General features: G+C 43.0%; 37 protein-coding genes and 4 tRNA genes. 22 read left to right on the top strand and 19 right to left on the bottom strand.

Annotation, left to right across the window (positions count from 1 at the left end; translation table 11 throughout):
- Nucleotides 1-179: 179 nt before the first annotated feature.
- The 9 genes from ADH67_RS11485 to ADH67_RS11440 all read left to right on the top strand — a co-directional run bounded on the left by ADH67_RS11485 (nt 180) and on the right by ADH67_RS11440 (nt 8,996).
- A complete protein-coding gene (locus ADH67_RS11485; RefSeq protein ID WP_066592103.1) occupies nt 180-656 on the top strand; it encodes a TfoX/Sxy family protein in 477 nt (158 codons plus the stop codon).
- Between the two features lie 45 nt (nt 657-701).
- Nucleotides 702-2,306, top strand: a complete 1,605-nt coding sequence (locus ADH67_RS11480) for a phosphoethanolamine transferase (RefSeq protein WP_066592105.1) — start codon at nt 702-704, stop codon at nt 2,304-2,306.
- A gap of 172 nt (nt 2,307-2,478) precedes the next feature.
- The gene (rpsO, locus tag ADH67_RS11475) at nt 2,479-2,748 is read left to right on the top strand and encodes a 30S ribosomal protein S15 (protein WP_066592107.1); all 270 of its coding nucleotides are present in this window, start codon (nt 2,479-2,481) and stop codon (nt 2,746-2,748) included.
- Nucleotides 2,749-2,923: 175 nt separating this feature from the next.
- Nucleotides 2,924-5,098: a polyribonucleotide nucleotidyltransferase gene (pnp, locus tag ADH67_RS11470; RefSeq protein ID WP_201415716.1), complete on the top strand. Its 2,175-nt coding sequence runs from the start codon at nt 2,924-2,926 to the stop codon at nt 5,096-5,098.
- 364 nt (nt 5,099-5,462) lie between these two features.
- Nucleotides 5,463-6,575, top strand: coding sequence for a [FeFe] hydrogenase H-cluster radical SAM maturase HydE (gene hydE / locus ADH67_RS11465; protein ID WP_236578479.1), 1,113 nt, complete (start codon nt 5,463-5,465; stop codon nt 6,573-6,575).
- Nucleotides 6,576-6,694: 119 nt separating this feature from the next.
- On the top strand, nt 6,695-7,465 hold the full coding sequence (gene tpiA, locus ADH67_RS11460; protein WP_066592111.1) for a triose-phosphate isomerase: 771 nt from the start codon (nt 6,695-6,697) through the stop codon (nt 7,463-7,465).
- Between the two features lie 15 nt (nt 7,466-7,480).
- A complete protein-coding gene (gene secG, locus ADH67_RS11455) occupies nt 7,481-7,846 on the top strand; it encodes a preprotein translocase subunit SecG (protein WP_066592116.1) in 366 nt (121 codons plus the stop codon).
- A gap of 20 nt (nt 7,847-7,866) precedes the next feature.
- Nucleotides 7,867-7,951: transfer RNA gene (locus tag ADH67_RS11450), tRNA-Leu, on the top strand.
- Between the two features lie 526 nt (nt 7,952-8,477).
- Nucleotides 8,478-8,996, top strand: coding sequence for a GNAT family N-acetyltransferase (locus ADH67_RS11440; RefSeq protein ID WP_066592119.1), 519 nt, complete (start codon nt 8,478-8,480; stop codon nt 8,994-8,996).
- Nucleotides 8,997-9,222: 226 nt separating this feature from the next.
- Here ADH67_RS11440 and ADH67_RS11435 read toward each other — a convergent pair.
- A tRNA-Leu gene (locus ADH67_RS11435) sits at nt 9,223-9,307 on the bottom strand.
- Between the two features lie 467 nt (nt 9,308-9,774).
- Between ADH67_RS11435 and cysK the strand changes: the two genes are divergently transcribed.
- Together cysK and ADH67_RS11425 are read left to right on the top strand one after the other, a co-directional pair.
- A complete protein-coding gene (gene cysK / locus ADH67_RS11430) occupies nt 9,775-10,701 on the top strand; it encodes a cysteine synthase A (protein WP_066592122.1) in 927 nt (308 codons plus the stop codon).
- Nucleotides 10,702-11,118: 417 nt separating this feature from the next.
- Nucleotides 11,119-12,021: a formate dehydrogenase accessory protein FdhE gene (locus tag ADH67_RS11425; protein ID WP_066592124.1), complete on the top strand. Its 903-nt coding sequence runs from the start codon at nt 11,119-11,121 to the stop codon at nt 12,019-12,021.
- A gap of 292 nt (nt 12,022-12,313) precedes the next feature.
- Here ADH67_RS11425 and ADH67_RS11420 read toward each other — a convergent pair.
- Nucleotides 12,314-12,389: transfer RNA gene (locus ADH67_RS11420), tRNA-Glu, on the bottom strand.
- A gap of 67 nt (nt 12,390-12,456) precedes the next feature.
- Nucleotides 12,457-13,761, bottom strand: coding sequence for a lysophospholipid transporter LplT (gene lplT, locus ADH67_RS11415; RefSeq protein WP_066592126.1), 1,305 nt, complete (start codon nt 13,759-13,761; stop codon nt 12,457-12,459).
- A 120-nt stretch (nt 13,762-13,881) separates the two neighbouring features.
- On the opposite strand from lplT, the gene ADH67_RS11410 reads away from it, so the two are divergent.
- The 5 genes from ADH67_RS11410 (at nt 13,882) to rfbD (ending at nt 18,658) form a co-directional block, all read left to right on the top strand.
- Complete coding sequence (locus ADH67_RS11410; RefSeq protein ID WP_084081599.1) at nt 13,882-14,415, top strand: methylated-DNA--[protein]-cysteine S-methyltransferase; 534 nt, start codon at nt 13,882-13,884, stop codon at nt 14,413-14,415.
- A 620-nt stretch (nt 14,416-15,035) separates the two neighbouring features.
- Nucleotides 15,036-15,488 carry an exodeoxyribonuclease VII large subunit gene (locus ADH67_RS13270; RefSeq protein WP_158212643.1) on the top strand — a complete coding sequence of 151 codons (453 nt, stop codon included), beginning with the start codon at nt 15,036-15,038 and terminating at the stop codon, nt 15,486-15,488.
- Nucleotides 15,489-15,660: 172 nt separating this feature from the next.
- Nucleotides 15,661-16,833 carry a Na+/H+ antiporter NhaC family protein gene (locus ADH67_RS11400; RefSeq protein ID WP_201415717.1) on the top strand — a complete coding sequence of 391 codons (1,173 nt, stop codon included), beginning with the start codon at nt 15,661-15,663 and terminating at the stop codon, nt 16,831-16,833.
- A gap of 98 nt (nt 16,834-16,931) precedes the next feature.
- The gene (locus ADH67_RS11395) at nt 16,932-17,711 is read left to right on the top strand and encodes a hypothetical protein (protein ID WP_066592136.1); all 780 of its coding nucleotides are present in this window, start codon (nt 16,932-16,934) and stop codon (nt 17,709-17,711) included.
- A gap of 83 nt (nt 17,712-17,794) precedes the next feature.
- Nucleotides 17,795-18,658, top strand: a complete 864-nt coding sequence (gene rfbD / locus ADH67_RS11390; RefSeq protein ID WP_066592138.1) for a dTDP-4-dehydrorhamnose reductase — start codon at nt 17,795-17,797, stop codon at nt 18,656-18,658.
- 32 nt (nt 18,659-18,690) lie between these two features.
- On the opposite strand, the gene ribB is transcribed toward rfbD, so the two are convergent.
- Nucleotides 18,691-19,344: a 3,4-dihydroxy-2-butanone-4-phosphate synthase gene (ribB, locus tag ADH67_RS11385; RefSeq protein ID WP_066592141.1), complete on the bottom strand. Its 654-nt coding sequence runs from the start codon at nt 19,342-19,344 to the stop codon at nt 18,691-18,693.
- A 144-nt stretch (nt 19,345-19,488) separates the two neighbouring features.
- Between ribB and ADH67_RS11380 the strand changes: the two genes are divergently transcribed.
- Nucleotides 19,489-19,935: a NifB/NifX family molybdenum-iron cluster-binding protein gene (locus ADH67_RS11380; RefSeq protein WP_066592142.1), complete on the top strand. Its 447-nt coding sequence runs from the start codon at nt 19,489-19,491 to the stop codon at nt 19,933-19,935.
- A gap of 406 nt (nt 19,936-20,341) precedes the next feature.
- Entirely contained in the window at nt 20,342-21,361 is a 1,020-nt protein-coding gene (locus tag ADH67_RS11375; protein WP_143597747.1) for a hypothetical protein, read from the top strand.
- Nucleotides 21,362-21,467: 106 nt separating this feature from the next.
- Here ADH67_RS11375 and ADH67_RS11370 read toward each other — a convergent pair whose 3' ends face one another.
- Together ADH67_RS11370 and ADH67_RS11365 are read right to left on the bottom strand one after the other, a co-directional pair.
- Nucleotides 21,468-23,261 (bottom strand): flavocytochrome c, encoded by a 1,794-nt coding sequence (locus ADH67_RS11370; protein WP_066592147.1) that lies wholly within the window; start codon nt 23,259-23,261, stop codon nt 21,468-21,470.
- Between the two features lie 131 nt (nt 23,262-23,392).
- Nucleotides 23,393-23,851: a phosphate-starvation-inducible PsiE family protein gene (locus ADH67_RS11365; RefSeq protein WP_066592149.1), complete on the bottom strand. Its 459-nt coding sequence runs from the start codon at nt 23,849-23,851 to the stop codon at nt 23,393-23,395.
- A 72-nt stretch (nt 23,852-23,923) separates the two neighbouring features.
- Between ADH67_RS11365 and ADH67_RS11360 the strand changes: the two genes are divergently transcribed.
- On the top strand, nt 23,924-25,774 hold the full coding sequence (locus tag ADH67_RS11360; protein WP_066592151.1) for a cation:proton antiporter: 1,851 nt from the start codon (nt 23,924-23,926) through the stop codon (nt 25,772-25,774).
- A 4-nt stretch (nt 25,775-25,778) separates the two neighbouring features.
- Nucleotides 25,779-27,524 carry a cation:proton antiporter domain-containing protein gene (locus tag ADH67_RS11355; RefSeq protein WP_066592154.1) on the top strand — a complete coding sequence of 582 codons (1,746 nt, stop codon included), beginning with the start codon at nt 25,779-25,781 and terminating at the stop codon, nt 27,522-27,524.
- Between the two features lie 62 nt (nt 27,525-27,586).
- Here ADH67_RS11355 and ADH67_RS11350 read toward each other — a convergent pair whose 3' ends face one another.
- On the bottom strand, nt 27,587-28,201 hold the full coding sequence (locus ADH67_RS11350; protein WP_066592156.1) for a DMSO/selenate family reductase complex B subunit: 615 nt from the start codon (nt 28,199-28,201) through the stop codon (nt 27,587-27,589).
- 15 nt (nt 28,202-28,216) lie between these two features.
- A complete protein-coding gene (locus ADH67_RS11345; protein ID WP_066592158.1) occupies nt 28,217-30,583 on the bottom strand; it encodes a DMSO/selenate family reductase complex A subunit in 2,367 nt (788 codons plus the stop codon).
- A gap of 371 nt (nt 30,584-30,954) precedes the next feature.
- Here ADH67_RS11345 and ADH67_RS11340 point away from each other — a divergent pair, with 371 nt between their 5' ends.
- On the top strand, nt 30,955-31,059 hold the full coding sequence (locus ADH67_RS11340; RefSeq protein ID WP_084081600.1) for a type II toxin-antitoxin system YoeB family toxin: 105 nt from the start codon (nt 30,955-30,957) through the stop codon (nt 31,057-31,059).
- A gap of 160 nt (nt 31,060-31,219) precedes the next feature.
- Here the strand turns inward: ADH67_RS11340 and ADH67_RS11335 are convergent, their stop codons facing one another.
- The 11 genes from ADH67_RS11335 to recD2 form a co-directional block, all read right to left on the bottom strand.
- Nucleotides 31,220-32,008: a type 1 glutamine amidotransferase domain-containing protein gene (locus ADH67_RS11335; RefSeq protein ID WP_084081450.1), complete on the bottom strand. Its 789-nt coding sequence runs from the start codon at nt 32,006-32,008 to the stop codon at nt 31,220-31,222.
- A 121-nt stretch (nt 32,009-32,129) separates the two neighbouring features.
- Nucleotides 32,130-32,939 carry an IclR family transcriptional regulator gene (locus ADH67_RS11330; protein WP_369910919.1) on the bottom strand — a complete coding sequence of 270 codons (810 nt, stop codon included), beginning with the start codon at nt 32,937-32,939 and terminating at the stop codon, nt 32,130-32,132.
- Between the two features lie 44 nt (nt 32,940-32,983).
- A complete protein-coding gene (locus ADH67_RS11325; protein ID WP_066592162.1) occupies nt 32,984-34,978 on the bottom strand; it encodes a heterodisulfide reductase-related iron-sulfur binding cluster in 1,995 nt (664 codons plus the stop codon).
- Nucleotides 34,979-34,991: 13 nt separating this feature from the next.
- Nucleotides 34,992-35,495: an RNA 2',3'-cyclic phosphodiesterase gene (gene thpR / locus ADH67_RS11320; protein WP_066592165.1), complete on the bottom strand. Its 504-nt coding sequence runs from the start codon at nt 35,493-35,495 to the stop codon at nt 34,992-34,994.
- Complete coding sequence (locus tag ADH67_RS11315; protein WP_066592168.1) at nt 35,453-36,553, bottom strand: quinone-dependent dihydroorotate dehydrogenase; 1,101 nt, start codon at nt 36,551-36,553, stop codon at nt 35,453-35,455. Before ADH67_RS11315 ends, thpR begins: the two co-directional genes overlap by 43 nt.
- The gene (locus ADH67_RS11310; protein ID WP_084081452.1) at nt 36,537-37,343 is read right to left on the bottom strand and encodes an arginyltransferase; all 807 of its coding nucleotides are present in this window, start codon (nt 37,341-37,343) and stop codon (nt 36,537-36,539) included. The genes ADH67_RS11315 and ADH67_RS11310 overlap by 17 nt, the downstream gene beginning before the upstream one ends.
- Nucleotides 37,340-38,098 (bottom strand): leucyl/phenylalanyl-tRNA--protein transferase, encoded by a 759-nt coding sequence (aat, locus tag ADH67_RS11305; protein WP_066592171.1) that lies wholly within the window; start codon nt 38,096-38,098, stop codon nt 37,340-37,342. The genes ADH67_RS11310 and aat overlap by 4 nt, the downstream gene beginning before the upstream one ends.
- Complete coding sequence (locus ADH67_RS11300; protein ID WP_066592174.1) at nt 38,099-38,659, bottom strand: NUDIX hydrolase; 561 nt, start codon at nt 38,657-38,659, stop codon at nt 38,099-38,101. It abuts the gene before it with no gap.
- A 12-nt stretch (nt 38,660-38,671) separates the two neighbouring features.
- Nucleotides 38,672-40,471, bottom strand: coding sequence for a Na/Pi cotransporter family protein (locus tag ADH67_RS11295; protein ID WP_084081453.1), 1,800 nt, complete (start codon nt 40,469-40,471; stop codon nt 38,672-38,674).
- A gap of 224 nt (nt 40,472-40,695) precedes the next feature.
- Nucleotides 40,696-40,772, bottom strand: a tRNA-Met gene (locus tag ADH67_RS11290).
- Nucleotides 40,773-40,948: 176 nt separating this feature from the next.
- Nucleotides 40,949-43,102, bottom strand: a complete 2,154-nt coding sequence (gene recD2 / locus ADH67_RS11285) for an SF1B family DNA helicase RecD2 (protein WP_236578480.1) — start codon at nt 43,100-43,102, stop codon at nt 40,949-40,951.
- 492 nt (nt 43,103-43,594) lie between these two features.
- Between recD2 and ADH67_RS11280 the strand changes: the two genes are divergently transcribed.
- A complete protein-coding gene (locus ADH67_RS11280) occupies nt 43,595-44,971 on the top strand; it encodes an ISNCY family transposase (RefSeq protein ID WP_066592095.1) in 1,377 nt (458 codons plus the stop codon).
- Nucleotides 44,972-45,092 lie beyond the last annotated feature (121 nt).

Here is a 45,092-nt window from a genome sequence, read left to right as displayed (position 1 = left end):
CCCCTTTCATTGCAATTAAAAGCCACAGAATTTGCAAGACTTTCACTTAAAAATTGGCTCTCTCAAAATCGTGTTGTTTTCTGACTCTCAAAATCGCCTTGGCTTAACATCGTACAAAACGACATTTACAAACGAGCAAAAAATTGAGAAAATAAAAAAATCTTTTTCCTCATTTTTCCATGAGCAGTTCTCTTGCACAGTACTACGCCGATTTACTCAGACCGCTGGGCGAAGTTCACGTTGGAAAAATGTTTTCTGTTTTCTGCATTTACATCAACGAAAAGCCGGTTGGCTTCTTATGCGGAGAAGAGCTTCTTGTCAAAACAAATGCTCAGATGAGAGAGAAGTGGCCGGAAATTCCTCAACAAAAACTTTTTGACGGTGCAGTCAATCCTATGTGGCTGGTTGAGGATCCGGAAAACCAGGAACTTCTGCTAACGCTTTTTCGCCGAGCATACGACAATCTTCCTCAGCCCAAACCTAAAAAGAGCAGAAAGAAGCAGAAGACTAATGAGGAGGTTTTGTCTCAATCCGGGCTTGGCTCTCCTCTGAGCGACGAGTCAGTTATGGGAAAGGATGTGTTAACTTCGAAAGTTCGTGAAAACTCTTTTCTTGCTTGGTTACATCTGAACAAGAGAGAAATCAAACAAAAATGAAATAAGCGCTTTTGAAGAATGTAGAAGGATAAGAGGTCATCAACGATGAAAAAGAATAAAGCTGCAGTGTTAGTTTTTATTTGGTTTTTGCTCTCTTATTTATTCGGATGGTATGCCGTTGGAGCCATTAAGTCTCTTCAGGTCCTGCTATTTTCGTTTCCTTTTGCGTTAATTCTATTATTTCCTTTTTCATCCAATATTAGGAAGACGCTTTTTTGTCTTTCCTTGGTCATCTTTGGACTTTCCGATTTTTATTTAGGCATTCAAGCATATTTGCGCGATGCCTACGAGGCGAGTTTGAATTCAGGTTTTGTTCTTGAATCAGTCGCTAATACTTCATTCTCGGAATCAAAAGAGTATCTGATGGCAATGGCTCCTCAGATAGTCTTATGGTCTGCCGTTGCTTTTTTCATTTTTCTTGCTCAGGCATATCTGGCAATTTCGCTTGTGAAAGGAAAGCCATCGAGATCAAAATTTTTTTATTGGTTTGCCGGTCTCATAATCTGTTTAAGTCTTTTTGGATGGTATCAAAGAGCCTGGCGAGCTCATTTTCCTCCTGTAAGCCTCCTAACTTTTTATCAATCCTGCGAAGAGAAAAAGAGCTATTGGAAAAATATAAAAGCAGAAAACAATGCCGCTCTGGATCGAGCAGCAAACCATATCCTTTCCGTTGAACAGGGACCAAGAACTATAGTTCTCGTAGTCGGCGAAAGCATGAATCGTGAAAATATGAGCCTCTATGGATATGACAGAGATACAACGCCCAGACTTAAGGAAGCGGACAAGGATTCCGAATTACATGTAAGTAAAGAAGCATTCTCCACTCAGTCAAGTACTGTTGCAGCATTCAATGACATGTTCGAATTCCCCGACTCGTCATCTATCTCGAAAGCTAAACTTTTTGCTTTCTTCAAAGCTGCCGGCTATAAGATCTACTGGATCAGCAACCAAGACGATGTAGCAATCAAAGCCGAGTTTCAAGATTTTTCTAATACTGCGGTTAACTTAAATCGGGTTGCCGGCCGCTCCAGTACTTCCATGGATGAGAAAGTCCTCCCGGAATTAGAAAAAGCTTTACAAACACCGAGTGATAAAAAGTTAATCGTTGTTCATCTAATTGGCATCCATCCTCATTTCTCTTTCCGATATCCGTCTGAAATGAGTTCTCTGTGGAATGACCAAGATGCAACTAGGGCAAGGTTGGAAGAGAAGGGGCGAAGCATAAGAACATTGGAAATGCTTGAGCACTACGATAGGGCCATGTTGTATCAAGATGCAGTGCTCTTTGATACGTTGAAGCTGACGCAGAATTTCGATAAGAACCATCCCGACGTAAAAACCTCTTGGATTTTTTTGTCTGATCACAGCGTTGAGACCGGACAAAGAAAAGATAGAACCGGTCATTCCAACAATTCGTTGGGAGGTTATACCATTCCATTTTTGTTTTGGACGCCTTACAGCGATCTCTCAGAAGGTGAGGAAGTTCAGGAAGGCTCTTCTTTCCGGTCTGATTGGCTCTCTTATATGCTGCTGGATTTGGCGGGAATTCACTGCAATTTCCCAATCTTCGAAAAGTCTTGGCTGAGTAAGCAGTACAAATGGAAAGAACCGAAGGTAGTGACTGATTTGAAACAAAAAATAGAAGATTAATGAGAGAAGTTGCTCAAATACTGTCCATGGTATCCAATAAACTCATTTACAACTTATGCTCACGGACGAATTAAGGTTTTTCCGTTATAATGCACGACGTTTTTCAACACGGTTCGATTAATTCCAATTGAAACCGCAAGTTAACATCGCTTAGGCGAAAAGGAAATTTAAAATGGCACAAACCACAGAAAAGAAAGCTGAAATTATTGCTAAGTTTGCACAGTCTGAAGGCGACACAGGATCTCCACAGGTTCAGGTTGCTTTGTTGACAGGCCGTATCAACGAATTGACAGAACACTTCAAAGTAAATCCAAAAGATCATCACAGCCGTCGTGGTCTTTTGAAGATGGTTTCTCGTCGTCGTAAATTACTTGACTACCTCAAGGGTCGCGATGTAAACGCCTACAAGGCTCTTATCGACGCTCTCGGTCTTCGTAAGTAATCCTTGCAGTCGGCAAGATGATTTCAGCAGCGGTCAGCGATTCGGTTCGCTTGCCGCTGTATTCATTTTTGGTTCAATATTTTTAAACCGGCGCGTTGCGATATGTGCGTGACGAAAAAATTAATTTTTCTGAGCCGCAGATACCGCAGTGTGCCGAGTCAAAGGAATACTACACATGACAATGTTTAATAAAGTCGTAAAGACTTTTCAGTACGGTGAGCATACCGTCACACTTGAAACCGGTGAAATCGCTCGTCAGGCAACCGGTGCAGTTATCTGCAACATGGACGAAACAGTTGTTCTCGCCACTGTTGTAGCAAAGAAAGAAACAAAACCAGGTCAGGATTTCTTCCCGCTGACTGTAGACTACATCGAAAAAACATACGCTGCCGGTAAGATTCCCGGAGGCTACTTTAAACGTGAAGGCCGTCCAAGCGAAAAAGAAACATTAACTTCCAGATTGATCGACAGACCTATCCGTCCGTTGTTCCCGGAAGGTTTCTTCAATGAAGTACAAATCATCATTCACGTTCTTTCCGTCAACCCCGAAGTAGATCCTGATATTCCTTCCATGATTGCAGCTTCTGCAGCTTTGGCAGTTTCCGGTGTTCCTTTCCACGGTCCTATCGGGGCAGCTCGCGTTGGTTATATCAACGATCAGTATGTTCTTTGCCCGACAGAATCTCAGTTGAAAGAATCTAAGCTTGACTTAGTTGTCGCTGGTACTGAACGTGCCGTTCTTATGGTTGAGTCCGAAGCTCAGCAGCTTTCCGAAGAAGTTATGCTTGGAGCTGTTATGTTCGGTCACGAACAGATGCAGGCAGTTATCGAAGCCATTGACGCTCTGGTTGAAGAAGGCGGCAAGCCGTTGTGGGATTGGGAACCGGCTCCTAAGAATGAAGCTCTCTTAGCTAAGATTACAGAAATCGTTGGTGACAGAATCAACGACGCCTTCACCCATAGAAACAAACAAGAAAGAAACGAATGCCTTCGTGTAGTCTATGAAGACGTTCAAGAAAAAATTGCCGCTGCTATTGAAGCCGGCGAATTGGAAGAAGTTGATCCTAACGAAGTCAACAATATTCTTTTCGAAATGGAAGCACGCCACGTCAGAGGCAAGATCCTTGCCGGAGAAAGACGTATCGACGGCCGTGATACACGCACTGTTCGCCCAATCGAAATCCGTACAGGTGTTCTCCCGAGAACTCATGGTTCCGCTCTGTTTACACGCGGCGAAACTCAGGCTTTGGTTGTTACTACTCTCGGTACAAAGCAGGATGAACAGATTGTTGATTCTCTCGGCGGCGAATATCGCGAACGCTTCATGATGCACTACAACATGCCTCCGTTTGCTACCGGTGAAACAGGCCGTGTCGGTTCTCCGAAGCGCCGTGAAATCGGTCACGGACGTTTGGCAAAACGTGCTCTTCGCGCCGTTATTCCAGCCGAAAAAGATTTCGAATACTCTATGCGAGTAGTTTCTGAAATCTGTGAATCCAACGGTTCTTCTTCTATGGCCAGCGTTTGCGGCGGCTGCTTATCCCTGATTGACGCGGGTGTTCCTCTGACCGACTTCGTAGCCGGTGTTGCTATGGGCCTGATCAAGGAAGGCAACAAGTTTGCTGTTTTGACCGACATTCTTGGTGACGAAGATCACTTAGGCGATATGGATTTCAAGGTAGCCGGTACAGATCATGGTGTTACTGCTCTTCAGATGGATATCAAGATTGAAGGCATTAACAAGGAAATCATGGAAGTCGCTCTTGCTCAGGCTAAAGAAGGCCGCATGCATATCCTCGGAATCATGCATGAAGCAGTTGGCGATGAAAAGCGTGAACTCAGCCAGTACGCTCCGCGTATGCTCAGCTTTAAGATTAATCCGGAGAAGATTAGAGACGTTATCGGTAAGGGCGGTGCAGTTATTCGTGCCATTACAGAAGAAACAGGCGTTTCCATCAATATTGAAGATGACGGCAGCGTAACTATTGCTTCTGTTGACCAGGCAGCTGCTGATGAAGCCAAGAGACGTATTGACGAAATCACGGTAGACGTTGAAGTCGGCCAGGTTTATGTTGGCAAAGTCACAAAGATTCTTGACTTCGGTGCTTTCGTTCAGGTTCTGCCGGGAAGAGAAGGTCTTCTTCATATCAGTCAGATCGCTCACGAAAGAGTTGCCAAGGTCGCTGACCATCTGAAAGAAGGTCAGGAAGTTCGCGTAAAGGTTTTGGAAATTGATGAAAAGGGCAAATTCAAACTTTCTATGAAAGCTTTGATTGAGAAACCTGCTCGTCAAGAAAAGCCAGCCGAAAAACAGCAGTCCGCTGAAAATCCGGACATTATCATCGGCTAGTTAAGCCCTGGTAATTAACCGGCATTATTCAAGTATTCTCAAAAAGCAGAGAAGTATTTGGAAGTGCCGGTTTTTCTTTGCTTTTTGAAACGCTTTTATCTTTTCCTTCTCCCGCTAATGATCTATTCTCCATTAAGCTCAAAGGCCCATAGCTTCTCCTAATTTGAAAGGAATTAATCTCATTAAGGAAGTGAAATCAGTTCTCAGTTAGTTTTTCCTAAGTGTTTTCTTTTTGTTAACAAGTGATTCTGAATTAACTTTTTAGCAACTATTCGGAATGATCGATTAAGAATTAAAAGAAGATTGGGATAATCAGCTAATTCTCCATTTTTAGAGGCTTACTTTGTTCAATCTAAAAGAATTATTGAAAAAAACGGATTTTACGAATGAAGAAATTATTTTCCTTTTAGGATTAAAAGATCCGGAACAGTGCAAGCTTCTTCAAGAAGAGGCTTATCGCAGAACAACTGCCTTGATGGGAAACAAGGTTTACTACCGCGGGCTCATTGAATGTTCCAACATCTGCACTTCGAATTGCCGTTACTGCGGAATTAGGAAGGACAATCATCAAGTACGCCGTTATGAGATGACCAAGCAGGAAATTATTGATCAGGCCGTCTGGGCTGCTCGCAATGGCTATGCATCTATCTGTTTGCAGGCAGGCGAAAGAAGAGACGAGAAATTTATCAGTTTCATTGAAGAGTGCCTCAGAGAAATTCACAAACAAACCGTAAGCGATGTTCTTCCTGATGGAGTAGGCGTAACTCTGTCTTTGGGAGAACAAACAAAAGAAGTTTATGAACGTTGGGCTGTTGCCAGCGGTAATAGATCCAATTTGCGCTACTTGGCAAGATTTGAAACTTCTAATGCGGATCTTTTCAGCATGCTTCACTCAGCAAAAGGAAAATACGAAAAAATTCTGGATCATCGCTTAGAGTGTCTGAAGTATTTAAAAGAATGCGGCTACCAGGTCGGAACCGGAGTAATGATTGGCATTCCCGGCCAGACATTAAAAGATCTTTGTATGGATATCCGCATGTTCCAACAGGTAGATGCTGACATGATTGGCATGGGTCCGTATTTAATGTCTGAAGAAGCAGATTTAGAGTCTCTAGGACAAATGGAGAATAAGGCTCTATTCCAGCTTTCTTTGAATATGATTGCGGTTACAAGACTGGTAATGGGCAATATTAATATTGCAGCTGCAACCGCCCTCCAAGTTCTTCATCCGGAGGGAAGAGAGATTGCTATTGAATATGGCTGCAATGTCATCATGCCGAATCTCTCTCCTACTAAATTCAGAGAAGGTTATCAACTTTACGATCATAAGCCTGGTCTCAACGATGACCCATTCCATTTTGGCTTACATTTGGAAGAAAGAATTCAATCGCGGGGAAGGGAGGTAGGTTGGAATGAGTCAGGTTCCTCTCGGAAATGGCTTATGAAACAAGAAAAACAGGAACAACTGCCTTGCTAGGCAAAGACATTTTCCTTCTAATATAGTTTTGTTACAAAAGCAGGCGCCAAGAATTTAATTTTTATTCTTGGCGCCTTTGCTAAACTTATTTTTTTTTATTATTACAAATAGAGGATTCCATGCGCAGAGGCTTAGTCGTAGGCAACTGGAAAATGAACGGTTCATTGGAATTTATTGAAAACTGGATATCTCAATACACAGCTTTTTTAGAAACTCAGACTGAGACCGCTATTTGTCCCCCGTACGTCTATATTTCTTTTTTAAGAAATCGTCTGATGACTTCCGCAATTCACATGGGAGTCGGAGCGCAAGATTGTTCAGTTCATAATGATGGTGCTTACACTGGCGAAGTAGCAGCAAATATGCTGGCTGATGTCGGATGCTCTTTTGTTATTGTTGGTCATTCCGAGCGCCGTCAGTATCATTCTGAATCTAATGAAATGGTTGCTATGAAAGCACAAAAAGTTCTCGAAGCCGGACTCCGTCCTATTGTTTGTGTCGGCGAGACGTTGGAAGAAAGAGAAGCGGGACGAACTAATGAAGTTGTCTTAGCCCAGCTCAATGCGGTTCTTGATGTCATCGGGCCTGAAATGTTAGTCACCGGCGCACTAGCCTATGAACCTGTTTGGGCTATTGGAACAGGTAAAACTGCGATACCGGAGGAGGCGCAAGAAGTTCACAAGATCCTTCGAGATAGTGTAAAATCACGCAATTCTGATGCTGGGGATTCCTTGAGAATAATCTATGGAGGCTCGGTAAAGCCATCAAATGCTCAAAAGCTGTTTGCTTGTCCTGATATTGACGGAGGTTTGATTGGCGGAGCTTCATTAAAGGCTGAAGATTTTTATGCAATTGCCCAAGCGGCCAGCTCGGTAGAGTTTATTGTTTAACGGTTAGAAACAAAAATGAATTACATTCTTACTATTGCCATCGTGCTTCAAGTTTTGAGTGCGCTAGCAATTATTGTTTTGGTTCTTTTACAGCATGGTAAAGGAGCTGATCTTGGCGCAGCTTTCGGAGGCGGCGCTTCTGGTTCACTTTTCGGTGCTTCCGGTTCTGCAAACTTTTTATCTCGTTCCACTGCGGTTGCAGCAACGATTTTCTTCTGCTCCACTTTGGCTTTGACAGTAGGTGCAAAGCACAATCGAGCTCCAGTTTCCGGCGGTGTTCTGGGTACAATTTCCGAAACTACTGCACCAGCACCGGAGCCAATTAAAGCTCCTGTAGAAAAAAATAGCGAATCTCCTGCACAAAATCAAATTCCGCGCTAGAATACGGACTTCTTGATTTAGCCGACGTGGTGAAATTGGTAGACACACCATCTTGAGGGGGTGGCGGCGAGAGCCGTGCGAGTTCAAATCTCGCCGTCGGCACCAAATTTTAAAGCCCAGATTTAATCGTCTGGGCTTTGTCACGTCTGTTGAAAATTCTTTCGCTTCTTCTAAAGAAAATTTTGAAATTAAAGTTCTCCGAGCTTTTTTATGCAATTGTTCTTTGCATCTTGTAGCCTTTCAATGACTGTCTTAAGAAAAGAGAGTCTTTACAAAACAGACGGCCTCCCAATGGGCAAAGAGTTCTGGTGTTTGGCCGTCTTTCATTGTCCGAAATTTCTGCGGAAGTTTTTAAAAATTATGGAGACCAGCAAGATATTAGGAACCTATAGTCAAATAATCAAGACTATATCTATTGACCTGACTATAAAGGAATGCATTGTGCGAATTCAAGCTCTTTCATGTTCAACCTATAAAAATACAATTGGGAAGTAAACTCATTCTGGGATAAAGAAAAATAGATGTTATTGACTTGCCTTTCTAACCTTGAGATGCTTGTTAACAGAGACGATTCAAAGGCAATTTTTTCGGGATTCGTTTGTTTACAATGAATTAATGAAGCTTGCGGATTATGACATTTAAATTAGAAGTTCTTAACCTGGCAGATGCCAAGCAATTCAAAATCGATGCACAAGACGCATTTCAGAAAGGTTTTGAAGAATATTTTGGCAAAAGCTACAGTCAGATTCTTCCTGAAAGCGATATCGATAACTCATTAGGAAGTAATGGAGCAATTGCATACAAGGCTATACTCGATGGAACCATGGTTGGCGGTGCAATAGTTGTGGTTGATATAGAGCGAAAGCACGGCTCGCTTGACTTGCTTTATGTGAGATCCGGAGAACAAGGCAAGAGTATAGGCAAGAGGATATGGCAGGAGTTAGAGAGACGTCATCCAGAAATTAAAGTTTGGGAAACTTGCACTCCTTATTTTGATAAGAGAAACATTCATTTCTATGTAAATGTTTGCAAGTTTCACATAGTTGAGTTTTATCATCCGCGGCATCCTGATCCCGCTACACCTAATGATTTTATCGGTGATGGAGGCGAAGGAATGTTCAAATTCAGAAAGGATTTAGAGATTATTTAGCCGGATTTTTTTGCTGTCTATTTACTGAACGGATCTTTTTTCAGCGTAGAAAAGTTCCGAGTTCACAGGATTCTTTTATTCGGATAGTTTTAAATCTTCTTTGGAGAAGATTTATCTTTTTAAAAGCGAGTTTTTCGGCCACGAAAAAGTTTTCAAGAAAAGGTCACCCAGAATAGAAAATTGATTTCAAAACAAAAACTCATTCCGAAAATGGAATGAGTAATTCTGGTGCCGACGGCGAGATTTGAACTCGCACGGCTCTCGCCGCCACCCCCTCAAGATGGTGTGTCTACCAATTTCACCACGTCGGCTTGAAAGTGAGACCGAACTATAGCATAAATTTTTCATTTGTGTGGTCTTCAACTAAATTTTTTTAGATTTTTTGAGTTATTTATTCTAAAAATATTCGTTTTTGCTATGAAAATAAATAAATTTGAAAAAATAAATCTTTTAATATCAATTAGATAAAAAAAAGAAGTAAGAAAATTATACAAAGGAAAAATTAATTATGGAAAAATTAAAAAATAACCTCTAGTTTCATATAATGGATTCCAAATAGTCGAATCAAAACTTACTTTTCTTCGATTAATCAAATTTTCATATCTATGGAATACATCATGAATTTGAAAGACAGAAAAGTACGCAGAAGCTCTCAAAGAGAGAACTGTAGTAACTGAAATTTTCTCTCCTTAACTGAAGGTACCTAGTTAAGCGTCTTGGATTTACGAGTCCGTTCTCTATTTACTCTATAAATTACTTTACCTATTGGGAACAAATTATGGCTGTTTACCAAAGCATCACCGAGCTTATCGGCAGAACTCCGCTTTTGAAACTAAACAACTTTTCTAAAAATAGGAATTTAAAGGCGACGATTGTTGCGAAACTTGAATATTTGAATCCTTCAGGATCAGTCAAAGATCGAGCGGCTCTCTCTATGTTGAATGAAGCTTCTCAAAAAGGCATCATTAACAAAGAAACCGTGATTATTGAACCGACAAGCGGCAACACAGGAATTGGGCTGGCAGCGATTGCCGCCTCAAGAGGTATGAAGGTCATTCTTACAATGCCGGAAACTATGAGCGTTGAAAGGCAAGATCTTTTGAAAGCTTACGGGGCAGAGATCGTTTTAACTGACGGCAAGAAAGGAATGACAGGATCAATTGAGAAAGCCCAAGAACTAGCGAGAGAGTATCCAAATAGCTTTATTCCGGGTCAATTTGAAAATCCAGCTAATCCTCTTGCTCATGTCAAAACAACAGGTCCTGAAATCTGGGCAGATACGGATGGGAAAGTTGATATTTTCGTAGCAGGAGTCGGAACAGGAGGAACTGTTTCAGGAGTAGGAACATATTTGAAATCCAAAAATCCTGGCGTAAAAATTGTAGGAGTCGAACCCGAAACCTCAGCGGTTATTAGCGGAAAACAGCCTGGTCCCCATCCTTTACAAGGAATTGGTGCAGGCTTTATCCCAAAAACTTTGAAGGTATCTATACTGGATGAAGTCATGTCAATTACTGGCAATGAAGCTTTTAAAGCTTCAAAAGCCTTGGCTCGTGAAGAAGGATTTTTGGTTGGTATTTCTTCGGGTGCGGCTTTAGCGGCAGCTCAGAAGCTCGCAGAGCGGCCTGAGAACCAAGATAAAATTATCGTAGTCCTTCTTCCGGATGCAGGTGATCGCTACCTGTCTACCGATTTATTTAAATAGAAGAGTTCATAAGAGAAGAGACAGCCGGTTTCTTCAGAACTTATCCTACTAATCGGCCATCCGCCGACCGGGTGGCCATAATCTATTGCTGAAGGAATCAAAAGATTCTCCGTTGATTGTCTTTGTGAGTTCGCTTTTCTTAAAAGGGAAAGAGCTACAAGCCAACCTTAATTTTGTCTGTTCGTTCTTGCATCTAAGACATCATCTTCTGGAAATTTTCTTCTTAGAGAGGATCAGGCTACTGTCCTTAAATAACATGAAATCAGTCTGAATTGTGAAAGGATGACTAAAAGAATTTCCAACTAATTTCTATTTTGAGCGATAGACATTGATTGTTACTTCTTTAATATCAATGACCGATTGTTATAGATATCCCGTTTTTCTAGAATATTCTCATTTAATAAAAAAGGGATAACCATGACTAACGAAAAAAGAAAAGAGGCCATTGGAGCTTATAGGGCTCGTAAGGACTCTTTCGACTGGAACGGCCTGATGGACTACGCTAACTCTCTTTTAGAGTGCAGAGACCGTATTCAGGAAACTGTAAAACCGGTGGCTTTGGATGAAGAGGTAGCTGCAAAAGCCATTAAAGAAAAAGTTCCTTACCTCAGCTTAAAGCCGGTTCAAATTATTCCTTCTGAATTTCGCGGCCATCTTAATGAGTTAGTCAAAGAATTCTTACAGCAGGGCATTATTCACGATGAGCACAATAAGTCTCTTCTTCGTTCGGTTGACCTTTCCAAGCTAACGGACAAAACCGTTGAATTGGCTGGTGAGGACCCTAACCAATTCTTCTTAGAAGCGGTCAACGAATTGCAAGGTGAAGAGAAAAACGAACTTCTTCAAATGATCCTTGCCGGCCTCTTGATCAATGCGGTCCGTGTCTACTTAAGCAGTCTTGGTGTTCAAATGACTGAATTTGTCGGTCATCCAGGAGATTTAAAAGTTTCTGATCAACCAATGACTTGCCCAACATGCGGACAGCCTCCAACACTTGCTTCTTTAGGCAATGAAGGTAATATTGCCGGTAATTCCAGAAAGCTGTTCTGTGCTTGCTGCGGAACCGTGTGGCCCTTTGAGCGTGTTCGCTGTGCCTACTGCGGTACAAGAAACACTAACAAGCTTAAATACGTTCATTCGGACGGAGATCCTGTTCATCGTTTGTATGTTTGCGAAAAATGTGGAGGCGTTCTTCCAACAGTTTTTCAAGAGCAATTGGGAGATAAGATTGACTACGATGTTGAGCAGACAGCATGTGGCGTTATTCAGTCTCTTTATCATGAAGAGTTCTCAAAAGATTTAGAAGAAGAATTGAAGTAAGCAGATATATCTTTTTCTGTTAGCTCTCGGTAATTTCTCCGTTGCCGAGAGTTTTTTTTATTCCTGCACACTTTTGTCTGACAGCATTAGAAGCTCAAAACGAAACAAAACCTAACATGTGATGCTGAAAGGCAAAGTAAAAAATGCTCGCTCTTAACAGCAGAAGGTAAAGAGGTATTTAAAGAAGTTTCAAAAGCTGTTAAATCTTGTTTAGAAAACCACCGCTGAATGAGCGGTGCTTTTTGTAGTTTTTTTCTTGATCTTCTTGTAAGTCCTGAGTGTCAATGTTTCATGGTATCTCCAACGGGGGTCGAACCCGTGTTCCAACCTTGAGAGGGTTGTGTCCTAGGCCTCTAGACGATGGAGATAATGACGAGGTGCAGAGATTCTAACACTACAGAACAATAATTTGGAATATTTTTCTAACGTTCTTTCCTAGTGTCTCTTATCTTCTCCGATTAAGTGAAGAGAGTCTTCAATAGATTGGTTATGGTGATGTCTGAAAATAACGCCTAACATCGAACCGGCCACAAAAATACCGAAAATAACCATAATCGTCGGGGTGTTTAAATCCGCTTTGATGAGCAGCGCATAAAGACCGAGCATTACAAGGATAGAACTATTTTCATTGAAGTTTTGGACCGCAATAGAACGTCCTGCGCTCATTAAGACATGGCCTCTATGCTGAAGAAGCGCATTCATCGGAACAACAAAGAATCCGGCCATGGCTCCAACAAGGATCAGCATAATACAGGCAAAAATAACGGCCCAGCTGAAATGGAAGCCTAGAAGGTCAAATCCTCCGGGGAGCCAACTCTTGTTGAAGAATGCCATCCCAGAAACAACTACGCCCATCAAAACACCTAAGGGAAGAACGCTAACGCTCTTCTTTAAAGACACTAAACTTGCAGCCAACACTGCTCCAATAGCGATACCGATAGCAATAACGCCTTGAAGGATAGCTGATTCAGAAAGGTTCAGACCTAAAGCATGGTCTCCCCATTTCAATACTAAGAACTGGAGGGTTGCACCAGCACCCCAGAAAAGAGAAGTAACGGATAAAGAAATTTGACCTAATTTGTCTTTCCATAACAAAGCACAGGACTTTCCGAAATTCTTAAGTGTATGGATAGGGCGGAAGTCTTGTTTAGGATAAACAGCTCCTGTCAAAGGAATGAAAAGATTAGCGATGGCGGCAAGGGCATACACAACAATCATTGCAGCAATTCCGGCTTGGGCCGCGTTATGAACGCCCATAAAGTCGTGACCTTGAATAAAACTGTCAACCATCGGAGAAATTAAAAAGCCTCCTAAGCCGGTCCCTAAAATAATGGAAGCAACCGTTAAACCTTCAATCCAGCCGTTGGCTTTAACTAGTTTTTCGGGAGGGAGCAACTCCGTTAGAATTCCGTATTTTGCAGGTGAATAAGCCGCAGCACCTAAACCCACAATACCGTACGCAAGAAGTGGGTGAGTCCCGAACAGCATGACGCAGCAACCGAAAGTTTTGACTGCATTAGTAATGAACATTACTCGGCCTTTAGGCATAGAGTCAGCAAAAATACCAACCCAAGCTGCAAAGAGCACGTAACTGATTACAAAGAAAAGCTTAAGAAGAGGAGTCATCCAAGCAGGTTCATTCAATGTTGCCAAAAGCCCAATCGCAGCAATCAAAAGTGCATTGTCTGCTAAAGATGATAAAAACTGCGCCACCATAATGGTGTAAAAGCCACGTGTCACAATGCCTCCGAAATAGTTCAAGCGATTCTAGCAAATAGCAGGCTCGGAGATGTTACATAAAAATATTTTGGTTAACTTTTGACGTTGAGCGAGTTCAAAACTCGAATAAAATTCAGTCCTATGATCAAACTAAAAAAATATTTTCTTGCTCAAGGTCACGAGCTTGCACTAGGAGAGCTCGATGGCAAGCTCTGTCTGTCAGATTGGATTTACAGTAAAAACATTAAGAAGAAAGCCCAGACTTTGGCTAAAACTTATAAAACTTCTTATCAATACACGGATACTCCTCTCTTGAACGAAGCCGCTAAACAGCTTGACCAGTACTTCATAGGGCGAAGAAAAGTGTTCGAACTCCCTTTACTTTTGACTGGAACGGAATTCCAGAATCAAGTATGGCAAATGCTCCAAAACATCCCATACGGAGAATTGTGGTCCTATAAGCACCTCGCTGCGCGGATGGGGAATCCGGAGAAGTTTCGGGCTGTGGCAAATGCGAACGGGAAAAATCCGCTTCCGTTCATCATTCCTTGCCATAGAGTTATTGCCAATAACGGTACATTAGGCGGCTATAGCTTAGGCACTGAACTTAAACAATTCTTGATCAATATGGAGTTTGACGCCGAGAATTACGAGTTTAATTTGACCGGTGAATAATCTCTAATGTTTCCTCTTTTCTTTTCTAGAAAGCCGCTCAATCCTTTAGAAGCGTTCCACCGAGTGGAGGCTGTCCTTCAGCCCATCCAGCAAGAGGAATTTTTATTTAAAGGAGTACTTGTTCCAAAGGAAAAGAAAAAAACTATTCCATTTATGCTTTAAAGATTACCGAATCTCTAATTGCAGATGAACCAACAGATACCGGTCATGAAATTGATCTATCAAAGGTAACTCTGCAGGTCTTTGAGAGAAATAAAAAAGACAGCACTCTTGCCGAGGCAGCTAACTGGGAAGTTGTTCTTTCCGGACGCTTAGAAATAAAAATATGGAAAGATTCCAGCACTGCGGCTATCTGTCTGAGAGAACCGACTCTGCTGAAAAAAATTCAGCAGATACAACTTCAATCCTCGGAGGAAATAAAAGAGATTCGGACTTTATTTCAACAAAATCCGGCTTCAAAGCCTAGAGACGAAAGACTTATAGAAGAACTTAGTTCTAAATTGGCGCGAAAAGCGAAACTCTCAGTTCTTGTTTATGGACCCGCAGGCAAAGGAAGGGACGATATTTTGACAGAGTTCTCCAGAGCCGAAGGAATAGAGAATTTTATTCGTCTGTACACAGTGGATAAAACTCTCAGTCCTCCTTCGCTGAATATCAAAAAAACGAAGGAACATTTCAAGAAAATATGCGAAGAACTGGAAGGGTATTCACAAACTGGTGAATACGATCTTATTTGTTTAGCTAGAGGGGGAGGCGATCCTTTTCAGTTGGCGTCTTTAAATAATAAAGAGCTTTGCGAAACCATCATTAAATTGCCGACTCCCGTATGCATTTCGATAGCGCATTCTTCAGATGAATTATGGCTGAAAGAAAGCGGAGACATGTATACCAATGTTCCTGCGCTTTTTATCTCGGAGCTTGTGAGAGTCGTAGAAGCGGTTTATCCGGGAGAAATTAAAGTGTCGGCGATGCAGATAAGGAAACAATTTTTATCTACAGCTATTCCTCAAAAAATTTTCTGGGTATTATTATTGGTCTCACTGGCCGTCCTGGCCTTTTTCGTTTTACGCTAAGACGATGCATTATTCATTATCCGAGCTTCTAAATTAAATGATTGAAATCCTTACGTTAGGCATTTTTGCCCTAGCATTAATAATCTGTTTGAGCTTTGATATAACTGTCATTGCAGCTCTCCTTATAGGCTTTCTATGCTTTTTTAGTTATGGGCTTTACAAGGGTTTTAGTGTGAAGCAGTTGTTGCTGATGGCAGGCAAAGGCCAAAAAACCGGATTCAACATCATGGTTGTCTTGAGTTTGATTGGCCTGCTGACTGCTTCTTGGCGTATTAGCGGTACCATTCCATATTTAGTAAGTTTTGCCGTTAATTTCATCTCCCCGGATTATTGTCTTTTCTTCGCTTTTGTTCTAAATGCAGCATTAAGCCTTCTTATCGGCACTGCTTTCGGTACTTCGGCAACTATGGGCGTCATTACCATGTCGATTTGTATTGCTGCCGGTGCTGATCCGATGCTTGCAGGTGGAGCAGTACTTGCCGGATGTTATGTCGGCGACCGCAATTCTCCCGTATCTTCCAGCGCATCATTGGTGGCTGTGGTAACGAAGACGGATCTCTATCAGAACGTCCGATTGATGCTTTTCAGTGCCGCTATTCCATTCGTCTTAAGCTGTCTGATTTATCTTGGTTTCGGTGTAAGTCAAACATACCAGGAAATCCACATGGCCCTTGGCGAACAGTTTGCTCAAGAATTTGTGATGAGCTGGTGGTCAGCTGTTCCGGCAATTATTTTGTTAGGGTTGATTTTTGCCAAGCTTGATATTAAAAAATCTATTTCAATCAGTGTGTTGAGCGCTTTGGTTTTGGCCTTTGTTCTGCAAGAAAGAGGAATTGAGGAGATTCTTAATACATTGTTTTCCGGTTATGTTTCTAAAAATCTCTCTCTATCTAAGATGCTGAATGGCGGGGGCTTTTTATCGATGGTTCCTGTCGTCATTATTATTTGTATTTCGTGTACTTACTCAGGACTCTTTGAAGGAACCGCCCTCATCGATACTTTGAAGAACGGAGTCGAAAAGATTTCTAAAAAAAGCACTCCTTTTACAGCAATATTATTGACTGCCATTACTACAGCTCTCATCTCCTGTAATCAGGTTCTAACCGTGATTCTTACAAAGCAGCTTTGTGCCAATATTCAGCCCGACAAGCAGAAGATGGCAATTGATTTAGAGAACTCTTCTATTTTGATTCCGGCTCTTATTCCGTGGTCCATTGCAGGCGCTGTTCCAATCGCAACCGTTGGTGCCCCAGTATCAAGCGTGCTAGGTGCATTTTTCATTTATTTGGTTCCGCTTTATTGGTTGGTACGTGAGAAGGCTGCCCTTGCTAAAGAACGAAGCTGAAACTTGCTTGCTTACAATGGGAGGGTCAGATCCTATTCCTCTAAGGATGCTTCTATATTGTCGTTATCGTTCAGATATTAATAAGGAGATATCGAATCATGGAAGTTAGAGTTCCAGAAGTCTTCACAAAGTATATTAGCTCGTTTTCCGGATGCATGGGAGGAAATCCGGGAGCTCCGATTTGGATGTGCATTGATCATTCATGCAGAACTCCTGATGTAATCGCGCCCTCCTTCTTTGATACACCTGTCGAGGATATTAGCGGCTTGCAAAAGGGCCTTCTTGCCTCCTGCCCGGTTTCATCCTCTATTGCGGCTTTGGTAAACGATATCGTTGGTCAACCGGCTGAGGATGTAGGGAAAGTCTTTAATGAGAATGATCCTAAAGCTCAATCCATTCTGACCCTGGCAGTTTCTCCGTTCAGTTTCGGCGACAATCCTGTTCAAAATTGGAAAGCTGAAAAAGTAATTGAAGTAGACGGCAAAAAACTAAGCTTTGCTGAATACACGGGACTTCCAGAATTTAAAGATTATTGGGATTTCTTGATCGCTCAAAGAGGAAAAGTCTTTGCAGAAGCTGCTAAAAAGTATGCTCCGAAAGTAATTATTTGCGAAGGCATCAATAAATACAAAGAATACTTCAAGCTTTGGCAGGCGGATTTGACTAACGTCCGTGCGCATGACGCTTTCTATTACGCCCCTATTATCGGCATGGATGGAAAGCCTGTGGGAATAGTTTTTGCAACAGATTTGTTTGGAACTTCCAACGGAATCGACAATACATACCATATCGAAAGAATAGCTCTTCAAATTCGTCATTTTGCCGTTGCAGAATTAGGAGATAAGGTCTTCGGATCATTCGTCGGTCCGAATTTCTAAAAACTGACCTAGCTCGCATAAAACGCTTGGTTTTGCGTCGAAATGAAGGTAGGATCCTTGGAAATTTACTTTGTAAAGCCGTTATGAAAAGGATCTTGCTTACCGGTGCTACCGGAAGATTAGGCTCTGAGTTGCTTCAGGGCCTTAATTCGTCTTATGAGGTCTGCGCTCCGACTAGGGCAGAACTTCCCCTGAGCCCTCAAACTGATTTCTACTCATTTTTTCAGCAAACGAAGCCTCACACGGTAGTTAATTCGGGAGCATTGTCAGATGTAGATTATTGTGAATCTCATCCGGAGGAAGCAGAAGAAACTAACGTATTAGCTCCTCAAAAACTTGCTGAAGCTTGTCGAAAATTAAACATTCGCCTCATCCATATATCTTCCGACTACGTTTTTAGCGGAGAAAAGGGCTCCCCCTACACAGAAGAAGATGAAATCGGTGGGAATCCGAACTTTTACGGACAGACAAAAGAAGGGGCAGAAAAGGCAATCTTGAAAGCAAATCCTGAGGCAATTCTTCTTCGGGTAGCATGGCTTTACGGGAAGAAAGGCCCTGACTTTGTCAGTTCTATAATGGATAAATTGCGTGCCGGGAGCACTCGAATACAAGCGGTAGAAGATCAATTCGGAAGTCCGACCAGCATCGCTGACTTGTGCACTCATATCCCGTATTTCATAGAACGTGAAAATGTTAAAGGTGTCTTCCATCTGGTCAATGAGGGCTGCGTCAGCCGATTAGAAATGGCAAAAGTTATTGCCGATGAGTTTGGCTCGGTCTGTGAGGTGTGCGGAGTGACCTCAAAGAACTTCCCTCGACCTGCAAAGAGGCCGAAAAATACTTCGCTGCGAAGCTTGAGATTACAAGAAGCAAAATTACCTCCAATGCCCAATTGGGAAGCATCACTAAGGGAATTTGTCCGCAAGAACCAAAAAGCGCCGGAATAATCCACAGCGCCTTTTGGTTTGGTCGAAGCTTGTTATAGATTTTTGGCTTTTCTGTAAGCAACAAGATCTTCAACGGAAAGAACGGTTAAACCATGCTCATCTCCGAATTTGCAGATTTGCGAGAGACGCATCATTGTGCCGTCCGGGTTCATGACTTCGCAGAGAACACCACAAGGATTTAATCCGGCCAAACGCATTAAATCAACCGTGCATTCTGTGTGTCCTCTTCTTTCTAAAACGCCGCCGGCTCTGGCGCGCAGAGGGTAAACGTGACCCGGTCTTAAAAGGTCTGTCGGTTTTGCATCCGGATTTGCGGCGGCTTTAATGGTAGTGACTCTGTCTTTTGCGCTGACACCGGTAGTGCAGCCTTTTGCAGCCTCAATAGAAACGGTAAATGCAGTTCCTTGAGTATTGGTGTTGTTAGGAACCATCTGAGGAATCTCTAAGCGCTTGCAGTCTTCGTCACGAAGACAAATGCATACAATACCCGAACACTCTCTGATCATTAGAGCCATCTGTTGTTCGGTCAAGAAATCTGTGGAGTAAATCAAGTCTCCTTCGTTTTCTCGGTCTTCATCATCGACCACCAGAACACCTTTTCCAGATCGGAGGTCGGAAAGAGCTTTTTCCACTCTTTCAATAGAATCTTTTCCGTATTTATGAAGTAAATTTTCTGCCTGTGACATTTCTAGCTTTCTCTTTATTTTAAGAATTCCCGTGATCTTACCAATGATTGCCGCAGATATCTTACAAAAACAAAATTACCTTTCAAAATTACTCGTTAATTGAGATTCTTGGTAAAATTTCGGAACTATTCAAAGGAGAAATAATTGTTAGTAGCAACACCATATTCAAACGACGAAATTTGTCAGCATTTCGGACATGCACCACAATTCAAACTCTTTACTGTCGAAGACGGTAAAGTAGTTGAATCAGTTGTTATCGATACCGTTGGAAGTGGTCATAACGCATTGGCAGCTTTCTTAGCTGACCATAACGTTGACATCGTCATCTGCGGAGGCATTGGTCAAGGCGCTATTGTTTCTTTAGCTATGGCCGGAATCGATATCGTTCCGGGCGTTGCCGGCTCCCCTGACAAAGCAGTTAAGGAATTGCTCGAAGGTACTTTGGTTGCCGGTGCAGTCAGCGGCTGCGGCTGCGGCGGTCATCACCACGAAGAAGGTGAGGGTACCTGCGGTTGCGGCGGTCATCATGATGACACTTGCGATATCAGCGGAAAAGAAGGCAAAGGCGGCTGCGGTTGCGGATGCCACTAATCTTCAAACAGATATCCGTTAGATTAAAGTAAACAAAACCGTTGCTTGATCGGAATTTGATCAAAGCAGCGGTTTTCTTGTGTTCAGAACTCCTCTCCTATTCTTTTTTTGAAAAGAACTTGTTAAAGGTTTGTGAAAATCTTTCTGTTTCTTTCTTATCTCTAGCAGCCTTGGCTGTATTCACTTAATATTCCCGCCTTTCATCTTTTGTTTGATGAATCGATACTTTTTCTATCCACAAGTTTCCTCTGCCGTCAATTCGGATTTTGAGAAAAATTTGTGAATTCTATAAACCAATGTATCCAAATTAGTTACGTTGAAAACATTCAAGAACTTAGCATTTCTATGATTGTTTTATTTAATGACTTCTAAAGAGATTTCTCTTTTTCAGCTCTGGAGCGGGATTGTGAATTTAAAAAAATTATTGGCGTTATCGCTTGCCTGTTCTGCAATGATCCTTTTTTCGCAGGCCCATGCACAGGAAACCGCTAAGCGTGTGGAGCAAGAAAAGAACTTCAACAGTGAGGGAAGCGAGAGAGAAGGCAGGCTCTTGCCTTTCTTTGGCAAAGAGGCTAGGGATAGAGGATATGAGCTTCCGGAACCCTTCGGAGTTAATGTCAATTACATGCATATGAAACAAGATATCGTTGTAGAGGACATTAAATTTAGCGGGTTGGGAATGAACCTTCCTTCTTTTAAATTTCCTTTTCGCCCTCAGTACACTCCGATCCCATCCGATATTTTTGAAATTGGAGTTAAAAGTACAAAGCAAAAAAGTCATACTGAAACTTTAAGGTTGGATACTTGGGTATTCCCCTTTATGAATGTCTATGGCGTCTTTGGCAGAACGAAAGGGAGTTCGCTTTCCAAGATTTCTGTTTCATCTCCGATGCCTTTTGTAGATAAGGTTATTCAGGGGATGGGTGGAATGGATGATTTAGATTTCGTTCTCAAATTTAAAGGAAAAACCTTCGGAGGCGGTATCACTTTAGCCGGCGGCTACGGGAACTGGTTTGGGTTACTGGATATGAATTACACCAAAACCCAACTGGATATCATTACCGGCAACATCAAAGCCTTTACTTTAGCACCTCGTTTCGGTTATCGATTCAATGTTTCCGGGGTTGAAAGCATTAATTGGCCGGAAGGGAAACTTAGTCTCTGGGTTGGCACGATGTACCAAGATGTCACTCAAAACTTTAACGGCAAGCTTTCCAATCTTGACTTCTCTCCTAAACTTCAAGGATTGATCAATGCGGTCAATTCTAAAGGGGAAGGAGAGTTCCACGTTAAGCAGCATTTGAAGTCTCCGTGGAATATGCTGGTCGGTGCACGCTATGAGGTAGGAAAACACTTCAATATTCTTACTGAAGTCGGATTCAATAAACGTAAAAGCTTTTTCCTAGCAGGCGAATTTAGATTCTAAAGGTCTCTTGTGAAATGACACTGAAGGCAAGTTTCCTTGCAGTGTCTCGCCTATAAAAAACTCCCGGCAAGAACCGGGAGCGATTTCAAGGAGTTAAGTTACAGAATTACTTATTCTGTGCGGCATTTGTACCGGCAGTACGGCCAAAGACCATAATGTCAGCAATAGCGTTGCCGCCTAAACGGTTAGAACCGTGGATACCGCCGGTTGTTTCGCCGGCTGCGTAGAGACCCGGAATAACCTTACCGTTCTTATCAAGAACCTGAGCCTTAGTATTGATCTGCAAGCCGCCCATTGTATGGTGAACGGTTGGGACTTTCTTGCAGGCATACCATGGGCCTTCAGTCATGACCTTATCAGCCTTGTTGTTTGCCTGGAATCCAAGAGCATCTTTAGCTTTGCCTTCTACAACGGCGTTGTAGTCAGCAATAGATTTCTTGAGATTTTCAACAGGCATGTTCAGTTTCTTGGCCAATTCATCAAGAGTTGGAGCAGAAACGACACGGCCTAAATCGATCATGTCTTTCATCTTGGCGCCGTTGGCATCAACCCAGTCAAGAGATGGATAACGGAGATGGTTGACTAAGACATAGTATGTGGAATGTGGCTGAGCGAAGATTGCCTTTGCTAATACGTCGCGAGCTGCACCTTCGTTAACGAAACGGTTGCCTTGTTCGTTGATGAATACACGGTTGCGTCCGGAGGTACGAACCATTTCCATCAAGCCTGTACCCGGTGTTCCGCATGGGTGAACCTGAATGTCTGACATGCCGATAACGTTTGCGCCGACTTTTTCGCCCATTTCAATGCCGGCGCCTTGAGCTGATTTCGAGAAGTTTGTGCAGCCAATGCCTTTACCGAGATCGTAGTCTTTGAATACACCGGTATTAACTTTCTGGCGCAAAGCAACGTTAGCACCGAAACCACCTGTTGCAACTACAACCCCGTTGGAAGCCATGAACTTGGTGACTTTTCCGGTATGACCGTCTTTAGCGGTTACACCGATGATTCTGCCGTTTTTGTCCTTGATCAAGGATTCAACGGTCATGTCAGTATAAACAGTCATGTCTTTGGCGTGATCAGCGATATATTTCTGATATACGCGGATATAGCTGTTGCCGCTTGGTGTGACGGGATAATGAGAACGTTGCCAGAGGGCGCCTGTAGCGGTACCGACTTCCGGTTTAAATTTAACGCCGAGGGACTCCATCCAATGCAATGTTGGAAGAGCATTTTCAGTTAAATAATGAACCAATTCAGGTGTACCGATATCATGGCCGCCCTTCATCGTCTGTTCATAGTGTTTCTGAATGGAATCTTCAATGCCTTGTTTGCCTTGACGTTCCGGGTCAGCAGCGTTCAAAGCACCTTCGGAGACGTTTGTAGAACCGCCTAACAAACCAAGTTTTTCAAGAACGATAACTTTGGCGCCGGCCTGTTGAGCAGCGATAGCGGCTGCTAAACCGGATCCGCCGCCGCCGACAATAACGACTTGAGTTTTGATTTCGTCAGGAAGGGCAGTGTACTTTTCGGAGTTCTTCTGAAGAGCAGCCATATCAGCCTTGGAGACTTTTGCCTGTTCCAATGCTTTCTTCACGGCGCCTTTCAAGGCAAAAGAAGAAATTGTTGCGCCGGTTACGTTGTCTACCCCAAGAGATTGTCTGTCGATGATCTTCTTGCTTAACGTATCAAGAGCCACACGGCCGACACCAATGGTTTCAAGGTTGTCAGGGTATTCGATTTTTTCAATTTTGTTTTTGCTGACAGTAACCTTTACGGTAAATGCTGCATTGTGGCCGTTCACTTTTTCTGTGTATGTTCCCGGCTGATATGTTGCGGCTTGAGCACCGAAGGCAAAACCAGCAACTAACAATGCGGCAGTAAGTTTGGTGATTTTCATCTGTTAGATCTCCTATTTCCAAACGGAAAAGATTTAAGGGCACACCCTATGTTACAGGGCATACCCTTATTCTAGATCTAACAAATTGAAACAGATAGTTAGGGATTATCCCTTATTTGTCCCATAAAACATTATTTGTCAGGTTTGCTTAAGCTGTTTTGAAGCTTTTGTTCGAATATTTTTTCTTCTACCTCATCATCGTGCATTCCGCGAATCTTTCTAGAAATGAGAAGAGCAACAGTGAGAATTAAGATGGAGACCGAGGTAAGAAGGATCCATTTGCTCGTTAAGTGTTCCATATTGATGATGAGATATCTGGCCACTGCAACAACAGTAATCACGAGAGGAGTTTTAAGTTTTAATTCGTGCTGACCTAAAGCGTACTGTCGAACCATGGACAAAATTTCAATAAACAAGAACAGCAAAAGTAAATTAGCCAGGCCGATAGTCTTACTGGAAAACATTTCATAGCCTTCTGCCACAATAGCTACACCCGTTGCCACAGTGATGATAAGAAGAGCAACTGCCTGAATAATCAAAATGAGTTGTTCAAATGTTGTATTTGCGTTTGCAATCCAATTTTTGGCCACTTTTGTTCCTAACAGATTGAAAAAAAAATTAAAATAGGCGGGGTCTTTAATTAGAAGGGTAAACCCGTAAAAATGGATAATAGCATTACTCTAATATCAACTGTAGCAATTGCTTTCGGAGTTGCTCTAATTTTGGGGTTTATTGCAGAAAAACTCAAATTCCCCGCTCTCGTCGGTTACCTGGTTGCCGGCATTATTGTTTCTCCAAATCTTTACGGTTTTAATGTTGACCTTGGTTTAGCCGAGCAGCTTTCAGAGCTCGGCGTGATGCTCCTGATGTTCGGGGTAGGTCTTAACTTCTCACTCTCGGATCTTCTCAAAGTTAAAAAACTAGTCGTCCCCGGGGCTGTATGCCAAATGGCACTCTCGGCCTTTTGTGCAATTATGATGGCGCACCTTTGGGGTTGGCCTATCGGGCAATGCGTTATCCTCGGGATGTGCTTGAGCTGCGCGTCCACCGTTGTTGTGCTCAAAGCTCTGGAAGCTCGAAGCCTTCTTGAAGGTTTTGACGGGAGAGTGGCTGTCGGCTGGCTTGTCGTGCAGGACATGGTGACGGTGCTAATGCTCGTTCTTCTTCCTCCCTTGGCTTCTTTATTGGGAGGACACAGCGCAACTTCCGATCTTCCCCTTTGGCGGTTAATCGTGGAAACCGTAGCCCGCGTTGCCGCTTTTATCATCTTGATGCTTGTCATCGGCAAACGGGTTCTTCCATGGCTCTTATGGCAAGTCGCCAAAACCGGTTCCCGCGAATTATTTACTTTGTGTGTTTTAGCAGTTGCAATCGGAATTGCCTACGGAGCTTCCGAAATATTCAGCGTTTCTTTTGCCCTGGGAGCCTTCTTTGCCGGAATGGTGATGAGAGAATCTCAATACGCCCATAGAGCTGCCGTTGAATCATTACCGCTGCGCGATGCCTTCTCTGTCATCTTCTTTGTCGGTGTCGGCATGTTGTTTGACCCGTCAGCAATTCTTGAGCATCCGTTCTATTTATTGGGAATTCTCTTCTTAATTCTTATTGTTAACCCATTGATTGCATTCGGAACCGTCCTTCTATTCCGCTATCCGCTTCACACGGCAGTCACGCTGGCATGCTGCCTCGGTCAGATTGGTGAATTTTCTTTCATCCTCGGAACATTAGGAGTGTCGTTAGGGCTGCTGACTAAAGAAGGAATGAATTTAGTGTTGGCGGCTGCCATTTTAACTATTGCGCTCAATCCAATTTCTTTTTCCGTGGCCAGACCGGTGGCGGAATTGCTGTGCAAACATTTCCGTTTCGCCAGAACGGCGGCGGCTCGTTTAGATCCTCAATCCACAATGCCCGATGAAGTTGAAAGTAAAAAACTTCTCCGTCACGTTGTCATTGTCGGATATTCCTCTATTGGAAGAAAAGTCTGTGAAATTTTGACAAAACAAAAAATACCGTTTGTCGTAGTAGATAAGCAAGATGATGTTATTAGTACACTAAGAAAACAAGGCCTTGTTGCTATTCAAGGGGACTGCACTGATCCGGCGACGCTTTTACAGGCTCACGTTCAAAACTCTGCTCAATTGGTCTTAACTATATCTGATGAATTAGAAAGCCGTAAGGCTATTGCCGCAGCGAAAATTTTAAATCCTGATATCGAGATCATTATTCGTGCTGTGACAGATACGGAAGCAGATCATTTAAGATCCGAAAACCTTGGAATTGTGGTTCAAGCTTCAACGGCTTTAGCGTTGAGGATTGCCCAATACTCTATTTATTCATTTACGAAATACAGCTCCGGAGGACACTCCAAGAGAAAAGAAGAAGAGGCAGAAGAGAAGGCGAAAGATATGCTTGATGATTTAGTAGCGGACGAAGAAAGAACCGTTGAAAAGTCAACTCAGCATGAAAGATTGATGCACTCTTCGAATAAACCCACTGACAGCATGGAAAAATAAAGTAATGGAACATAGTTTTACTCTAATCTCGACATTAGCCGCCGGTTTTGGAATAGCTCTCGTTTTTGGCTTTATCGCTGAAAAATTCAAGATTCCGGCATTAGTAGGCTATCTTTTAGCCGGGGTAATCGTGTCCCCCGCCACTCCCGGCTTTGTTGCAGACATCAATATTGCCTCCCAACTCTCTGAAATCGGTGTAATGCTGCTGATGTTCGGCGTGGGCCTGCATTTTTCATTATCCGATTTAATGCGAGTCAAATATATTGCCGTCCCAGGGGCAGTCGCACAAATGGGTTTAGCTACAGGCCTTGGTTTGCTGGTTGCTCATTATTGGGGATGGACATACGGTCAGTCTTTGGTTTTCGGCTTATGTCTTTCCTGCGCTTCAACTGTAGTGCTTCTGAAAGCTTTAGAAACGAAAGGAATATTAGAAAGTCATGACGGACAGATAGCGGTAGGTTGGCTTGTCGTCGAAGACATCATGACGGTTTTAATTTTGGTGCTTTTACCTCCGCTTGCCCCAATGCTTGGCGCCGAAGCAGTTCAGTCTGTTGAATCTGCTACTCCATTGTGGGAAATCATTGCATGGACCGTCGGCCGCGTTGCTTTGTTTATTTTCCTGATGCTAGTGGTAGGGAAGAGGGTTCTCCCATGGCTTCTCTGGCAGGTCGCAAAAACCGGTTCGCGCGAACTCTTTACTTTGTGCGTACTAGCCGTGGCCATCGGAATTGCTTACGGTGCCTCCGAAGTCTTTTCCGTCTCCTTTGCTTTGGGTGCTTTCTTCTCCGGTATGGTGATGAGGGAGTCTAAATATGCTCATCGGGCAGCCATGGAGTCCTTACCACTGAGAGATGCTTTCTCCGTCATCTTCTTTGTCGGTGTCGGCATGATGTTTGACCCGATGATTTTGGTCGATAAACCGCTTCATTTATTAGCTGTTCTGGCCATTATTATTCTGGGAAAATCTTTAGTAGCTTTCGGATTGGTAATGCTTTTCCGTTACCCGCTGCATACTGCACTGACCGTAGCGGCCTCGTTGGCTCAGATCGGTGAATTCTCCTTTATTCTCGCCGGACTTGGCGTCAGTCTCGGGCTTTTACCTCAAGAGGGTATGAGCTTAGTCTTGGCAGGGGCTATTATTTCCATTGCATTTAACCCGGTTGCATTTGCCTTGGTTGAACCGCTCAAAAACTTGATGAAAAAACGCTGGAAGTACGCACGTGTTCTGGATGCTAAGTCTGATCCGCTTTCCGTCATGCCTGATGAAGAAGAATCCAAGTATCTAAGAGGACATATGGTTCTTGTCGGATATAACAAGGTATGCGAGCACATTGCGAAGGATTTGTCCGAGAGAAAGGTTCCGTTTGTCATTGTTGAAAAAGACCGCAATATCGTTGAAGATCTTCGTGAAAACGGATTCAAGGCAGTATGCGGAGATGCTATTGATCCCGCAATTCTCATACAGGCCCATGTCCAGGATGCGGCTATGGTCATTCTGAATTTTAGAGATGATATTCTGAGAAGAAAAGTGATTGAGACCGCTAAGATTCTGAATCACAAAATTGAAGCAGTGATTATGACTTCAGATGATGAAATTGCTGTCAGAGCAATGACAGACCATCTTGGAAAAGTGTTTGACAGTAATGCGGTAATGGCCGGAAGCATTGTCAAATACTGCATGCACCGTCTTGGTAAAGCGGAAGAAGAAAAGAAATTTGAGGAAGAAAGCGAAGCAGAAGTTGCTAAATAATTTTTCTTTTTAATTAATTGGAAAGAGCCGGAAAGTCCCGTCTCTTTCCATGTGCGGACTAATTAGAATTTATGAACGGAGCCGCCTTCAAATCCCGTTTCTTGAGCTGTCTTGCCAGCTTTAATAACAAGATTCGGTTTTGTTTTGGCCGGATCAGGAAGAGGGGCCACGGAAGCAAGAGTACCGTGTTTCTTTCTTAATTCTTCAATATCACCGAATTCAATAGCTCTGTCTACGCAGGCTTCAACGCATACCGGCTGCAAACCGATAGAGGTTCTGTCTACGCAAGCATCGCATTTTTGAATCTTATGGGCTTTTTGATTAAGTTTAGGAGCACCGTACGGGCAAGCAGCGGCGCAAGCTCCGCATCCAATGCACTTGTTAAGATCGACGAGAACGATGCCGTCCTCAGCACGTTTATAGTGTGCTTTAGTCGGACAAACTTTCACGCAAGCCGGATCTGAGCATTGATTGCATCCCAATGAAAGATAGTAGGCAAAAACTTTTTCCGGAGACCAGAGACCGTCTTTGTCTTTTTTCCATCCGCCGCCTTCGTATTCATTTACCGTGCGGTTGTAAAGTCCGATAGGTGTGTTCTTAAGGTCCGCGCATGCAATTGTGCAGGTTCTGCAGCCTGTGCAACGGGACAGGTCAATAAAAAATCCTTTTTGTGCCATTTTGTTCTCCCGTTATTAAGCTTTGCGAATTTCAACAAGGATGTTGTGCTGAGCGTTGCCCTTAGCCAAAGAGCTCGGACGGTGGTTGGTCAATGTATTAATACATCCGCCGACGTCAACAACTTGTCCGTTGATAGTCTCCGGTTTGAACCAAGCGCCCTGCGGGATAGTGCAGACACCCGGCATAATGCGCGGAGTGACTCTGGCAGGGAGAAGAACGGTTCCTCTGTCGTTAAAGATATAGACTTTATCTCCGTCTTTAATGCCTCTGGCCTCAGCATCAAGAGTATTCATGATGACGCTGTCAGGATGAACATCTCTAAGTCTCGGGAGATTGTGGAAGGTAGAGTGAATTCTTCCGTGACCGTGATAGCCGAAACACTGGAGCGGATATTTCTTCTCCAGAGGATCTCCCGGCATATCCCAAGTGCTGTAGAAAACAGGAATCGGAGAAATGATATCGCCTTCAGGCAGCGTCCAGTCTTTAACTCTATTGGCAAGGGCTTCGGAATAGATTTCGATCTTGCCGGAAGGAGTCTTGATCTTATTAGCAACCGGATCCTTTCTAAATGCTTCAAGAGCGATAGTGTCTTTTCTTCTGTTCCAGACTTTAGCCATACCGTCTTTCCAGAACACATCGAATTCAGGAAGTTCTGGCACTTTCTTGCGGGTTTCGTTATAGCACCAGCGAACCCAATCTTCTTGAGATTTTCCTTCAGTATAGGCGTCTTCCAAACCGAGTTCTTTTGCAATCAGACGACAGATTTCCCAGGAAGGTTTTTGTTCAAACTGCGGATCAACAGCTTTCTGGATTGCGAGCATGCATGCTACATCGCCGTGGCTGCCGCCTTGGCAAGCCATATCAACGGTTTCAGGTCCCAAAGTATCCGGGAGAAGAATATCCGCATAACGGCAGCTTGGAGTCATCATGTTGTCGCAGACAACTAAGAATTCCAAGTCTTTTTCATTTCTAAGAACTTTATCGGTCCAGTTGCAGTCGCCATGCTGGTTAATCATGGTGTTACCGCCGGAGTTGATGATCATCTTGATATTCTGAGAAAGTTTTTCAACGCCCTTGACACCGTCAGTGGTGCGGGACATTTCCTTGCCTCTCAAAATGGCGTCAGTCCACATATAAACCGGAATAGTGGCTTTGACCGGGTTCTTGCCGACAGGCAGATACACGGCAGGGAACGGAGTATTGCCTTCGTGTTCACCGGCGTTAGTGCCCGGAAGACCGATTTGTCCTAAGAGGATTGGGACCATAGAAATGGCACGGCAGGTATGTTCACCGTTTGCTTGACGCTGCGGACCCCATCCCTGAGAGACGAAGAGCGGCTTAGTTGAAGCCATTTCTTCGGCTAAATCCACAATAGTCTTGACAGGGATACCGGTAATCTTGGATGCCCATTCAGGAGTCTTAGGCTGTTTGTCAGGTCCGTTTCCAAGGATGTAGGACTTGTAATCGGAGTTCTTCGGAGCAGAAGCCGGAAGCGTTTTTTCGTCATATCCGACACAGTATTTATCCAAGAAGTCTTGATCAACCTGATTCTTGTTAATCCATTGATAGGCGAGGGCAGCAACTAAAGCAGCATCAGTTCCCGGACGGATTGGAATCCATTGGTCTGCCTTAGTAGCGGCAGTATCTGTAAAGGCCGGATCTATAACAATAACCTTCGGCATATGTTTAGTAACGGCCATATCGATTTGATAGCCTTTACCGCCGCCGGATGGTCTTGTAGAAGAAGGATTATTGCCGAACAATACGTAGAGATTAGAGTTAGCAATTTCGGACGGTAAAGAAGCCGGGCGTCCGCCTAACATATAGGGGAGTGCTTCTTGAAGCTGAGCATTAGAGTAAGAACCGTAATACTTTAAGAATCCGCCCATTAAATTCATCAGACGCTGCCAAGCTCTGCGGGAGCTGACAATAGATTGTTGGCCGGAGCAATACTGCCAATAAATTGCATCATTACCGTATTGATCGCGGATTCTCTTCCAGTTATCAGCGATTGTTTTAACGGCTTCATCCCACGAGATTCTTTCGAATTTTCCTTCACCTCTTTCACCAACGCGCTTCATCGGATATTTGAGGCGATCATCCGAATAGATTCTTTCTCTCATTGAGCGTCCGCGCTGGCAGGCGCGAAGTTGTCTTGGAGATGGTGTTGCGTCAGGCAATGAGTTATCAGTTTCGATTCTGATAACTTGGCCTTTTTTGGTGAAGCAGCGGACCGGGCAGCGTTGTCCGCAATTAATGACGCAGGCGCACCAAGAACTTGATTCGATTTCGGGAAGTGCTTGAGCGACTGCAGAAGCGAGAGGTGAGCAAGGTAAACCTACAGCTGTACCTGCTTTTAAGAAGTCTCTCCTTGAAAGCATATTTAGTTACTCCTTTATTGAGTAATTGATTGGGGTTGTGATTTGGGATATGAGGAAATTATTATTTCTCTTTCATCTGTTGTCACTAAGGAAAAGTACGGAAACCTGGGTCAATCAGTACTGATAATTAAAACCAACTAAGAAATCAGCAATTTCGAATGTGAATCTATCGCTTGTTAAAAAGGAGGCCACAAAATTTCATAATTTCGTGAGCACTTTCGATGAGTTCTGGAAAAGAATTCTGTTTTAAAAAGCGCCTATCGGCTTAAGGTAGCTAGAAAATGAGTATCAGAGAGCAGCTCTTTTTTAATGTTTCTCTCTTTATCTGAGGTATTCAAGAAGCGATTAGAAAAGAATGTTTAATTTATTGAATATTTTGGAGTCGAAGAATAGACAAAGAACATCGCTTGGTTTATAGAGTTTACGAAGACGGAATCGAAATGGCGCAGTGCAGAGGCCATTATCAAAGCAGCTGACAACGAAATTGACATGTCCTAAAAACAGTTTTTGTCTTCTGCTATCAAGTTTTGTCTATAAAGATACTTTTTAAACAAGCTCCTCATGCAAACCAGACACAATGAGGCGCCATTTTCAAAAACTTGGATGCGGAGTCGTCCAAGCTTCAATAAACTTTGATTACATACAAGACAACATCCCATAGCCTACGCATGCTGCAGAAGCTGGATTCTGGCAAGTTACTAAGCGATCATTTGTGACAACGTGAGACTGGAAGTTATCGGATCTCTGGAAAATACCGCCTCTGTCGCGAATGGCGGTTTCAAGAGCAAATGGGACAACATTGCTCATGCCGACTGCATCTTCTTCAGAATTTGTGAAGCAGTTTACGTTCTTGTCGGAGACTAAATATTGGCCTTTAGGAAGTTTCACGTTGACTAAGCCGGCTGGACCATGGCAAACAGCACCAATTACGCCTCCATTGGTGTAAATGGTTCCGCAAATATTTTGCAGTTCGGAATTATTCGGCAAATCCCACATGGCGCCGTGACCGCCCGCGTAATACATGCCGCAGTAATCGGAAGGAACAACTTCGGCTGGTTTAAGCGTATTGGCTAATTTGGCTTGATACTGTGCATTATTCTTAAATTCCATATTGACGGGATCTTTAGGATCAAAACCTTCCGCTGTTGGTTCGCCGCCTTTTGGAGTGACAAAATCAATTTCATATCCGGCATCCGTTAAAACTTTCCAGGGATGGCTGACTTCGGAATAAAAATAACCTGTAGGATTGTCGGTTTCAGGAATTTTATTGCAGCTAGTCAAAACAAAAAGAATCTTCTTATCTTTCTGTGCTGCTGCAGGAGCTTGGGCCGGCGCAGGATCCGCCCCGGCAGCAGAAGCAACTACAGGTGCTAATAAACCACTGGCCGCAATGCCGGACAGAATAGTTCTACGAGAAATTGACATAACATCCTCCTTAATAATTGGTGAGTGAATTATAAGAAGGTGTTAGTACTTACCCTAATGTTTTGTTCGATATGGGCTCGCCTCTATTAAGAGGAGAAAAATTACTAATATGGGTGCCGTATTACTTGAAATCAGGGCGAACGTACAATTCACCAGGTGTTGCCACAAACCCAAGGTGTTCGGAAATATCGTCTGCACAATGTTTCAGTTCGCTAATCCAAACGTCCTGCATTTGACTTACTGGCGAAGAGATAGAAAGGCAGGCGACAAGCTTTCCGGAGTCATCTCGAATACCGGCGGCAATACAGTGAACGCCGGTTTCTAGCTCTTCAACATCGTGAGCAAAACCCAGAGCTTTTACACGAGATACTTCAGCTAGGAGCGTATCAATGTCTCCAATTGATTTAGGCGTGTTCTTTTCCAAATTAGTTCTAAGAGCGTAGCCTCGGATTTTTTCAAATCCGTCTTCCGCTAAAAAGAGCTTGCCGGAACTCGTTGTATGTAATGGAGCTGTAGCCCCAATGGTTCTGACTACTTGAATTCCCGGTCTTTCACGCATGATTCTGTCAATGTAGACGATAGAGTCGCCTTGACGAATAGAAAGATTAACCGTCTGTTTAGTCAAATTGTGAAGTTTGACCATAGAGTTTCTGGCTTTTTCACGAACGGACATTCTTTCTCTGACCAGATTGCCGAGCTGAAGAAGACGCAGGCCGAGACGGTACGTTCCGGAGGTAAGGCCCTTTTCAACGAAACGCAGCTTCACTAAGTCGGTGATGATACGGTGACAGGTCGAGATATGAAGATTCGTTTCCTCAGCGATAACTTTTAGATTTACCGGCTCTGAGTGTTGAGTTAAAACACGCAGAATGCAGCTTGCTCGGTCTAATACCTGAATATTCGCTTTGCTGGAGTTGTTTTCCATATTGATCACTGTCTTCCGTAAAAAGGCCGTGTCCGAGCACGGCCGTGGAATTATTTTATATGTTTTGCAACTATTTCTGCAATATCTGACAATTGAATTTCAGATAGTGAAGTATCCTGAGATTTTGCGGAATCAAACATGGATAGACAGAAAGGACATGAAGTAGCGATATTTTTCGCTCCCGTATCGTTCACAATGGCTTTGAGTCTAATGACGTTAAGTCTTTCGCCCTTATCGTTTTCGCTCCAGAATTGACCGCCGCCGGCACCGCAGCATGTAGTATTGCAGCCCCATTCCTTCGGATTAACGTAATCAAGATTCTTAATCTTATCGATAATGAATCTAGGGGCGTTAATAATTTGGTTGTAGCGGGCCAAATAGCAGGCGTCATGAATAGCGAATGTTTCCTCCGTTCCGTCGTTAACTAAAGGCAGACGGCCAGCATCAAGCTGTTCTGCAATAAATCTTACATGAGAGATAACATTGAATTTCCCGCCTTCATAATCCGGGAAGTCGTTCTTCAAGGTGTTGAAGCAGTGAGGGCAGTGCGCAACAATTCTGCTGAATGTGTACTTTCTTAGATTTTCTATATTCATCAAAGTCTGACATTCAAACAGATACTCTTCGCCGACCCTTCTGGCTAACTCAGCGTTGCAGGATTCTTCTTGCATAACGGCAAAACTTAAACCTGATGCTTTCAGAATCTTGATCATGGCTTTGGCAATCTTCTGATTGCGTTTGTCATAAGAAGCAGAACAGCCAACCCAGTAGAGCAGGTCATAATGTTCTCCTTCCTTAGCAAACGGAACGTCAAGGCCTTCGGCCCATTTGAATCTTTCATCCGGATCCAGTCCCCATGGATTGCCGACGCTGGAAATATTCTGAAGAGTCTTGGCAACGCCCGGAGCAAAATGACCTTCTTCCATTGCAATGGAACGTCTCATTTGCATAATTGCACCGCCGATTTCAATCCTTGAAGGACATTGTTCAACACATGCCCCGCAAGTTGTACAGGCCAATAAAGCATCCTTAGAAACGGCGTTTCCAATAAGTGGTTCATCGATTGTCTTGTAATCCCCGTGCATTGTCTTTTTAAGCGAAAGTATTATTTCGCGGGGATCCAAAGGTCCGCCGGCACGGTTGACGGGACAAACCGCCGTGCAGCGTCCGCATTCGGTACAAGCATCAAAATTCAAACGGAATTGCCAATTAAATTGATTGAATTTGGAAATTCCGAAGCTTTCTTGTTCTTCAATTTCGGCAATTCTTGGAATATTGCCTCTCGGCTTTGTTTTTTGCCAATAAATACTCGTCGGAGACTTGTACATATGAGCAAAATAGGTGCTTGGAATCAAGGCAACAAAAATCAAAGCGATAATGCCGTGGAAGAGCCAAAGAATGAAATGCTGCGAATGCAGCTGTTCTTGGCTCATGCCGGAATAAAAGACGGTAGCTAGGAAGTTCCCGATAGGAGAATAAACCGCATATTCAGGTTTTTCAGCAGCCAAACGGAGAGCCTCTACAATGTATCCGGTGATGATAATAAGAGCCAAAGATCCTAAGATCATCAGAAAACGGCCGGACTTTTCAAATTGTTTGCCGCCTTTAACAAAACGGCGGTAGAAGGCCATTCCGAGACCAATCAGACAGACCACACCGGCAATATCAAGAACAAACTTGTAGAAATAGTAAGTTCCTCCGGCTAGGAACTGCTGACCGAATATTAATTTTCCGATATCCCAGTCTAAAACTGCAATGACAGTACCGAAGAATAAAAAGACAAAACCCCAGAAAATCCAGAAATGAAGCCAGCTTCCGAGAGGTTTGCGGGTAATTCTCTTTTGTCTCAGAGCTTCGGTTTTGATAAAACCCCAACGTCTCTTAGTTTCTGGATCCACGGCAAACGGCTTGCCTGCTTTCCATAAAAGATAAGATTTATAGATGCCGAGCCCGCAGATGACGCAGGCGGTCAGACCAAGAACATAAATGGCGATAATGGCCCATACGGGAATATTCCAAAATCCAGGGCGGGTTACGATATCCATGACTTTTTCCGGATTAAAGTTTAATGTAAGTCAGTTTATTATTAATTTTGATGCCGGACTGAAAAAGTTCCGGTTTTTCTATTGACATGTAAATAGGTTCAAAGCTGATTTCCGGCGCAACGGATGCTTTTCTAGCCAAAGAAATGTGAGGCCGAAGAGGTTTGTCATCAAAAGAGAAACCATTTTGACGAAGAAGTCTTCTAACTTTTTCACCCAAGGCTTCGATAGCAGGAGAGAAAGGGCCGGCGGCATAAACGATCTTATGGGTTGAGAATGCACCAAGCCGGTTAATTTCCCAGAAACTCTCAGCTTCCCACTTAAAAGAAAGAAGATCTTTAATTTCATTGACCCTTGTGGTGTCTGTTTCACCGATATAAGCCAAAGTAATATGGTAGTTAAACGGTGAAATCAGACGAGCCTTAGGATTTACCTCGGTAATCTCCTCTCCGAACTTAGCCAGCCTTTCCTGAACCTCTATGGGGCAGGGGATGGCGATGAAGGTTCGGATACTGGGCATGATGTTTGATGGTTGGCTCTCCATTGAGCAATTGCCTGAACGCAATCGGCCACTAACTCCGGACCTTCAAAAATAAAGCCGGTGTAGAGCTGAACAATTGAAGCTCCCGCTTCCATTTTTTCAACGGCATCTGAGGCGCTCATTACGCCGCCGCTGGCAATAATCGGAAGAGTTCCCCTCAAATGCTCGGATGCCAGACGCGTTACTTCGGTGGATCTTTCCATTAGAGGACGACCGGACAAGCCTCCCGGTTCTTTTTCCAGCGGATGACCAAGGATGGCTTCTCTGGAAATAGTGGTGTTGGTACAGATAACGCCGTCCATTCCATTTTCAACAATCACATCCAAAGCTTTTTTAATCCCGTCGTCAGAAAGATCCGGTGCGAGTTTTACAGCGATAGGGACGTAGTGATCTTTATTAGCTGCCTTTAGCTCTTTTCTCTTCGCTGCAATAGCAGCTAAAAGCTTATTCAGCTCTTCCTCAGCCTGTAAATCTCGTAAATTAGGAGTATTCGGAGAGGAAATATTGATAGCAATGTAATCACCTGACATATAGAGGCGATCCATACACTTCATGTAATCGTCGATAGCTAAGTCGTTAGGAGTTACTTTGTTTTTGCCGATATTGACGCCTAAAATTCCGCCGCGGTTACGGAAAGCGCGGGCGCTCTGCAGGTTCTTTGCAACCTGAATGGCGCCGACGTTATTAAATCCCATTCTGTTAAGAATGGCATCGTCCTCGACAAGACGGAAGCATCTTGGTTTCGGATTTCCGGGTTGGCCTTTCGGTGTTACGGTACCAATCTCAACGCTTCCGAATCCCAAGGCTCCGAAAGCTGTCACATGTTCCCCGTCTTTATCCATACCGGCGGCAAGTCCAACACAGTTAGGAAATCTTATTCCCATGACATTAATAGGATCTTCCCGAACCGGACGGGTTACGAGCTTGTGAACTCCAAGCTGTGTAATCCAGTCCAGATTGGACATAATAATGTGGTGCGCTTGTTCAGGAGTAAATCTGAAAAGGGCTGTCTTCGCCAGTTTATAGAGGGAGTTCATAATCTTCCTTTTCCTGATTTAAATAACTATCGTTGCAATCTTGAAACTCTTTCCATTGTTCCTGTACAAAAACTTCCAAGGGCTGGAATTTTGTTTTGTAACTCATGTTAGGAACATCATCAATCCAAAACCCTAAGTATAAATAGGGCAAGCCTCTCTTTTTCGTTTCTTCGATTTGACGAAGAATGGCATAGGTGCCGGGTGACCGTTTCATCTCAGCCGGATCATAAAAGGTATAAACCGCCGAGAATCCGTCCGAGAAGATATCCGTAATGGAAACCATCACTAGTTTTCCTGATTTGTCTCGGTATTCAAAAAACTCAGTTTCTCCGACGGTATTTACATAATATTTCTGAAAATCGTCTTTCGTCGTTTCTTCCTCTTCTTCGTCACTCTTGTGGCGTACGGAAAGATAAGTTTTTAAAAGTTGGAGATATTCAGCCGTATTCGCCGGTGCTGTAACCGTCATGGAAAGATCTGCGTTTTTCTTAAGACACTTATTAAATGTCCGGTTTAGTTTAAAGTCATCAACTCTAAGCCTAACAGATATACATTTGTCGCAGCCAGGACAATGCGGGCGATAAAGATTTACACCGCTTCTTCGGAATCCGAAAGAAGAAAGAAGAGTAGCGCATTGTTTGCCGATTCTTGTACCAGAGGAAGGAATAGCAACGAGAAGGCATTCCGTTCTGCATTTGTCATAGCTGCAGGTAAATTCCCCGGTCGACCCAAGCCACTCGGGAGCAAGACATTCAGGGAGATCTTCATTTTCTTTAGTGAGATCGCTCATAGCACCTTCTCCAAAAGATCGTTTAATGGAACACCGCGATAAGCATCCCAATTGACGGGCGGCAAAGAGCAATATTCTTTGAGATGCTGCTTAAATTCTGAAAGAGGAACCAGGAAGGCTCCCAGACTTTTTAAATGCGAGGTTTCCTGCTGACAATCAATCCAAGGAATATCTTCCTTCATACAAATACTCACTAAAAGAGAAAGAGCAATTTTGGAAAGATCGCTTTCTTTAGAGAACATTGACTCCCCGTAGAACATTCTCCCGAGACTAACCCCGTAAAGTCCGCCCAATAGTTCTTGATTAATCAGTACTTCCACGGAATGAACCAAATTTCGCTCGGCAAGAGCCAAATAGCTTTGTAGGATTTCTTCCGTGATCCAAGTCCCGTCCTGACCTTTTCTTGGCTGAGCACAAGATTCAATAACCTTTTTTGTGCACGAATCAAGCCTCAAAACAATTTCTTTATCTTCATATTTAAATTGAAGGGCTCTCTTGAGTCTTTTCCGTAGAGAATGGCTGACTTTAAAGTTTTTAGTTTGTAAAACCATTCTAGGGTCTGTCATCCACCAGAACACAGGCTGCCCTTCCTCATACCAAGGAAAAATCCCTTGGGAGTATGCGATTGGCAGTCTTTCCCACTCCAGATGGCGCGTTACGCAAACGATTTCATCCGGCAACCCGAAACCCAATGGAAGTTCAGGAAAAGCTTCTCCGGGCGCAAAAGTAAAAAGATTTGTTCGGTCGAATTTCATCTATTCTTTTCCGGGTTTTTCTTTGATTTCGTAATGAAATCCTATGGAGCCTTTCTTGAGATCTGAAAAGTAACATCTCAAAGCTCTTTTGACGGAATTAAAGGCAATCTTGTCCCAGGGAATTTCTTCTTCTGAAAAGAATCTTTGTTCTAAAGTTTCCGGTCCGGGTTTGCAGTCAGGATTAACTACGTCCCCAATGAAATAAATATGTGTGCCCGAAGCAAACGGGACATCTAAGAGCATGAAAGGGCAGACATTTTTTAATTCTGCTCCCGCTTCTTCTTTGGTTTCACGGAGAGCTCCGGCCATCGTGCCTTCCTTCATTTCCTGGTGACCGGCAGGCAGATTCCATTTCCCGAAACAAGGATCAATTGCCCGGCGGCATAAAAGGACTTTTCCGTTATAGACAGGCACGGTGCCAACGATATTATGAGGATTTTCATAATGAATTTGGCCGCACTTGGTACAGACGTGTCTCTCCCTCGTGTCGCCTTCTGGAATTTTGATTTCCAGAAGAGCACCGCAGGCGGAACAAAACTTTAATTCAGATTCTTCACTCATCTTTTGAAGGCCTTACTCTCCCAATGCAACCGGATTAGTCTTAAATAGCAACTCGATAACATCATATAAGTTTTTAGCCAAATTACGAGAGATTGCGTTGTCATTCATGATCGAAGTAGCAACAGAATCTGAAATACAGTGGTTTCGAATTAAGGTATCCAAAGAGCTTGAAGAAACAACATCAAATTTTTCGCTGTTATCTAAAATTTCACGCTGAATCTGATCAATTTCTTCTATTGTCGTAGCCTGAGTAATGGAGTGAACATTACGCAGTAGTCTCAGCAGATTTCTGCGCATAGCTGCATATTCCGCACGTATGTAGCCGTTGTTCGAGAAACCAAATTTATTGATATTGGTTTGAAGCTGACTGGCTTCTTTAACGGCCGAAGCCATGTAAAGGTTTGCGCGTCTGATATCCATAAAGATAGTATTTCTTTCCGGAGTCGAAGCCTCATAGCCGGCTCTTACGGCAAATTCGATAATGCTGGAGTACAAACCTTTAAATTCTTTGTGATATGCCGTGTCAAATTCAAAATCATTAGGCTGATTCCTCTGAGAAAGAACAGTAGGGATTTCTTCTTGAGACTGGACATCTTCAGGCTGGAAACTAATCACCTTAGCGATTAAACCCAGCGTACTTTCTAAGAGACGAATACTTTCTAATGTCAAAGACTGAAGAGCACTGTCACTGAACTGCAAGACCTCATCACTGAGGAACATCGGTTTGACTTCATCATCTTTACTCTCTGAGGGCTTAACATACTTGTTAAGAAAGTTTTCCATCTGAGAAATGAAGGGATAAAGGACGATGACGCCTATCACGTTGAACAGTGTTGTGAACATTGCGAGTTTTAAGACGTAATCGTTCTCGGCGATACCTACCCAAGCACAAAGATAGTCCACAGCTATTAAATACAGCTTGAAGAACACAATAGCCATTAAAGCGGCAAAACAGTTAAAAAAGACATGGGTTACCGTAATCTTCTTTCCTTCAATATTGGAATTGATGGAGCCGATTACGGCCATAATGGTAGATCCAACGTTTGCCCCGATGGCCACACCAATAGCATTTTCATAAGATACTTGTCCGACGGCTAAGGCAGCTAACGCTAAAGTTAAGGTCGCATGGGAAGACTGAGTAATAACGGTTACTCCGAAGCCAATCAAGGTATAGAGAAGAAGACCGGCCAGACCCTCCATCTGGAATTGAGAGATATCAAAGGTGTCTTTGAAATTCTCAAAACCTTCTTTCATGTAAGAAATGCCGAGGAAAAGAAGGCCGAGAGATAAGAGAAAAAGGCCAAATCCTTTAATTTTCTTGTTCTTACTGATAAAAAATCCCAAGCCGAAGATAATCAAGGGCATGGCATATAAAGAAATCTTCGTTTTTAAACCGAAGTAGCCGACAAGCCAAGCAGAACCTGCGGTAGATAAATTGATGCCGTAGACCATGGCAATGCCGGACTGTAAGGCCATTAATCCCGCACTCAAGAAAGAAATCGCTATAACCGTAGCCAGCCCGCTGGACTGTACCAAAGAACTGACTGTAAAACCGAATAAGAACGACTTGTAATTCGTATTAGCAACTTTGTCTAAGAAAACATCCAAAACACCGCCGGAAAGGATCTTGAAACTTTCCTGCAGAAGCATCATGGCAAACAAAAATAGACAGACTCCCGCACATAAAGTTAAAAGGCTGACGTTTTGGATAAGAACAATAAGAAGTCCGACACAAACGAAAAATCCGAAAAGAGGCTTCCCATAGGCCAAGAATGTCTTATTAAATTGTTTATGGAGTGAGGCTAATGACATGTAACTACTCGTTTTTATTTTATTTATCAATTAGTAAGCGATGGATTATATAGTGATTACTTATGCTTATAGCATTATTAATCTAGGAGAAAAGAGGCAAAAGATTCTGGCGACCTCTAAGAAAGGCATCTCAAAAAGAAACAGGTAGGAGGAGGGTGATTTGATTAGATAAAATAAAACTGAACGGCTCTCGCGGTTCAGTGACGTACATTTGCTATTTAAATTGGTAGCGGGGGCAGGATTTGAACCTACGACCTTCGGGTTATGAGCCCGACGAGCTACCAGACTGCTCCACCCCGCAGCAAATGTCGAGTGCTTGTCTTAAGCTGGTGCGAATATTAGCACCGTTTTTTTAAGCTTGCAAGTTATAACTACAGAGACAAGACCAAAAGTGAGATTTTATCAGCTTTTAATTTAAAGTAACTTATTATTTTTTAAATAAATTTAAAAGAATTTTCAAATAATGTTAGGAAATGTTTATTTTTCTAGGCGCATCTTTAGCCCGCTCCACCGTTTAAGTGAACGGTTGTCTTTGATTGCCATAAATAAAGCTTTTTTCTGACCTACCACCACAACAAGTTTCTTTCCTCGCGTTACTCCCGTATAGACAAGGTTGCGTTTAAGCATCATAAATTGCTGAGTCGAGATCGGAATAATCACCACCGGATATTCACTTCCTTGGGATTTATGAATGGTCGTTGCATAACACAATACAAGTTCATCAAGTTCATCGAAGGAATAAATAACATCTCGACCGTCAAACGTCACTAGTACGGTTTCTTCTTCTTTGTCGATTCCATTGATAAAGCCGATATCCCCATTGAAAACATCCTTGTCGTAATTGTTCTCAATCTGCATAACTTTGTCATTCAGATCGAAAGTGATCCCGAATTTTGTGATGGCATTATCCGAAGAAGGATTAAGGGCAGATTGAAGAAGTTCGTTCATACTTCTTGCGCCGGTGAGACTTCGATTCATTGGGCACAAAACTTGAATATCCTTTATCGGATCGAAACCGAATGTTCTCGGCAGACGCAGCTGAACCAAAGAAACTATAGTGGAGACGATTTCTTCCGGCGTTTCTTTGGCAATGAAATAGAAATCTCCTTTTTGACCTTTTTGAGGAAGAGGCGGAAAGTACCCTTTATTAATTTGATGAGCTGCTCTAATAATCCATGAATCTGCTGCTTGTCGAAACACTTCAGTTAATTTGATTACCGTTATTTGTCCGCATTCAATTAAATCTGAAAGAAAGGTTCCGGGTCCAACTGAAGGAAGTTGGTTGACATCCCCGACAAAAATTACAGACGCGTGATCGGGCACGGCTTGAAGCAAACTGTTAGCTAAAGATAAATCAACCATGGAACATTCATCGATGACTAAAAGGTCACAGTCCAACGGCTTTTCCCGGTTCCTTTGAAATTTTCCCGTCTCCGGAGAGACTTCCAACAGCCGATGAATAGTCTTTGCCTCGCAGCCGGTAGTTTCGGACATCCTCTTGGCAGCTCGTCCGGTCGGTGCGCAGAGAATGATTTTTACCTTCTTGGCAGATAAAATTCGAAGAATAGAATTAACTAAAGTTGTTTTACCGACGCCGGGCCCTCCCGTGATGACCATTAGCTTTGAGTTAAGAGCTTTACCAGCCGCTTCTTTCTGACTCTCTGCAAGATTTATGTTGAGTTTTTTTTCTACCCAAGCAATGGCTTTATCCGGATCAATATTTGGCCAATTAACACAACTTTGATTAAGCCTTCTTATACTGGAGGCGATTCCAACTTCTGAATAAAAAAGGGAAGGGAGATAAAGACATTCTGATTCCGGATGATCATCAGATACCAAAGAATTCTCTTCAATTTCTTTTTCAATTGCATCGCAGATTGTTTGCTCAGGCATCTCCAGAAGTTCATTCGCCATCTTAATTAGCTCATCTTTGGGAAGGCACGCATGACCGAGATTAGAAGAAGCTTCTGAAAGAACGTAAGAAATGCCGGCCCTTGCTCTCAAAATCGAATCTTTTGGAATCCCCATATTCAAAGCAATCGTATCGGCAGAGCGAAAACCTATTCCTTTGATATCTTTTGCCAAGATATAAGGGTTTTGAGTAATGATGGATACGGCATTTTCACCGTATTTTTTAAAAATTCTGACGGATTTCGCCGTAGAGACTTTATGGCTGTGCAGAAAAATCATAATGTTGCGTATGATTTTCTGATCAGCCCACCCTGACACTATTGCTTTGAATCTCTTAGGCCCGATTCCTTCAACTTCTTTTAACCGCTCTGGATTCTGTTCGATAATGTCAAAAACTTTTTCTCCGAACTGCTTTACTAATCTAGAGGCGTAGGTTGGTCCGATTCCTTTCACCATTCCTGAACCGAGATACTTTTCAATGCCTTGTTTGGTAGCAGGGGGATAAACATTGAGAAACACAGATTGAAACTGTCTTCCGTATTCCCGGTTATAAATCCAGTCCCCGGAGCATGAAACGAATTCACCGGGTGAAACTGCCGGAGTGTGACCAACAACGGTCGCTAGTTCTCTTTCACCTTTAACTTTGATTTTGATTACGCAGTAGCCAGATTCTTCGCTATGAAAAGTAACTCTTTCTACTAAGCCTGTTAGTTTTTGCAAGCCAGCCTCTGAGTTGTGGATTGGTTTAGAGGAGGAAGAAAAAGTCATAAGTTTTGCAGAAGGCTGAGTTAGGTAGTGGAAGAGGTATTTTACGCAAAAAAGGATTTCTACTTGTGGCTCAAAAGGTTGCTTTAGAGGAATGAATGTTCCTAAAGAAACTTCTCGACCCAAAACAGTATTCATCCTTTTGTAGGAGAAGTCACAAATTCAAAAATATTTACACCTTTAGGCAAAGACGTTGTGCTCTCGATTCACTTGTTTTTCGTCAATTGAAAACAAAGAAAAATGCAGGCACGAGCGAAACGAAGTCCTTGCAATTCGTTTAAACTCGCCTCCTTTTTTTTGTGTTAAGCAAAAGGGAAATTGAGAGTAACTTCCTACGGGATTTTGAGAGTAGTTTCCTAGGCGATTCTGAGAGCTTATTCCAGGGCGAAATTGGGAGTTTTACCAAAGCGAAAATGGGAGTTAGGCGGTCTTTATTGACTTATTCTTGTGCTTTTTAGAGGTTTTAAATGGTCAAAAAAGAACGTTAAGCATCCCTCGATTAATGAACTGGTTGCTGTATTTACTGAGTACCGAGCCGGGCTGATCACCTGTAAGCAAGCACTGACTCAGTTAAAAATGCCTGAGTCAACCTTTTTCAGGAAGTTAAACAAGTTTTCATTACAAGGAGCCGAAGGCTTAGAACATGGTAATCGGGGGCGTTCACCTGTAAACAAACTGGACAAGGACCTAAGAGAAAGAATAGACAACTTGCTCCAAACCAAGTACGCTGGCTTCCAAGCTGCTTTGGCAAGGAAATACCTGAAGAATTGCGAACAAATTGAAGTATCCGAAGAATTTATCCGGCAACGTCTTCTTGAACTTTATCCCAGAGAAAAGAAAGCAGAGAGTAAAGGCCATCCATTACGTCGACGTCGCAGCCGGTTCGGAGAATTGATCCAAATTGATGGATCCCGACATCGTTGGTTCGGAGAGGATGAGCCTTTTTGTGTCGTTCACGCCTTTATTGATGATGCAACAGGAACCATTACTGCGGCGTGCCTGCGGCCTACAGAAGTAGGAGAGGCCTATCGAGAGCTCATTATGGGGCATGTCTTTAAATACGGCATACCAGCGGCTTTCTATAGCGATAGACACAGCATTTTTAAACCGACGACCTCGGGGCCACTAACCTCTGAAGACCAAGACGGAACTCAGTACCAACGCATCTGCAATATGCTTGGAATTGAGTACATCTATGCAAAAACTCCCGAAGCAAAAGGAAGGATTGAACGCCTAAATCAAACTTTGCAAGGACGTTGGCCTAAAGAGTTCAAGCTCCGAGGCATAAAGGATATTAACACCGCTAATTTGCACATAGAGGAGTTTGTCAACGAGTACAACGAAGAGTTTGCAATTAAGCCTTTTTACCAAGAAGATGCTCATGTACCGCTCTTGGCAACAGAAGAGGAGTTAAAGAGGATCTGTGCTACCTGGCACGAACGACATTTATCTAAAAATCTTAGTTGTAGTTTCAAAAATCAAATCATTCAGGCTCTTGGGGTTGAGAACCGTCATGGCTTGATTGGAAAGGAGGTTTCTATCGTAGAGTACCCGGATGGAAAGATCGAGATGCTATGGGGATTGAGAGTAATACCCATAAAAATTATTCCTAAGGTAGGTTGTCCTAAATTTGAAGAATACACAGAAACGGCTAAAACCATTGATGCTCGTGTCGACGAAATCATGGCGAAAGAAAATCAACGAAGACAACTGTGGCTTAATAAGCGAGCTGCCAAAGTAAGAGAAGTACTAAACATGAGAGAACTAGTGATCGAGGCTGCTGAAGAGATAATAAAGGAAGACAGCGAAAAGGATAAGCACTAAGCGCATTGCGATGAAAGGGGGTATTAACTCAGGTTCGCTACGCTTACCTGAGTTAATACCCCCTTTCATTGCAATTAAAAGCCACAGAATTTGCAAGACTTTCACTTAAAAATTGGCTCTC

The sequence above is a fragment of the Turicimonas muris genome, from assembly GCF_002221595.1.
Classification (GTDB): Bacteria; Pseudomonadota; Gammaproteobacteria; order Burkholderiales; family Burkholderiaceae_F; genus Turicimonas; species Turicimonas muris.
Note: the sequence above shows the minus strand (reverse complement) of the source record. Positions and strands in the feature narration are given on the sequence as shown.

Excerpts from the sequence above, each read along its gene's own strand:
- ADH67_RS11485 (WP_066592103.1), top strand. The coding sequence starts at position 180 with ATGAGCAGTTCTCTTGCACAGTACTACGCCGATTTACTCAGACCGCTG.
- ADH67_RS11350 (WP_066592156.1), bottom strand. The coding sequence starts at position 28,201 with ATGGCACAAAAAGGATTTTTTATTGACCTGTCCCGTTGCACAGGCTGC.
- ADH67_RS11325 (WP_066592162.1), bottom strand. The coding sequence starts at position 34,978 with ATGGATATCGTAACCCGCCCTGGATTTTGGAATATTCCCGTATGGGCC.
- ADH67_RS11425 (WP_066592124.1), top strand. The coding sequence starts at position 11,119 with ATGACTAACGAAAAAAGAAAAGAGGCCATTGGAGCTTATAGGGCTCGT.
- ADH67_RS11395 (WP_066592136.1), top strand. The coding sequence starts at position 16,932 with ATGGAAGTTAGAGTTCCAGAAGTCTTCACAAAGTATATTAGCTCGTTT.
- rfbD (WP_066592138.1), top strand. The coding sequence starts at position 17,795 with ATGAAAAGGATCTTGCTTACCGGTGCTACCGGAAGATTAGGCTCTGAG.
- ADH67_RS11345 (WP_066592158.1), bottom strand. The coding sequence starts at position 30,583 with ATGCTTTCAAGGAGAGACTTCTTAAAAGCAGGTACAGCTGTAGGTTTA.
- ADH67_RS11440 (WP_066592119.1), top strand. The coding sequence starts at position 8,478 with ATGACATTTAAATTAGAAGTTCTTAACCTGGCAGATGCCAAGCAATTC.
- ADH67_RS11355 (WP_066592154.1), top strand. The coding sequence starts at position 25,779 with ATGGAACATAGTTTTACTCTAATCTCGACATTAGCCGCCGGTTTTGGA.
- secG (WP_066592116.1), top strand. The coding sequence starts at position 7,481 with ATGAATTACATTCTTACTATTGCCATCGTGCTTCAAGTTTTGAGTGCG.
- ADH67_RS11310 (WP_084081452.1), bottom strand. The coding sequence starts at position 37,343 with ATGAGCGATCTCACTAAAGAAAATGAAGATCTCCCTGAATGTCTTGCT.
- thpR (WP_066592165.1), bottom strand. The coding sequence starts at position 35,495 with ATGCCCAGTATCCGAACCTTCATCGCCATCCCCTGCCCCATAGAGGTT.
- ADH67_RS11300 (WP_066592174.1), bottom strand. The coding sequence starts at position 38,659 with ATGAGTGAAGAATCTGAATTAAAGTTTTGTTCCGCCTGCGGTGCTCTT.
- ADH67_RS11410 (WP_084081599.1), top strand. The coding sequence starts at position 13,882 with ATGATCAAACTAAAAAAATATTTTCTTGCTCAAGGTCACGAGCTTGCA.
- ADH67_RS11335 (WP_084081450.1), bottom strand. The coding sequence starts at position 32,008 with ATGTCAATTTCTCGTAGAACTATTCTGTCCGGCATTGCGGCCAGTGGT.
- ADH67_RS11360 (WP_066592151.1), top strand. The coding sequence starts at position 23,924 with ATGGATAATAGCATTACTCTAATATCAACTGTAGCAATTGCTTTCGGA.
- rpsO (WP_066592107.1), top strand. The coding sequence starts at position 2,479 with ATGGCACAAACCACAGAAAAGAAAGCTGAAATTATTGCTAAGTTTGCA.
- ADH67_RS11315 (WP_066592168.1), bottom strand. The coding sequence starts at position 36,553 with ATGAACTCCCTCTATAAACTGGCGAAGACAGCCCTTTTCAGATTTACT.
- cysK (WP_066592122.1), top strand. The coding sequence starts at position 9,775 with ATGGCTGTTTACCAAAGCATCACCGAGCTTATCGGCAGAACTCCGCTT.
- ADH67_RS11480 (WP_066592105.1), top strand. The coding sequence starts at position 702 with ATGAAAAAGAATAAAGCTGCAGTGTTAGTTTTTATTTGGTTTTTGCTC.
- ribB (WP_066592141.1), bottom strand. The coding sequence starts at position 19,344 with ATGTCACAGGCAGAAAATTTACTTCATAAATACGGAAAAGATTCTATT.
- pnp (WP_201415716.1), top strand. The coding sequence starts at position 2,924 with ATGACAATGTTTAATAAAGTCGTAAAGACTTTTCAGTACGGTGAGCAT.
- ADH67_RS11370 (WP_066592147.1), bottom strand. The coding sequence starts at position 23,261 with ATGAAAATCACCAAACTTACTGCCGCATTGTTAGTTGCTGGTTTTGCC.
- aat (WP_066592171.1), bottom strand. The coding sequence starts at position 38,098 with ATGAAATTCGACCGAACAAATCTTTTTACTTTTGCGCCCGGAGAAGCT.
- ADH67_RS11295 (WP_084081453.1), bottom strand. The coding sequence starts at position 40,471 with ATGTCATTAGCCTCACTCCATAAACAATTTAATAAGACATTCTTGGCC.
- tpiA (WP_066592111.1), top strand. The coding sequence starts at position 6,695 with ATGCGCAGAGGCTTAGTCGTAGGCAACTGGAAAATGAACGGTTCATTG.